46 protein-coding genes and 1 pseudogene (1 of these 47 running past the window's edge) are annotated in these 57,671 nt (G+C 69.0%); 7 read left to right on the top strand and 40 right to left on the bottom strand.

Features of this window, described 5'->3' with window-relative positions; all coding sequences use genetic code 11:
• The 15 genes from ABT127_RS34840 to ABT127_RS34765 form a co-directional block, all read right to left on the bottom strand.
• A protein-coding gene (locus ABT127_RS34840) for a DNA primase family protein (protein WP_502971831.1) crosses the window boundary here: on the bottom strand, positions 1-1,104 show its 5' portion. Its footprint begins 408 nt before the window's first position; 1,104 of the gene's 1,512 nt are visible here — the first part of the coding sequence; it begins with the start codon at positions 1,102-1,104; its stop codon lies off the left edge, out of view.
• Positions 1,101-2,219: a bifunctional DNA primase/polymerase gene (locus tag ABT127_RS34835; protein WP_351459118.1), complete on the bottom strand. Its 1,119-nt coding sequence runs from the start codon at positions 2,217-2,219 to the stop codon at positions 1,101-1,103. Before ABT127_RS34835 ends, ABT127_RS34840 begins: the two co-directional genes overlap by 4 nt.
• Positions 2,220-2,724: 505 nt before the next feature.
• Positions 2,725-3,114, bottom strand: a complete 390-nt coding sequence (locus ABT127_RS34825; RefSeq protein WP_351459115.1) for a YciI family protein — start codon at positions 3,112-3,114, stop codon at positions 2,725-2,727.
• Positions 3,115-3,205: 91 nt separating this feature from the next.
• Positions 3,206-6,673 carry a BTAD domain-containing putative transcriptional regulator gene (locus ABT127_RS34820; RefSeq protein ID WP_351459113.1) on the bottom strand — a complete coding sequence of 1,156 codons (3,468 nt, stop codon included), beginning with the start codon at positions 6,671-6,673 and terminating at the stop codon, positions 3,206-3,208.
• 3 nt (positions 6,674-6,676) lie between these two features.
• Entirely contained in the window at positions 6,677-7,126 is a 450-nt protein-coding gene (locus ABT127_RS34815; protein ID WP_351459110.1) for a pilus assembly protein TadG-related protein, read from the bottom strand.
• Positions 7,123-7,566 carry a TadE/TadG family type IV pilus assembly protein gene (locus ABT127_RS34810; protein ID WP_351459107.1) on the bottom strand — a complete coding sequence of 148 codons (444 nt, stop codon included), beginning with the start codon at positions 7,564-7,566 and terminating at the stop codon, positions 7,123-7,125. The genes ABT127_RS34815 and ABT127_RS34810 overlap by 4 nt, the downstream gene beginning before the upstream one ends.
• Entirely contained in the window at positions 7,563-7,991 is a 429-nt protein-coding gene (locus ABT127_RS34805) for a TadE/TadG family type IV pilus assembly protein (protein WP_351459104.1), read from the bottom strand. Before ABT127_RS34805 ends, ABT127_RS34810 begins: the two co-directional genes overlap by 4 nt.
• A complete protein-coding gene (locus ABT127_RS34800; RefSeq protein WP_351459101.1) occupies positions 7,991-8,227 on the bottom strand; it encodes a hypothetical protein in 237 nt (78 codons plus the stop codon). The genes ABT127_RS34805 and ABT127_RS34800 overlap by 1 nt, the downstream gene beginning before the upstream one ends.
• Before the next feature lie 37 nt (positions 8,228-8,264).
• A complete protein-coding gene (locus tag ABT127_RS34795) occupies positions 8,265-9,140 on the bottom strand; it encodes a type II secretion system F family protein (RefSeq protein ID WP_351459099.1) in 876 nt (291 codons plus the stop codon).
• Positions 9,137-10,051: a type II secretion system F family protein gene (locus ABT127_RS34790; RefSeq protein WP_351459096.1), complete on the bottom strand. Its 915-nt coding sequence runs from the start codon at positions 10,049-10,051 to the stop codon at positions 9,137-9,139. Before ABT127_RS34790 ends, ABT127_RS34795 begins: the two co-directional genes overlap by 4 nt.
• A complete protein-coding gene (locus ABT127_RS34785) occupies positions 10,048-11,469 on the bottom strand; it encodes a TadA family conjugal transfer-associated ATPase (protein WP_351459093.1) in 1,422 nt (473 codons plus the stop codon). The genes ABT127_RS34790 and ABT127_RS34785 overlap by 4 nt, the downstream gene beginning before the upstream one ends.
• Before the next feature lie 55 nt (positions 11,470-11,524).
• Positions 11,525-12,376: a CpaE/TadZ family protein gene (locus ABT127_RS34780; protein ID WP_351459091.1), complete on the bottom strand. Its 852-nt coding sequence runs from the start codon at positions 12,374-12,376 to the stop codon at positions 11,525-11,527.
• The gene (locus ABT127_RS34775; RefSeq protein WP_351459088.1) at positions 12,376-13,086 is read right to left on the bottom strand and encodes a CpaB family protein; all 711 of its coding nucleotides are present in this window, start codon (positions 13,084-13,086) and stop codon (positions 12,376-12,378) included. The genes ABT127_RS34780 and ABT127_RS34775 overlap by 1 nt, the downstream gene beginning before the upstream one ends.
• Before the next feature lie 40 nt (positions 13,087-13,126).
• Positions 13,127-13,963 carry an ATP/GTP-binding protein gene (locus ABT127_RS34770; RefSeq protein ID WP_351459086.1) on the bottom strand — a complete coding sequence of 279 codons (837 nt, stop codon included), beginning with the start codon at positions 13,961-13,963 and terminating at the stop codon, positions 13,127-13,129.
• 50 nt (positions 13,964-14,013) lie between these two features.
• Positions 14,014-14,538, bottom strand: coding sequence for a hypothetical protein (locus tag ABT127_RS34765; RefSeq protein ID WP_351459083.1), 525 nt, complete (start codon positions 14,536-14,538; stop codon positions 14,014-14,016).
• Positions 14,539-15,345: 807 nt separating this feature from the next.
• Here ABT127_RS34765 and ABT127_RS34760 point away from each other — a divergent pair.
• On the top strand, positions 15,346-15,882 hold the full coding sequence (locus tag ABT127_RS34760; RefSeq protein ID WP_351459081.1) for an SMI1/KNR4 family protein: 537 nt from the start codon (positions 15,346-15,348) through the stop codon (positions 15,880-15,882).
• A gap of 15 nt (positions 15,883-15,897) precedes the next feature.
• On the opposite strand, the pseudogene ABT127_RS34755 reads toward ABT127_RS34760, so the two are convergent.
• Positions 15,898-16,289, bottom strand: a pseudogene (locus tag ABT127_RS34755) (transposase); the annotation flags it as partial.
• Between the two features lie 870 nt (positions 16,290-17,159).
• On the opposite strand from ABT127_RS34755, the gene ABT127_RS34750 reads away from it, so the two are divergent.
• Positions 17,160-19,745 (top strand): NB-ARC domain-containing protein, encoded by a 2,586-nt coding sequence (locus ABT127_RS34750; RefSeq protein ID WP_351459079.1) that lies wholly within the window; start codon positions 17,160-17,162, stop codon positions 19,743-19,745.
• A gap of 193 nt (positions 19,746-19,938) precedes the next feature.
• On the opposite strand, the gene ABT127_RS34745 is transcribed toward ABT127_RS34750, so the two are convergent.
• From ABT127_RS34745 to ABT127_RS34700, 10 genes are read right to left on the bottom strand one after another with little or no spacing between them, the layout of a single operon-like run.
• Positions 19,939-20,862 (bottom strand): replication-relaxation family protein, encoded by a 924-nt coding sequence (locus ABT127_RS34745; protein ID WP_351459077.1) that lies wholly within the window; start codon positions 20,860-20,862, stop codon positions 19,939-19,941.
• Positions 20,859-23,468 (bottom strand): type IV secretory system conjugative DNA transfer family protein, encoded by a 2,610-nt coding sequence (locus ABT127_RS34740; protein ID WP_351459074.1) that lies wholly within the window; start codon positions 23,466-23,468, stop codon positions 20,859-20,861. The genes ABT127_RS34745 and ABT127_RS34740 overlap by 4 nt, the downstream gene beginning before the upstream one ends.
• Positions 23,438-24,118, bottom strand: a complete 681-nt coding sequence (locus ABT127_RS34735) for a hypothetical protein (protein WP_351459069.1) — start codon at positions 24,116-24,118, stop codon at positions 23,438-23,440. The genes ABT127_RS34740 and ABT127_RS34735 overlap by 31 nt, the downstream gene beginning before the upstream one ends.
• Positions 24,118-25,251 (bottom strand): C40 family peptidase, encoded by a 1,134-nt coding sequence (locus ABT127_RS34730; RefSeq protein ID WP_351459066.1) that lies wholly within the window; start codon positions 25,249-25,251, stop codon positions 24,118-24,120. Before ABT127_RS34730 ends, ABT127_RS34735 begins: the two co-directional genes overlap by 1 nt.
• Positions 25,248-28,034 carry a hypothetical protein gene (locus ABT127_RS34725; RefSeq protein ID WP_351459063.1) on the bottom strand — a complete coding sequence of 929 codons (2,787 nt, stop codon included), beginning with the start codon at positions 28,032-28,034 and terminating at the stop codon, positions 25,248-25,250. The genes ABT127_RS34730 and ABT127_RS34725 overlap by 4 nt, the downstream gene beginning before the upstream one ends.
• Positions 28,034-28,408: a hypothetical protein gene (locus ABT127_RS34720; protein WP_351459060.1), complete on the bottom strand. Its 375-nt coding sequence runs from the start codon at positions 28,406-28,408 to the stop codon at positions 28,034-28,036. The genes ABT127_RS34725 and ABT127_RS34720 overlap by 1 nt, the downstream gene beginning before the upstream one ends.
• On the bottom strand, positions 28,405-31,098 hold the full coding sequence (locus ABT127_RS34715) for an ATP-binding protein (RefSeq protein WP_351459058.1): 2,694 nt from the start codon (positions 31,096-31,098) through the stop codon (positions 28,405-28,407). Before ABT127_RS34715 ends, ABT127_RS34720 begins: the two co-directional genes overlap by 4 nt.
• Positions 31,098-31,652, bottom strand: a complete 555-nt coding sequence (locus tag ABT127_RS34710) for a hypothetical protein (protein ID WP_351459055.1) — start codon at positions 31,650-31,652, stop codon at positions 31,098-31,100. Before ABT127_RS34710 ends, ABT127_RS34715 begins: the two co-directional genes overlap by 1 nt.
• Positions 31,649-31,987, bottom strand: a complete 339-nt coding sequence (locus ABT127_RS34705; protein ID WP_351459052.1) for a hypothetical protein — start codon at positions 31,985-31,987, stop codon at positions 31,649-31,651. Before ABT127_RS34705 ends, ABT127_RS34710 begins: the two co-directional genes overlap by 4 nt.
• A 2-nt stretch (positions 31,988-31,989) precedes the next feature.
• Positions 31,990-32,895: a conjugal transfer protein gene (locus ABT127_RS34700; RefSeq protein WP_351459050.1), complete on the bottom strand. Its 906-nt coding sequence runs from the start codon at positions 32,893-32,895 to the stop codon at positions 31,990-31,992.
• A gap of 1,190 nt (positions 32,896-34,085) precedes the next feature.
• Between ABT127_RS34700 and ABT127_RS34695 the strand changes: the two genes are divergently transcribed.
• From ABT127_RS34695 to ABT127_RS34680, 4 genes are all read left to right on the top strand, one after another.
• Complete coding sequence (locus ABT127_RS34695) at positions 34,086-35,081, top strand: hypothetical protein (protein ID WP_351459047.1); 996 nt, start codon at positions 34,086-34,088, stop codon at positions 35,079-35,081.
• 43 nt (positions 35,082-35,124) lie between these two features.
• The gene (locus ABT127_RS34690; protein WP_351459154.1) at positions 35,125-35,859 is read left to right on the top strand and encodes a prepilin peptidase; all 735 of its coding nucleotides are present in this window, start codon (positions 35,125-35,127) and stop codon (positions 35,857-35,859) included.
• Positions 35,860-36,074: 215 nt separating this feature from the next.
• The gene (locus tag ABT127_RS34685; RefSeq protein ID WP_351459044.1) at positions 36,075-36,818 is read left to right on the top strand and encodes a hypothetical protein; all 744 of its coding nucleotides are present in this window, start codon (positions 36,075-36,077) and stop codon (positions 36,816-36,818) included.
• Between the two features lie 375 nt (positions 36,819-37,193).
• Positions 37,194-44,498 carry a polymorphic toxin-type HINT domain-containing protein gene (locus ABT127_RS34680; RefSeq protein WP_351459041.1) on the top strand — a complete coding sequence of 2,435 codons (7,305 nt, stop codon included), beginning with the start codon at positions 37,194-37,196 and terminating at the stop codon, positions 44,496-44,498.
• A 746-nt stretch (positions 44,499-45,244) separates the two neighbouring features.
• Here the strand turns inward: ABT127_RS34680 and ABT127_RS34675 are convergent.
• From ABT127_RS34675 to ABT127_RS34655, 5 genes are all read right to left on the bottom strand, one after another.
• The gene (locus ABT127_RS34675) at positions 45,245-46,150 is read right to left on the bottom strand and encodes a hypothetical protein (RefSeq protein WP_351459038.1); all 906 of its coding nucleotides are present in this window, start codon (positions 46,148-46,150) and stop codon (positions 45,245-45,247) included.
• Between the two features lie 102 nt (positions 46,151-46,252).
• Positions 46,253-46,609, bottom strand: a complete 357-nt coding sequence (locus tag ABT127_RS34670) for a hypothetical protein (protein ID WP_351459035.1) — start codon at positions 46,607-46,609, stop codon at positions 46,253-46,255.
• 62 nt (positions 46,610-46,671) lie between these two features.
• Positions 46,672-47,664 (bottom strand): hypothetical protein, encoded by a 993-nt coding sequence (locus ABT127_RS34665; protein ID WP_351459032.1) that lies wholly within the window; start codon positions 47,662-47,664, stop codon positions 46,672-46,674.
• 64 nt (positions 47,665-47,728) lie between these two features.
• On the bottom strand, positions 47,729-49,387 hold the full coding sequence (locus tag ABT127_RS34660) for a DUF6248 family natural product biosynthesis protein (protein WP_351459029.1): 1,659 nt from the start codon (positions 49,385-49,387) through the stop codon (positions 47,729-47,731).
• A 99-nt stretch (positions 49,388-49,486) separates the two neighbouring features.
• Complete coding sequence (locus tag ABT127_RS34655; RefSeq protein WP_351459027.1) at positions 49,487-49,828, bottom strand: DUF5983 family protein; 342 nt, start codon at positions 49,826-49,828, stop codon at positions 49,487-49,489.
• A 66-nt stretch (positions 49,829-49,894) separates the two neighbouring features.
• Between ABT127_RS34655 and ABT127_RS34650 the strand changes: the two genes are divergently transcribed.
• Positions 49,895-50,971 carry a protein kinase family protein gene (locus ABT127_RS34650; RefSeq protein WP_351459024.1) on the top strand — a complete coding sequence of 359 codons (1,077 nt, stop codon included), beginning with the start codon at positions 49,895-49,897 and terminating at the stop codon, positions 50,969-50,971.
• A gap of 71 nt (positions 50,972-51,042) precedes the next feature.
• Here the strand turns inward: ABT127_RS34650 and ABT127_RS34645 are convergent, their stop codons facing one another.
• From ABT127_RS34645 to ABT127_RS34605, 9 genes are all read right to left on the bottom strand, one after another.
• The gene (locus tag ABT127_RS34645; RefSeq protein WP_351459021.1) at positions 51,043-51,900 is read right to left on the bottom strand and encodes an IS5 family transposase; all 858 of its coding nucleotides are present in this window, start codon (positions 51,898-51,900) and stop codon (positions 51,043-51,045) included.
• A 14-nt stretch (positions 51,901-51,914) separates the two neighbouring features.
• The gene (locus tag ABT127_RS34640; RefSeq protein ID WP_351459019.1) at positions 51,915-52,322 is read right to left on the bottom strand and encodes a RacP protein; all 408 of its coding nucleotides are present in this window, start codon (positions 52,320-52,322) and stop codon (positions 51,915-51,917) included.
• Between the two features lie 2 nt (positions 52,323-52,324).
• The gene (locus tag ABT127_RS34635; protein ID WP_351459016.1) at positions 52,325-53,245 is read right to left on the bottom strand and encodes a DUF6192 family protein; all 921 of its coding nucleotides are present in this window, start codon (positions 53,243-53,245) and stop codon (positions 52,325-52,327) included.
• 72 nt (positions 53,246-53,317) lie between these two features.
• The gene (locus tag ABT127_RS34630) at positions 53,318-53,530 is read right to left on the bottom strand and encodes a hypothetical protein (protein ID WP_351459013.1); all 213 of its coding nucleotides are present in this window, start codon (positions 53,528-53,530) and stop codon (positions 53,318-53,320) included.
• A gap of 152 nt (positions 53,531-53,682) precedes the next feature.
• On the bottom strand, positions 53,683-54,684 hold the full coding sequence (locus tag ABT127_RS34625; RefSeq protein WP_351459011.1) for a DUF3560 domain-containing protein: 1,002 nt from the start codon (positions 54,682-54,684) through the stop codon (positions 53,683-53,685).
• A gap of 60 nt (positions 54,685-54,744) precedes the next feature.
• On the bottom strand, positions 54,745-55,647 hold the full coding sequence (locus ABT127_RS34620; RefSeq protein WP_351459009.1) for a hypothetical protein: 903 nt from the start codon (positions 55,645-55,647) through the stop codon (positions 54,745-54,747).
• 84 nt (positions 55,648-55,731) lie between these two features.
• Positions 55,732-56,130, bottom strand: a complete 399-nt coding sequence (locus ABT127_RS34615; protein ID WP_351459006.1) for a single stranded DNA-binding domain-containing protein — start codon at positions 56,128-56,130, stop codon at positions 55,732-55,734.
• 155 nt (positions 56,131-56,285) lie between these two features.
• Entirely contained in the window at positions 56,286-56,717 is a 432-nt protein-coding gene (locus ABT127_RS34610; RefSeq protein WP_351459003.1) for a DUF3263 domain-containing protein, read from the bottom strand.
• 1 nt (position 56,718) lies between these two features.
• Complete coding sequence (locus tag ABT127_RS34605; RefSeq protein WP_351459000.1) at positions 56,719-57,336, bottom strand: hypothetical protein; 618 nt, start codon at positions 57,334-57,336, stop codon at positions 56,719-56,721.
• Between the last annotated feature and the right edge of the window lie 335 nt (positions 57,337-57,671).

The raw sequence follows: 57,671 nt of genomic DNA, 5'->3' as shown, positions 1-57,671 counted from the left end.
CTTGCGGTGGTCGGCAACGGCCCGCTCGAAGGGGATCAACTTCATTCGACGCCAGAACGCGTAGCCGCCCGTGTTCACTTCCGGGCGGTGGTTGCCGAGCAGCCACAGTTTGTGCGTGGGCGTGAACGAGAAGAAGTCCTGGCGCATCCTGCGGGCCTTGATGCGGTCGCCACCGGTGAGCAGCTTGACGCGGGCCTCGTCGAAGCGGTCTCCAGGCTTGAGTTCGGAGCAGACGATGATGCGCCGCCCGTGCAGTTCCGCCAGGTCGGTAGGGTGGCCCTCGAACGGCTTGGCCATGAGAAACCCCGGCGGCGCCGCGTCGGCGTAGTCGCCCAGCAACTTCACCATCACATCCAACAGCACACTCTTGCCGTTCTTGCCCAGCCCGTACAGAAACGGCATGATCTGCGCGCCGACATCCCCGGTGGTTGAGTAGCCCAGCAGCAGATGCAGGAAGCTGATCATTTCCTGCCCTTCAGTGTCGTCACCGAAGGTATCGAGCAGAAAACGCTGCCAGCGGGGAGCTTTCATTGCCCGTGGGGCGAGTGCCGTCGAGCGCGAGTGCAGGTGCTTTTCCGGGTCGGGGCTCTGCAGCATCCCGGTGCGAAGGTCGACCACCCCGTCAGGGGTGCACAGCGCGTACGGGTCGGCGTCCAGCAGAGAGGCGTTGAGAACCATCCCTGGTGCAGACTTGGCCTGCATCAGCATGGCTTTCATGCCGGAGGTCGAAAGGGCGCGGCGGCGGTGACGACGAAGGGTCGTGGAGGAGTGGTGGCCGCTGGCATCTTCCTCTGCGAGAGCCTCGGCCATCTCACCCGCCGCCCACAACACAGCGTCGTCCTCGTCGATCTCCCAGCGGTAGCCCGACCAGCGATACCAGCCGAGGCCGGGCACATGTCTGAAGTCCCGGCCGTAGAGGTGCACGAACAGCTTGGCGTTGCCCCGGTCGCTCAGTGAGTCGGGAAGAAGCCCCTGGGACGTGGCGGCCGTGTTGGCCAGCGCGGGCGAGGCCTGGGTCTGGGCAGGCAGCGCGGGAGGATTGAGGATCTGCTGGGCGATGGCCGCCGGGTCGAACAGCCCGTCGTCGGGGTAGTTGTGGTTCACGGGCGGTCGTCTTTCAGGACGAGGGGGCGTCGCATGCCGGCCATGAGGCCGGCACGGATGACGGAGACGGAGCGGCCTTGCTGCCCCGGACGGGCGTGATCGGCAGCCTCCAGCAGTACGGTCTCGGCGGCGTGCTGATCCAAATGCCCAGCAGCGACGAGACCGCCGGTGGTGAACGCGGCCCGGTTCAGCTTCTCGGTGAACGAAGCTCCTTCAGGAACGGACCTACAGTCAGCGACTGCAGCAAGCGCGGCCGCAAGGATTCGCGTGGCGCTGTCCCGGCCGGCCCCCGCAGCAATGACTGCCTGGCGGGCCCTAAACGGCGTCGCATGACCAGTGCTTTGCCGAGGCAAGGAGGCGTGCTGGTGACCGGTGCGGATTAGCTCGATCTCCAGCCAGCTTGGCAAGGGCGCTGGCGTTGAACTGCCGGGCAGAACCGTGTAACGGCCGCTGCCCGTGACAGTGTTGGGCGCCACGATGTAGCCGCCCTGAGCGCGTACATCCACTTGCCAGGCCAGCGCACGGCGAGGGCTCGAGCCGGTGGAGCACAGCCACGTCTGCTCCGGCTTGGTTCGGTACCACACATGGAGGCCGCCGCTCGGGGTACGCACCCGCAGTGTCGCGGTGTCGTGAGCCGGATCCGCCTCCTGCCGCAGGGCGGCCAGCAGAGCCAGGCTGTGGAAGCCGTGCTGAAGCCCGTCCAACCTGACGTGCTCCCCGATCGGGATGCCGGGCAGTAGCCGGCCGCGCTGAGGAAGCGGTGTCTGGTGAGCGTCAACGTCCAGGACAAGTAGGTTGGCAGCTCCGCAGGCCACTCCAACACCGAACCGTGGCTGGGTCTTCCACCAGCTACGGATACGGTCGCTGTCGTCAGTCGCTGCGTGGAAGCCGTGGCACCAGCGTCCCTGTGCGAGGCACTCGCAGCTGGCGGGGGAGTGAGCTGACCCCTGACAGCGCGCACAGTTGGCTGCCGGAGTCTTGCGTCCGGGGGCCAAGGGGAGGATCGGCCAGCTTCGCTCGGCACAGGCAAGCGCGGTCTGTAGCGCTGTTCGTGACGCTTCAGTCGCTGCATCAGCTACTGAGCCAGCGGGAGGAAACCCCAGCTCACCGAGCATATATCAGCCTTTCCAGCGACCGAAGCGACTCAACATCAGAATGTGTTGTGCGCATAGGCTAACGCCTCGCGGAAGCTGGTTGGGGAGGTACGCGTGCGGCGGGTGTGTTGAGCTGCCGCATGTGCGACCTAGCGTCGCTTGCGTCGCTGTCCGCCGCGCCTTCCGCAAACCGTAGAAGACCGAAGCGACCGAAGCGACTCTTTCTCTAAAACACCGCAGAGCCAAGGCGACGCGCCCCATGCGTTCGTGAAACCCGGTCGACTACGGGCTGGCCAGCCAGCAGTAGCCTGAGGGTGTCGGTGACAAGGCGGTGGCGTTTGTGTCCGGCGATCTTCTTGGCGGCGTCGGAGTCTTCGCGATCTCGAAGTCGTTCAACGCGACCTCGCCGTCTGCGGTTCACTCTGCTGCCCCGGCACTGGGTGATCGAACACACTCTCTGGTTCCTGCAGCACCGGCGCCGTGTCCGCGATTTTGAACGACACCCCCACCGCTCCGCCGCCGGGGGTCAGGCGGTGGGAGCGGCGGGGATCCTGTGGATCTCGACGGGATCGTTGCACGGGGTCCCGCCCGGCCCGGGACACGCTGAGGCTCGTGCGGCGATCTCGATCGACCGCTCCTCGCTCGCGACGTCGACGACCCAGTACCCGGCGAGGATCCCGCCCTTGAGCGAGGGCCCGTCCGTTACCTGCGGAGCTCCCTTCTCGCTCGCCCGTACCGTCTTCGCCAGGCCGGGCCCGCCGAGCCCGCGGACCTCGACCAGCTCGCCCGCCGCGGTCAGCTCGTCGTTCAGCGCCCCCATGTGGGCGAACATTGCCTTCGTGTCGTCTTCGCTGTAGCCCGCCATGACGCTGTCCCAGCTGTCGGCTTCCACATTGATCTGGATCATGTACAGCATCGGGTGCTCCTCGGGCCGGGCCGGATCATTCCATGTCGAAGGGCAGACCTTCCCGCCCGGCAGAACTCATCGATCCCGGCCCAGCCAGTGATCAGGACGCGGCCAGGAGTTCGTCGACCAGGCACTGCGTCACCGGGTCGATCCTCTCGCGGTCGAGGTGGCGGGTGGTGGCCTGCCACCTGGTGACGGCTGCGCGCAGTCCGGAACGATTCCCGGCCTGTGCTTCGACCTTCATCAGCGTGCGGTGCACGATCTCCGCGAGCGGGTCGGCGTCCAGGCCGACCGCGCAGGCCTTGCGGGCACTGGGGAAGTCCTGGTGGGGACCTTCGTCCAGGCGGTGAGTGGCGACCGTGTGCGCGACGTCAGTGATCCGGTTCTGCATGTAGGTGCGCAACGGCACCATCCACGTCGCAGGGTGCTCGCCCAGGGGCGCGCCCTGGACGAGGGTGAGGGCCCGCTCGAGGTAGTGCAGGCCTTCGGCGCCCCGGCTGAGGCCGAGCTCCGCGAGGCGTTCGAACTGCGTCCAGTCGCACCGCAGCTGATCCGAGACCGTGTATGGAGAGCTCTTCACCTTCCGCTGAGGCACGTACGGCTTCCCGTTGCTGTCCAAGCCGAGTTTGTTGCGCAGCCCTCGTAGCCGGGCGTTGAGGGTGGGCGCCGACCACGGCTCGCTGTCGCCCAGGTCCTCACAGATCACATCTGCGCTACTGCCGGGGCGGAGGACCAGGTGAGCTGTGAGCTCCGTCAGCCGCGGCTCCAGATCGACGCCTTCCATCTCGATGCGGCCCAGTACTCGAAGCCGTGGAGTTGTGTTGTCGCCGGCTTCGGCCAGGGCACGGTCCGCGTCCGTCTCCGGAACCGGGGCGGGGCGCTCGGGAGCGAGGATGGCGTAGGCGGAAGGGACGATGAACCGCGGGCCCTTCTCGGCCTTCCCCGCAGCGTCGTCCGCCCTGTCGGAGTCCGCGTCCGGGTTGGAGTGCAGCGCCAGGAAGGGGACATCGCCCGGGCCACCGGGGGAGTCCAGGGCGCTTGAGGCCACGACCGGGGGCGACACCTGCTCGGCCGTGGTGTCGGTATCACCCGAGATGCCATCGTCGGCCGGGCCCGCCGCGGTTCCGGTGGGAACCGCCTGCACTGCCGGGGCGCGGTCGGGCAGTGCGATCGCTTCGGGCGGCACGTGCTCCCAGACTCCTTCAGCCTGCACCGGCGCCTCGCTGGTCTGCCGGTAGGCGGCGGCCAGAGCCGCTGCGGATCCCGCGTCCAGACGCTGCAGGGCGACGTCGCATCCCAGTTGCTCGACGCGCTGCGGTTCCTGGAGCGTGGCATCGACGGATTCGGCTTCGGGGAAGACCGAGACAGCCGTTGCGGGCAGGATGAGCGCGGCCGTCACGAGGCCACGCGCCTTGTCGAGGGTTTCGGCGAACCGCCAGGCGGTGTCGTCGTCCAGCTCGCCGGCGCACATCACCACGTACGGCATCGCCGCATCGTCGGGTTCCTGGTGAGCCTCCAGGACCCGGGAGGCGAACTCGCTCGCTGCGAGGCGGGGGTCCGGCAGGTACTGCACGCCGAACGCGCTCACGTCGGCGCCCATGGCGCCCAGCCCGCAGGCGATGACCTCCACGTGGTCGGCCGACGGACCGATGGCGAGTTCGGTAGCCAGGCACGCGATCACCTCGGCGCGCTCCTCGGGCGTGCCGTCCACCAGCAGCACGGGCAGGGACGGCAGATGAGCCATGACCAGGTTCTGCGCCGGGTCGGCTCCCAGGGTCACGAGCGCCGGATAGGGCATGCCCGGTGCGGAAGTCTCGGGCAGCGGCTGGCTGTCCGGCAGGTGCCACCAACCCGCTCGGGCTTCGGTGAAGGGCCGCTGGAGTACGGCCGTGACGTCGCCGGGGAGTACGTCCACGCCTGCGGGGGTGATCCGCGCACCCCGCAGGGGCGGGGGAGAGGCCGGGGCGTTCGCAGCGAGCGCGGCCAGGGCAGCGTGCAGCCGCTGCACGCCGTCGCCTCCGTCACCGGCCGTCTGTTCCAGCGTGGCCTCCTGCGGAGCCGTGGCGGTTGCCGGCAGCGTCTGGCCGGGCTTGCGGCGGCGGCGCTGCCGCATGCGCCGCACCGCGAGGGTGCCTGTCAGCGCGGCGGCCAGCAGAGCAAGCACCCCCGCCCCGGTCTGCACGGACACCGAAGCAGCCGGGGATTCGGACGTCGTGTCACCGGCAGCTGCGTCTCCGGCGGGGCGGTGCAGCGGGGGAGTGGTGCTTTGGTCAGGGACGAGCGGCGAGTCGGCAGCGGGCGGTGACGTCGTCGTCGCCCCTGCGGACGGAGCCTGTGAGGTCTGTCCGCCAGTGCCCTGGGTGGATTCGCTCGACTCCTTCGCGCCTGGAGCCTGACCTGCGGGCGGTGCGCTCGCTTCGGAGTCCTCATCGCCGTCGGCGTGATGCGAGCCGCTGCCCGCATCGTCCTGGCCGCCGCTGCGCGCCCCGTCGTCGTGCGGAGGAGAGGCGCTGTCACGTTCCTGCCCGCCCTCGCCCTTGTCCTCGCGCTGGGAGTCGTCGTGCTGCTTCCCGGCGCCCGGATCGCGGTCGGCGCTGGCCTCGCCGGCGGGCACGGTGACGCGCTGGCCGGGCAGGATCTGGTCCGGATCGGTGATGCGGGGGAGCCCCCCGGGCTGCTCACCGCGGGACGCCTCATACAGGTCCGGCCAGTTGGCGGCGCTTCCCGTCTCATCCTGAGCGATCGCCGAGAGCGATTCCCCGCTCACCACCGTGTGCGTCTGCGCCGACGTGTCCGTACGCGCCACGAACTGCGGCGACAGCCCACCCGTCTGCGCGGCCGCGGCGGAGTGCGGAACTCCTGCTGGCAGTGAGAGGACCCACCCCGGGCGGATCGTGGCGTCGGCGTGGAAGACGGTGCCGTCGACCATCGTCTTGCCCTCGTTGGCCTGCGCGATGTGCGTGTACAACTCGCCCTTGCCGTAGAGGCGTTCCGCGATGCTCCACAGGCTCTCGGCCGGGCGGGTGTCCCGCACCGTGTATAAGTCCTGCTGCTCACCCTGTGCCCGTTGGTGCTCCGCAGAGCTGCCTCGAGCGTGCGAGCCGGCCGGCTCCTGATGAGGCGTGACGGCCTGGACGCTGCTCACGCTGGTCGGCGTCGTTGCGGAGGCCGGAGTGGCGGCCAGCGCGCTGCCGGTGGGCAGCAGCACGATGATGCTTCCCACCAGCATGGCCGCGGCCCGCTGGCTGAGCCGCATACCCGGCAGGGCGCGCGCGGTGCGCCCCCGCAGCTGGGCGGGGATTTCCCGCAGCAGCGAGATCAGGAACGTCGCCCATCCTGCCCAGCCGACGAGACAGAGCACCAGCACTCCGCCGGCCAGGGTGTCCGAGCGGGACAGCAGATGCGTGAAGGCGTCGATGCCGCTCGACCAGACCGCCTGCGTGGCAGCGGTCAGGAGAAGCGGCAGACCGACCACGAGCAGCCCCAGCGCCAGGACCGCGGCGACAGCGCGAAGCAGCCGCACACCGGTGGAGCGCGGGGGCGAGGGGCGAAGGGGAGGGCGGGTCATCGTTCAGTCCTTGTCGGGGGTAGTGATCCCGTGGAGCAGCGTGGCCGAACTCGACGCGTGCACGGTCCAGGAAGCCAGGGCGAACACCCCTGAGTAGGTGGCGCTCACGTGGACGTTGATGCGGCGGCCGCCGCCGGTGACGGTCACGGTGCCGTCCACGCCGACTCGCGCCAGGTAGGCGCGGGCCGCGGCCGCTGCCGCCGCAGGGTCAACGGCGATGGCCTTACCGGGAATGACCTGGCTCAGATCCAGGGCCTGGGCACCGGCACGGGCTGCTTCGGTGGCGGCGCCGTCGGCCTTCTCGTGTGCCCGGGTGACACCGAAGCTGTCGACGGCGAGGATCCCGCCGACGAGCAGCAGAGGCACCGAGATGATCGCAGCGAACACACTGATGCCGCCCCGGTCATCGGCCAAGCGGCGGTCTGCGTAACGGCGGTACGGGCGAGAGATCATGTGCGCTCCCGGTAGGCGTCGACCACCGATGTGTACGTGCCGGTGAGGGTGCGCGCGCTCGGGCCGCCGCCGAGGAAGAACAGGTCGCCGAGCGGCACGCTGCAGGAGACGGTGACCGTGACGTAGCCGACCTGGCCGACAGGCACGGCCAAGCCCGACGTGCTGGCTCGCACGCTGGTCGACGCGCAGCTCTGCCCGTCCTGGCTCAGCGAATGCTCGGCGGCAGCCACAGCTGCGGACCGCCCCGCGCCAGGGGAGCGCTCCAGGGACGCGGCGCGGGCCGCTGCCTGCGCCGCTGCGTCGACGCGGTGGCCCGACAGCGACAGCCGGGCACCGGCCACCACCAGCAGCGCGAGAGCGATCAGGAGCGGGACCACGATCGCCGCCTCGATCGGGGCGTCGCCGCGGTCCCGCTCCCGGCCGGTGAAACGCTCGATCACCGCGCCCCTCCCTGCGCTGTAGTCCATCGTTCGACCGGCCCCGACGCCGAAGCAGACACCGACCACCCGCCCAGACCCGGCACCAGCGAGATCGCGCGCCCGGTCACCTGGATCTGGATCTGTTCGGCCGATGACCCGGCCGTCGACACCCGGGCGTCGACCAACACGTCACCGGACAACTCACTCAGCGCCGCACGGGCCGTGGCCGCCCCCTGACCGGGGGTCGCCTGATACATGCGGCCGCCGGACACCCCTTCGCGCGCCGCGGTATAGGCGACGTTGCGGGCGTAGGCGTAGAGGAACCCCTGGACCGCGGCGATGGTGACGAGCAGGACGACGGGAAACACGATGGCCATGGCGATCGGGCTGGAGCCGCGATCGTCGGCCAGGCGCGCGGGGAGTCGAGATCTCATGGTGGCGGCCATCAGCCCAGGTCGATGTCGCCCAGCTTGCCGTTGGCCTTGGAGTACAACGCCGCCAGGCCACCGGCGATCAGCAGGGCACCCACGATGGTCGCGACGATGATGATGACGGTGGGGACGCCCTCTCCCCGGTCGCCGCGCTCGCGGATCTCCTCCTGTGCCGCTTCGGCGCGCCGGCGCAGGCTCGCGACGCCCAGCGTCGCTGCGATGTGCACCTTGTTCAACTGCTGCTTGATCATTACTTTCCCCGCTCACTGTGATTGCCGTTGTTGCTGGTCAGATGGTGAAAATGCTCAGCACCGCCGGGAAGGCGATGAGGAACATGGCGATGACCGCCAGAAGCGCGCCGGGCACCGACAGCTTCTCGCTGTCGGCGTGAGCCCGTGCCGACTCCCTGGCCATCAGCTCGCCGCTCTGGGCCTTGCCCCGGTTGCGGAGCGTGTCGTAGATGGATGCGCCGTCGTCGGACGACAGCCGCATGATGTCGGCGACGTCCTGCAGCACCGGCAGCCGCAGCCGCTCGCCCATGTCGTCCAGCGCCTGCCAGGGCGACGTCTTCTCGGTGCGCGAGCGCAGCAGCGCCTCCTGGATGAGCGCGAAAGCCCAGCCCCTGCCGATACGCGCCGCGTCCTCCAGCGCCTGCGACGGCGCCACGTTGGAGGCCAGCCGGATGGCGACCAGATCGATCCAGGCGGCGGCCGCGTACTCGAACTCGATCCGAGCGCGGCGGGCCTCGCTGGCCGTCAGATAGTCCGGCACGAACCACAAGGCCACGGCCGCCGCCACCCCGGCCAGCCCCGGGATGAACACCGACACCGACAGCCCCATCAGCATCCAGCCGAAGACGACCACGAGCGGAGAGAACAGACCCATCAGCGCGAGGGACACCTTGTTCACCAAGAACTGCTCAGGCGACTTACGCAGCAGCTCCAGATCCGTGCGCGGCAGACGGCCCGGCATCCGCTCCACCCACTGCTGCGCCCACACCAGCGACGGTGCTTTCGGCACACGTGCCCCCGGCGCCGGAGCCGGCGGGTCCAGGCGGCGCAGCGCGGGCCCGAGTTTCGGAGCGGACGGCACCAGTTCACGCACCAGCAGGGCCACGCCGCCACCGGCGACCGCCCCGCACACGATCATCGTCGGCACGCTCATGACGTCACCTGCTCCACCTCGGGCATGCGCACCTGGCTGCGCGGGTCGTCGATCAGAAACCGCGGGACGGGCCGGTGGCTGGACAGTTTGCGGGTCCACCACAGCACCGCCGCGAAAGCGCCCCCGAGCAGGGCCAGTACCAGCTGCCCCAGCACCGTGCCGTAGGGCTTGGTGTAGTCGGGGACCAGGAACCCGGCCAGCAGCAGCCCCAGGCTGATGAGCGTCATCCACCGCACCGCCGTACGGGACTTGGCGCGTCCGGCTTCGATCTCACGGCGCTGAGTGACTTCCTTGCGCACCGCGGCCGCAGTGTCGGCCAGGACCTGAGCGAGCCCAGGTCCTGGGTCGACGGCGCACAGGATCAGCCCAGCGCACACCTTGTCGGCGGTGATGTCGTCCAGCTGATCGGAGAAGTCCTTCAGCGCATCCGCGGGCAGCCAACCGGCCTGCAGCCGCTCAGCGAGATCACTGACCTCACCGGCGATGGCGGGCGGCGCACTCTTGCGGCTGGTGATGATGGCCTGTTCCAGGGAGAAGCCGAGCCGCAGGATCTCCGAGAGCCGCTGTGTCCACGCCTCGAGCGCCTCCAGCCGTGAAATCCGCACCGTCACCGACGTGTTCGGCGCCAGCAGCCACGGCACGCCGACGACAGCGGCGCCCAGCAGCACGGCCGCGGTGAACACCCCGGACAGCAGCCATGCCGCCAGGAACGTGCAGCCGGCAGCGCCCAGCACCACCCGCCGCCGGCCAGCGCGGTGGGCACCGTCCAGACCACCGGACCATGCCCGCTGCCACCGCTGCGACCACGCGGCCTGCCGGGAGCGTGGCTGCCCGAAGACGGCCTCGGCCAGGGCGACAAGTCCACCGGCGACGAGCGCACCGCACAGGACCCACACCAGCGGGGACGTCATGACACCACCCCCTGCCAGGCAGCAGGGGCGGCCGACTCGGCGAATGCCTGGAACCCGACGTGCTCGAGGCGGCGACGCAGGTTCGGAGACATCGGCGCGTACGGCACCGCGCGCAGACCGCTGCCCGACAGCGGCCGGTACAACTCGTTGAAGGCGGGGCGGCCGCCTTCACCGATGCCGGTGATCTCCCAGACATGGCTGACCGTGCGGCGCTTGACGGGGCCTGAATCGTCGACCGACATGAACACCACCAGGTGCAGGCCGTTGGCGATCTGCCGGTAGGCCAGCGCCTCGCTGAAATTGCCGCGCGCCAGCAGGTACAGCTCCGCGATCCGGTCGAAGACGACGTGCGGCTCGGAGGCGTGCAGCGTGCACATGCTGCCCGGCCGGTCACTGGTCAGCGCCTGCATCATCGCGGTCACCTCGGGACCACGGACCTCACCGACGATCGTCCGGGTCAACGACATCCGCTTTGCCCGGTACATCAGGTCCAGCAGCGTGATCTCACCCGCCGCGCGGCCGCCGTCCACCCGCTCGCCGTTGGACTCGCGGGCCTCCATCGGCACCACCTGCGTGTGATAGCCGTTGCGGTGCGCCCACAGCTCGAACTCCGTCTCGATGGTGGCGAACCGCTCGTGCTGCGGGATCTCCTTGAGCGCCGCACGCAGCATCGACGTCTTCCCCGACGACTGCTCCCCGACGAACATGATGTTGCGCCGGGCGCGCACACACGCGGCGATCAGCGCTGCGAGGTTCTCGTCGAGCGCACCCAGACGCACCATGTCCGCGAGGTTCGCGTCCTTGATGCGGTGCCGGCGAATCGTGACGTGCGTGGCCTCCCCGGTAATCTCCGGGCCGATGGCCTGCAACCGCGAGCCGTCGGGGAGCCGGATGGCGACATCCGGACTGGCGGTGGAGAAGGTACGGCCGCTCTGACCACTGTTGCGCACCAGGTCGCGCACCAACTCCTGCAGCTCCGCCTCCGAGTCGGCCACCGCGTCGACCGCGACCGGCGTGCTGTCATCGGTGTACTTCAAAAACACCCGGTCGTGGCCGTTGATCCAGATGTCCTCGACCCGCTCATCGTCCAGATACCGCTGAAGGCGCCCAGCACGGAACAGCATGTCGAAGACGAGCGTGCGGATCTGCTCCTCGTGCGCCGGAGACACCGCCCCTGAGCGCAGCCGCTCGGCATCGGCCCACACCATGACCCGCTCATTGATCAGCGCGCGGCCGCGCTGCTCCCGGGTCGCCGGGTTGGCCAGAGCAGCCTTGACCTTGGCTTCCGCGAGCAGCTGGTCGTTGACCAGGCGCTTGATCTCGTTGGCGGCCCGTGCGTCGACCGTCAGACGGGGAAGCGCCGCACTGTTGACCGCTGGCAGGGTCGCCCCTCCCGCGCGCTGAACGGCAGTGGGCATGGAGGGGGGTGATGCCGCAGACATCGGGGGCCCCACGGGGCCGCGGTAGGCCGGGTTAGCGCGCATGATGGCTCACCCCCTGCAGACGCTGCTGCACCGGAGAGATGAGCCGGGTACGCCGCTGCGCGACCCGTTGCCGGATCGCGGTGGTGGACACGGCGGCCGCGGACATCAGCTTGCTCTTCATGAACTTGCTGCCCTCGCCGGCCCCGTCGGACAGCACGGCGGCCTCGTCGGGACGGAACGGCAGTTGCGCGATGACGGGGACACCGACGGCTTCCTCGACCTCGCGCGGACCGTAGGGGCCCTCCCTGATGAGGACTACTTCGAGGTGTGCTGACGCGCCGCGGCCGTCGTCTCCCTCGAGAACGGAGCGCAGATGGCGCATGCGGGCCCGGCCCATGTGCAGGCTGCGCAGAGTGCCGCGCATCACCACCAGGACCAGATCAGCCCGCCGTGCCAGGACCCCGGCCGGACCGAAGGCGCCGTTGCGGCCGAGGTCCACCAGGACATCGTGCCGGTGGTCCTCGATCGCGCCGAACAGCTCCGCCAGCTCCGGCCACACCGGGGCCAGACTGGAGGCCTGCCCCATGTCGGTCAGACCCGCCAGGAGCATGCGGCGGCCCTCGGCCTGCCGCTCGTCAGCCTCCACGTAGAACAGCTGCTGCCAGAAGGCCGTTGCCAGATCCTGCGGCCCGATCCGTGAGGAGATCGCCAGGTTGCGCAGACCCCGGTCCGCCTCCAGCTGCCCCTGCAGCGCGCCGGGCAGGATCGAGCCGCCGTCCGGATCACACTCGGCGAGCACCACCCGCCAGCCCTGCGTCAGCGGCCAGGTCCGCAGCAGCGCCATCGCCGTGCTGGTCACCCCGGGAGCGCCGGGCAGCCCCACCAGCGTGATGACTGCCATCAGTTGCCGTCTCCAGGCGCATCGACGACCAGGGCGACGTCGCCGCTCTGGGCACGCGCGGCGAGCGATGTGGCGTCCTCGGCGGGCACGGCCACGTCGACTACCTGCTCCCCGGTGTTCTCCTGCCGGGGGCCGGTCTTGACCACGCGCGCGGCGACGGCCTTCGGCTCGGCCGTCTCGGCGGGCTGGCCCGAGGAGTCCGTTGCATCCGGGGCGGCGGAGACCACCAGGACCCGGTCACCGGGCGACAACCGCGTGGCGGGCATCTGCGCCGCCTTGAGCCCGATACCCACCAGGCGCTCGCCGGACTTCACCAGCGTGCGGGTGGTGACCTGCCCGCGGCTGAGCAGCGCGCCGGGCACCAGCGCGACTGCGGCGCGCTTGCCGATGACCTGCTCGCGCTGAGACGCCTTGTACGGCTTGAGAACGGTGCCCAGCGCGACGGAGTCCTCGACCAGGTCCGAGTCCTTGATGACGTCGCCGGCGTCCACGGCGTGCGCGACGCTCAGCACACTGGTGCGCTCGCCGGTCGCCTGGAAGGCGAGGAAGCCTCCGCCTCCGCCTGCTGCGATCAGCGCGATGGCCAGTGCGTACATGCTGGGCCGGCCGCGTCGGGAGCGGAAGGTGACCGACGGGCCTGAGGGCGGCTGCGGTGCGGCGGACTGCGCAGGCACCTGCCCGGGTGCGGCTGGCGCTGCCGACTTGCTCACGATGGTCTCTCTTTCTGTGTGAACCGGGGGATGGGGCCGGTCAGTCGCCGACGGCCTGGAGCTCTCCGACGGGGACGGCGACGGTCGAGGTGCGGACCTCGACGAACTGACCTGTTTCGCCGCCTCCGTTGACCTGCCAGTCGACCAGCCACGTCGACGTCGCCGCGGCCTGGAACTTGCTGCCCGGCGCCTGGGCTGAGGTCTTCATGTAGCGGTGACCGCAGGTGGGCGACTCCTTGCCGCCGCTGGCCTTGGTATAGGGGGTGCCGGGGCCGTTGCAGGTGAGGGTCGCGCCGTCACCCAGCCGCCATACGATCTTGCTGACCTTCGCGGTGGCGGTCACCGTGACCGCGCCTGCAGACGCCGAGGCGGACAGCGGGCCGAAGGCGGTGGCCGAGCGGTTGACCCACAGCCACATCGGAACCCCGACCACGTAAGTGCCGTCAGCCTTAGGGCTGGCGATGTCGGGACCGGCCAGCGTCATCTTCGACAGCGCCTGGCGGGCCAGGACCTCAGGATCGACCTCCGGAGGCTCATCGGCCGCCCAGAAGGTGCTCCACGTCTGGTCCTGGGTGATGCCGATCGCGTTATCACCGCTGACACAGGACCGGATGTAGATCGCACCGTCACCGGGCTTGTGACCCTTCCACTCGCTGCTTCCCGCAGGCGGCTGCGGGTCCAGCTTCGTCACCTTGCACACCGGTGCGTCAGGGGCCTTCTTGCCGGGCTTCCCCTTGGCCGTGGGGGAGGTCGAGCCCGACGTGCCTCCTGCGGAGCCCGGGTCCTGCGCGATCACGCACACCTTGCCGAAGCTGCCCGCGCAGCGGCCAACGCTGCCGTGGCCGCCGTCCGCGCCCGCGTCCTGCGCTATTGCCACGCAGAGCGCGGTCAGGCACGTCGCGACAGCAACAGCGGACGCTCTCGGTCTCAGCACTTCGTCGCGGTGGACTTGTCCGACAGAACCATCCACCGCTTCCCCCACTTCTCCAGCGTCACCTTGTTGACGTACCGGGTCAGCTGATTCGAGGGCGTCGGCAGCGGCTTGCGGGTCTTCTTGCTGACCGTGTGCCACTTGGACACGTCAAGGCAGTCGGTGAGGGACGCCTTCGCCAGCTTGCCGCCGCCGTCGATCGTGACGCTCCGAACGTCCACGACCGGTGCGCCCTCGGCGACATTCCCGCCGCTGCTGAGGCTGAGCAGATCCGCCTCCACTTCGCCGAGGGCGTCGCCGGTCGCGTACCGGGTCACTTCGGTGCCGTTGCTGCTGCCCTTGGCGTAGGCCTTGGCCTGTTCGGCGCGGAACTGCGTGTACGCCGATCCGGCGGCCTTCTTGTCTGCTGCATGCGGGTCCGCGCTCGCAGAGGCCGTGGAACTCGCCGAAGTCGGCGGCTTGGCCGATGCGCTGTCGCTGGAGTCGGAGCTGGAACAAGCAGTCAGTGCGAGAGCTGCCACACTGCCCACCGCGAAAAAGAGGAGGCGTCCGCTTTCCCTACCGCGAACTCCGGAGAATGCCTGGTGCCGATGACCTGGTGTCACAAAATCTCCCCGTGTTGCGTCAAACGGTTGGTCGGACAGCCCTCCAGCTGATGGCCCCATCTGGGCACGCAGGAAGGCCTGGAGCTGCGTATATCCACTCTGTGTAGTGGAAAGGTTACGCATCTGTCGAACTCGGAATAGCGAAAGCTCCCCTCCTGCCTCGTCCGTGTCACAGGCCTACCTGGCTGCGGAGTTGGGCGGAATCGGACAGAACGTGCCGTAGATATCGACAAGTTGCTATGCGGCACATCGCAAATTTCACCCAGCGGCGTGAGTTGCCGACCGCGACGTAGCAACGCCTGCGCTTAACGAGCTAGTGCACGGTAAGCAATGAGGCGTCGAGGCCAGCCCTCACGCGGACCGCCAAGCCGCCGCGATGGCCGCCGCCATGCCGCCCTCCCGCCTATACCGCGTGTTGGAGAGGCACAGGCGACCCAGAGACGGCGCCGAGGCCTACGCCGGCGCGGTACAACAGGCCATCGACGAGAGCGTGCAAAGCAGCGCCACCGCGCCCTGCCGGGCCACCGAGATCAACGACGAGACGTGAGTAGTGCGACCATGGCCACAGGGAAGCCGAGGCGCATGCAGCCGTGCTCGTCCTGCTCGCCAGCAACACCGCCTACCGCAGCGAGCGGGCTTTCGCCGAACCTCGGTTGGTCCCAGTTGGCGCACAGGTGTACCAGGAAGGGTCGTCACGGCAGAAGAGGCGGATTAGGCAGGGACATGATTGACCAAGTTGGCCTCGTTGGTCTGATCCGCTTGATGCCTCCGTCAGGCGGAGCCGGGGTGGTGGTTGACTGGGAGGCCGTGCAAAGGGCTTGGGGGCTGGTGTTCCCCACGGACTTCAAGGAGTTCCTCGCGCACTACGGTGACGGCCTGCCGAACCTGGATCTCGGTGTGCTGGTGCCTGCCATGGTGACTCCCGAGACCTGTGATGAGCCGGGCGCCCCGAAGGGCGGCATGGGGTTCATTACCGCGGACACGCGAGCAACGTGGGTGGACACCGAACCCACGGGCATCGATGCAGCAGCCGAGGATCTGGTGACCTGGGGAGCGGATGGCAGTGCCGACCTGTACTGCTGGCTCGCCCACGGCAGTCCCGAGGACTGGCCGGTGGTGCTCTTCAGCCACGGCGATGACACTTGGACGCGCTTTGACTGCGGCATGACGGAGTTTCTGCGCAGGGTATTGAGCGCAGACAGCCGGGCCGAGGTCATGAAGGATTCTTCTCTGTGGGGCGCGGGCCTTCGCAGGCTGTGAGTTGCCTGGCCTGCCTCATCTGTCGAGTCTGTGATAGCAGATCAGGGTGCAGGCCATGCGGGTGAAGTCGAGGAAGTGGTCGGCCTTGGTTCGTAGCGGCGGTGCAGGCGTCGACATCCGGCGAGCCAAGCCATGGTGCGTTCAATGGTGCAGCGGTGACGGCCGAGCCGCTGCGAGGTCTCGGAGCCCTTGCGGGCGATGCGGTGCCGGATCCCCCTGCCGGCTAACCATCGCCGCAAGTGGTTGTAGTCGGAGCCCTTGTCGGCGTGAGGCTTTTGGGGCCTCCGTCGCCTGGGCTCTCGCCTCAAGCGGATCGGGGGAATGCCCTTCCTCAGTGGGATGAGAGCCTGGCCATCGTGCGTGTCAGCGCCCGAGATCCCGATGGACAGGGGCAGGCCGGTCCGCTCCGCCGCCGCGCGAGAAGCACCCGGCCGTCCGTCCTGCGGTTGTCCCCGGCCGGGGTGGCAGGGAGTAGCACCCTCGCAGGCGCGGCTGCACCAGCCGGCTCGTGCCCGCAAGGTCGACGCGGTCGTCGTGGCGTACAGGGTGCGTAGCGGCAAAGCTGACCTGACCGGTGCGGGCCCTGCCCCGCAGGCCGAACTGGACGGTGTCACACGCGACGCACACAAGTGGCTGCATGTGCCGCGGTTCCCGGGCGCGCAGATCGCGCGCCTTCTCGCGGCTTCGCGCATGCCCTGCAGATCGCCGAATGTGGAGTGCAGGCCGCCTATTTGATCCCGGAGCGTCACCGGTCTTCGAAAGAACCGCTGTTTCTCGTAGCGTGTCCAGTGTCAGTGAACATCCTGGGGACGGGAGTGCAGGATGGATCCAGTGTCGGTGGGATTGCTGGCGGCCTTGGCCGGAGGCGCCGGTGGCGAACTAGGACGGCAGGCATGGGCAGGCCTGGGCGCACTGGTGCGGCGCCCGTTTCAAAGGCGGGACAACGAGGGCGATTCTGCCGCGAGTTCGGGGGAGCCGGAGCTGACCGGCCTGGCACTCTCCCCGGTCGACCCGACACGCGCTCAGGCTCTCAGCACAGCTCTCGCCGTACGCGCCGCCCTGGACGCCGAGTTCCGGGGCGAGCTGCAGCGCTGGCACGAGCAGGCGAAGCGGGTGCGCACCGGGAACGGTGAGGTGCATAACGAAATCAGCGGCGGCAGCTTCCACGGCTCGACCGTCGTGCAGGGCCGGGACTTCTCGGGGACCTCCTTCGCTGCTCCTCCTTCGACTCCCCCTTCAAGCCCTGTCGCCCCGCCGCTGGCAGATGACTAAACGGAATGACGGACACCTCCCGTAACCCCAAAGTTGGCGATGAGGGCACCTCGAATCAGGTCAGCGGAGGTATGTACTTCGGCGGAGTGGTGCAGGGTCGGGACATCACCCTGGGCCTTCCCACTCCAGTCGCCTCCGCGATGTACGGGCTGCCGCCCGCCTCGGGCACCTTCACCGGACGCGACTCCCACGTGCGGATGCTGCTAGAAGGGCTGGCTCCGCAGCAACCCCGGCAACAGGCAGTACTGGTGACGTCGGTGGCGGGGCTGGCCGGGGTGGGAAAGACCGAACTTGTCGTCCAGACCGCCGCCCGGGCGTTGAGAGAGCCTGACTGGTTTCCAGGCGGGGCGCTGTTCGTGGACATGTTCGGCTACGACTCTGAACGCAGCCTGCCACCTGCGCAGGCACTGCACGGACTGCTCATCGCCCTCGGCGTTCCGGGCGAGCGGATTCCCGAGGATCTGCAGGACCGTTCGCGGCTCTACCGCAGCGTGCTAATGGAGTTCGCCAAAATGGGGCGACGGATCCTGGTCGTCATCGACAACGTCTCCAGTGCTGCTCAGGTCTCCCCGTTGCTGCCTGCGGACGACATCACTGCGACCCTGCTCACCTCCCGCCACACCCTCGACGTTGGCGCGCGCCTCCACGACCTCGACATCCTCGACGAGCAGGCATCCGTAGAATTGCTCCGAAAGGCCCTCGAAGAAGCCCGGGGCCATGCCGACACTCGGTTGGCTGAGGCTGTTGAGGACGCGTCGACGATCGCCCGACTTTGCGCGGGACTTCCGCTTGCGCTACGCATCGCTGCGGCTTTGCTCGCTGAGGCGCCCGACCGTCCCCCGGCTTCCCTTAGCGCGGCGCTTGCCGACGAACACCATCGCCTGGACCAGCTGACGCGCGAAAACCGCGCGGTTCGGTCGGCCCTGGACCTCTCGCATCGTCAACTGACTGAACAGCAAGCTCGGTTGTTCCGGCTGGTGGCCTTAAACCCTGGCCCCGATCTATCCGCCACTACCGCCGCGCACGTGTTCGCCGTAGACGAGCAGCACATCGAGCACTTGTTCCTGGAGCTCCAGCGAGCGCATCTGGCCGAGCCCGGCTCGGTGTGGGGACGCTGGGGCCTACATGATTTGGTTCGGGTGTATGCCAGCGAGCGAGCGGCCAGGCATCCTGCGACGGCGGACGACATGCGGGGCCTGCTCCAGTACTACCTTGAGCGCGCGACACGGGCCGATGACTACGTCGTCAATCTGTCGGAGCCGATACCTCACGGGTTTTCCAGTCGCCCCGAGGCGATCGCGTGGCTAGACGCGGAGCGGGACAATCTCTTCGCCGCAGGTGCGCTTGCCGAGTCGCAAGGCCATCTCGACATTGCCCGAGAACTGCCCATGGCTATGGAGAACTACTACTCCATGCACCGTTATCTGGAGGAGTGGCGCGCGAACGCAGAGATCGCCGTGAGGGCCGGATCCGCCTTGGGAGATCTGCAGGGAACCGCCCGCGCCCGGGTGTCGTTCGCCGATTCCCTGCGCGCAGTGAACGCCTACGCCGACGCCGCCTCCGAGTCCCGCGCCGCGGCAGATATCTTCCACAAACTGGGCGACCAGTTCGGCGAAGGCACAGCTCTGCGCGCCCTCGCATCGGCCCTTTACAACACCGGGCACCACGACGAAGCCCTTCGGGCCTCCGAGCGAGCGATCCCGCTGTTGCGTCAAGGTCCCGATCGGCACTTCGCCGCGGTGGCACTCATGGACTACGGCGCCCACCTCGTGGACCGCGAGAGGTATGAAGAGGCCATTGAGGCCTTGACCGAGAGCCTGGCCGTACTGTCCCAGACCAGTAGAAGTGTTATGTCTCTCGCGCTGCGGAACCTTGCTGACGCGCTGAGCGGCGCCGACAGAACCGTCGAAGCCATTCGCGTCGGCAAGGAATGCATTGCGTGCGCTCGCGAGACCGGTGGCCCATGGGAGACCGAGAACGCTGCCAACGCCTCGCTCCTCCTGGGGCGCCTTCTCGGGAAGGACGGGCAACTGCTTGAGGCGGTCAACTACTTCTGGACGAGCGCCACCTTCTTCACTGAGTCGGAGAACCACCAGTTGGCGGCTAGAGCGCTCAAGTTTCTAGGGCTAACCCTGATCATGATGGTGGACCGGCAGGAGGTCGACGCACACCTCAGGTCTGCCCAGCCTTCCCAGGAGGTATCGTACGAGCAGACTGCGGACGCGCTCACGGACGCAATAGCCTTGACGCGACGGGCGACCGATCTCCTGCCGGAGGAAGCCGCGCTGACGCTGGCCGAACTCCTCACCTGTTTATGCATCCCCCTCCTCCGTCTTGGCCGGAGCGACGAGGCCCACTCCACGGCCCAGCAGGCATTGGCCGTCCTGCACCAGCTGACGGACCAGAGTGATCGCGCTGCTGGAACGGGCCTCGTCGAGGCATGGAAAGAGCTTGCGCGCTTTCTCCTGGAAAATGCCTCGCAACAGCCATCTTCGCCAGAGGTGGCCTCAAAGGCTGTCGAGATCGCCACCGTCCTCGCATTTGGCGGCTCCGACGAACGTGTCGAACTCCTTTTCCGTTATGAAGATTAAGTCCGCTGCCCCAGGAATTTTCCGAACTCTCGGGCCGGGGCAGCCTTCAGCAATGAGTTCAGCGCTCACGCCGACGGACAGGCCTGTGACCCTCCTGGCGCTGACGATCGCTGCACGAGCCCCTTTCCCCATCACACATCCATGACCAATAATTGAAAACTCGACGCCTCACCGCTTACCGTGCACGGGATTGTTAGAGATCGGACCAGGGCACTTGCTGTCCGCCGTCGGAGCGCAGGCAGTGCCACACCGGGGCATCCACACCGAGCGTCTCGATGTCCTCCAGCACCGCGGCCGCGACAGGCACCGCCCGTCCGAGCGAGGCGACGGTCGGGTGCTCGCGGACCATGGCCCGCAAGTCGTCGATCCGGTGGCTCAACGCGACCGCGCCCGCTCCGGTAAGGATGAACAGGATGCGGGGAAAGGCCGGATACCAGCGAAGCCAGGCCGGCCCCCCGAGGAGGTCCGTGCGCTGACGCCGACCTGCGACCGGCTGCGGCTCGTAGTGATGGAACCGGGCGTAGTCGATCAGCTTGGACGCCAGGCGCTCGCTGCTCATCGTGGCGCGGTCGACCTCGACGAAGGCCCGGTACTTCACGCGCGCCCCGTTGTCGGCGTGGTGCGTGTAGTACATGAGGGCGTCCGCGATGACGCGCTCGCCGTCGCCCACGTTGTGAGCCACCTCCGGCGTCCAGTCCCATGGGCCGTGCTCGTCGCCGCGGCGGCGGGCGGTCGTTGCGAACGCGGCGTGTGCCCGCACCACGGTCAGGGTGTGCGCGCTGCGCAGCGAGGCGGCGCTGGTCGAGGTGACCGGGTAGGAGGGCCGGTCCGCCATCTGCGGCAGGTGCCGGGTCAAAGCCGCGCCCTCCTCGGTCAGGTACCAGGCGCGAGTGCCGCTCGAGGCGGGCAGCACCACGAAGTCGACCAGAGCGCTCTTGCGTAGGCGGCTCAGCGCCCGGGAGATGTGCTCGCGGCGCCGGCCGGGCAGCAGCACCGCGTACAGCTGCTGGGTCGTCACCATGCGGTGCTGGGCGACCATGCCGAGGATCTGGTGCGCCAGGTCCTCCGTGGTGGCAGGCACGAAGTGGCGCTGCGAAGTCTGGGACGTGGTGGTCATGAGCGGTAGCCCTTCGGGAGAGTGATTGCGGTGCTCGTGGAGCTGCCGGGTTCGGCAAGGAAGCGGCGGACGATGTCGATCTGGTCGCGTGCACGCGCGCTCTGGAGGGCCAGCGGGCTGCTGGCGGTGGCCTTGTAGGCCCGGTTGACCAGTGCGGCGACGGCTTTCGGGCGGGCGAGCTCTTTGAAGTCCTCGTCGAGATGCGGGCCGTGCAGCCGCAGCGGTCCGACCCGCTGTCCGTCCACGGTGAAGCTGGCGTAGTGCTGATAGCGGGGGAGAGCTGCGACCTGGTCGGCGCTCGGCCGCTCGCCCCACTCCGCGGTGATCGAGGAGATGACTTTCCGGGAGCCGGTCGTCGTGGCGAGGGATGAGGAGTTCTGCAGCAGCGCGTCCCGTACGGGGACCGGCAGACGCCCCAGGGCCTGCGTCATGCCGTGCACGCGGACGCCGAACTTGCGCAGGTCCTCGAACATCGACGCCACCGATTCGGGCGCGGTGCCCGCGATGGAGATCAGTTCGTCGAGGTAGGCGTGGAACGGCACGCGGTCCTTGGGCGGCGTATCACGGCGGGAGCGTCCGGCGCGCAGCAGTTCGTGCGCGATCAGGGACGACACGAGCCGGTCGGTGGGTCCGCTGCCTGCCGTGCACACCCACAGCACGCGGCGGCTGTCCATGACGCGCCGAAGGTCGAAGCGGCCGGTCGCCTGCCCCAGGAACGCCAGATACACAGGGTTCTCGGCGAGACGGGCCAGCGGGTTCAGCACGATCCCGAAGGCGTCCTGGGTCAGGGTGGGGAAGACCGTGCGCCACCAGGCCAGTGCGTCGTCGCCGATCTGCAGGCCCGCAGCCTCCAATGCGTCCTTGCGGAAGGCAGCCTCGGTCAGCAGATGCCGGATGTGGAAGACGGTGGCCTGCGCCTCGGGACGATTCGCGGCACAGGCCCGTTCGTTGACGGCGGTGAGGACCTGCAGACAGCCGGTCAGGATCGACAGACCGCGCGGGGCTGTGGCGTCGTCCCAGTTCATGCCCGCTGCCAGGCCGTCGACGACGGCGGCCACCACGTCGTGGCGCGGCCGTCCCGTACTCATGTCCAGCAGATTCCACGCCGCGATGGGGCTGGTGGGATCCTGCCCGTTGAGGTCAATCAGCTCGATGCGGGACATCAGCATCGGGTGGGCCAGGTAGAGAGCGGCCCGCTCCCAGGAGTCGCGGTGCGGGTCCACGTACAGAAGGCCGCCGCCCGCGTGCGCTCGCGTGATGGCCTGCGCTAGGGCCCGCTCCGTCTTGCCACCGCCGGCCTTGCCCACGGCCGTCTCGAACAGCGTCTCCTCTTCCCGGGTGGCCACCAGGCGCCGCCTGCCACCCGGCTCAAGGACCGCTCCCTGCAGCAGCAGACCCGGGTCCTGGAGGTCGAAGGTGGGCAGCTGCGCGGGCAGCAGCGGCAGACGGCAGTGCCGGGTCGGCGGCTTGAGGAGCCCGGCGATCTCGTCAAGACGGGCCACGTTCGCGCGCGGCGGCCGGCACTGGCCGCTGTCCCAGCGCCGCTGCCACGGCGTGCGGCGCGGCCACTGATCGGGACCCCACCACCAGGCCAGCAGCCGCACACCGCGCGGGGCGAGCCGGGCTTCGTGACTGAACACCGTGAAAGCACCTTGCACCTGGGAAAGTTGCGCCCGGGCCCGGCCTTCGGCGTCGGAGGCACAGCGGATCAGGATCTGAACCCGGGCCAGTGCCGTGTCGGAGGCCAGCTTGCCCAGCGCCTTGTCCCGGTCGACGCGCCGTGGCTGCGGCACGACCAGCGGGGCGGCCGTAGCGGTGCGCCCCTGGACCAGGGTGCGGACGGAGTCGGCGGCCGCCGCCACGTCCTGGCGCATCCACCTCGAGGCGGCGCGTGCCTCGCGGTGTTCCTGGCCGCGGGCCCGCTGGATGAGCTGCATGCGCTGTACGCGCAGGGACAGGGATGAGACCGGCTGCAGGTCGATGCAGACCTCCACCAGGTCGCCGAGCTCGGAGCGCAGGCCGCTGACGGCGTCGACGAGCGGCTGCAGCGGGTCCGGCTCCATCGGTACTCCGCGAAGCCCTGATGCGGGATTGCCGCGCAGCACCATCTCTCCGCGGACCTCGAAGTCGCGGCTGTCGTCCGGTGCTTGCCCTGTCGTGTCGGGGCGGCTGATGGTGACCGCGTCCGAGAACGCGCTCACGGCCAGGAACTTCTCCGCTCCCGGCGGCCCCTCCAGGTGGTAGGAGAGCGGATGCTCGGCGTCGGAGCGCAGCCGCACGCGGACGGTGCGAGAACGCTTGGGAGCCCACCACGGCAGCGCGTTCGCGGCCTGCAGCAGCGACATGCCCTGCCGCAGCACGTGCTCCTCGTCGGGATCGAAGAACGACGTGGGCGTCAACGTCAGACGGCAGCGCTCGCGGGAGGCCTTCGCGGCCGCGCGTGAGGTGACCGTCTGCCATCCGAGCCAGGCGGCCGCCACCACGAGGAGGGTGACGTAGTAGTGGATGGCCAGCCACCACAGGCCGTGCCCGATCCCGAAGACGATGTCGGCGACGTCGGGCAGGGCCTGCGGGATCAGCTGGTGGTCGGCGGCTGCGGCAGCCATGTCGAACCTCCTTGAGAGTGGGTGAAGAAGATGTCGCTGAGCCGTCCGTCGGTGTAGGTGCCGCCGCGGTCTGCTCCGGCCCACACCAGATGCACGATCGCCCGGTTCGGGTGGTCGGGGTCCGAGCGGGCGATCGCGGCCTGCACACGGATCCGGGTGAACGACGGTGAGATCACCGACTCGCCTGTGGAGCCGGGGAACGCGGTCGGGAAGGCGCCGCGGCCGACGCCGGTGACATCGGCCAGCAGAACCCGCCTGCCGGCAGCCAGCAGCGGCTCCGCCTGCGCGGCGGGCAGGTCGGCGGGCCACGCCTGCTCCAGCACGCGCTGCACGTCCTGGTCGCCGCCTGGTCCGTCGCCGCGAGGCGGCACCTGGGCGGCCGGGCCCGGATCTGATGGCGAGGCGGAGGTGCGCGGTGCCCTGCGTGCGGGCCGCGCCGCGGCCGAGGCGGCGGCGAGCGGGGACGGCGTCGCGCTCGCAGACGGCGATGGCGCCGCGCGCTCCGCGGAGAGCGACGGACGGGCAGCGGACTGCGGGCGGGGTGCAGGGGACGTCAGCAGACCGACACCGACCGTGCCCAGGACGACGCTGACCACAAGCAGCAGCCACGGACGGCGGGCCTCGTACTGGTGGGAAGACAGGTGGCGCATCACAGAACTCGGGCCCCTCCCGCGTAGCCGGACATGGCATCGACCGGGTCCACGCGCACGACCGTGCCGGGCCGCGGCGCATTGATCATCTGGCCGCTGCCGAGGTAGATCCCGACGTGGTAGATCGACGAGTCGCGGCCCGGCACGTAGCCGAAGAACACCAGGTCACCCGGGCGCAGGGCCCCGGTTCCTGCGGAGGCGGGGATCCGCTGGCCGCGCCCGGCCTGCGCTGCCGCAGTGCGCGGCAGCTTGATGCCGACCCGCGCGAACGCGTACACGGTCAGCCCCGAGCAATCGAACCCCCGGACGCGGGAACCGTCATGCCCACCGGGTGACATGCTGCCCGTGGTGGGCTCATGCTCATTGCCGCCGCCCCATGAGTACGGCGTTCCGCGTTGCGCCATGGCCGCCTCGATCACGGTGCGGGCATTGCCGGTTGCGCTGCTTGCTCCCGCCGCTGTGTACTGCTCGATCCACTGCGTCACGTTCGTGACGTAGGCGCTGCTGTGGTTGTACTGAAAGATCGCCGCTCGCAGCTGTCCGGCCTTGCGCAAGTCCCGGCCCCGGCCGCACAGATACGCCACGGCCCCCAATGCGGCATCGTCGGCGTTGTGCGGGTCGCGCTGATGGTCGCCGTTTCCGTCCTGTCCCGTGGACTGCCAGGTGGCGGGCATGAACTGGAAGGGGCCCACGGCGCGCTCACCGAGCGCGGTGCCGTCCCACCGGCCGCCGTCGGTGTCGTTGAACACGGTCGTGTTGCCGCCGGCACCGGAGCCGTTGAGCAGCACCCCGTAGATCCGGGGACGGATGTCTCCGTTGGCGGCGATGTCGCGGCCGGCGGCGTGATTGGACTCGACCTTGGCGATTCCCGCCAGGATCGGCCACCGCATGCCGTGGCACTTCGGCGCGACACGATGTGCCTGAGAAACAGCCGACTTGTAGGCCTGGAGCATGCGCGGCGGAATGTCCGCGCTGCTGCCCGACTCATACGATCCGGTGCCGGAGTCCAGCTGGGCCAGCACTGCAAGCCGCCCTGCTGCGCCGGACAGCGGAGCGGCGCAGCACGCCACGAGCGCCACCAGACTTCCTGTCAGTACGGCGAACTTCACCACGCGCTTCGACGGGGTCATCATGACGAGCCGTCACCGCCCGCCGTGCTGGCGCCGTCCGCGTCCGGGTTGGAGCGGCGGCTGTTCTCCTGGATGCGCCGGAACATCTCCTGCGCCTGCTGGCGGGACGCTGCTGTCGAGCCCATACCGCCCGCTGCTCGCGGCCGGGACTGGGGGAGCGGGGCACGCCGAGTGCTGGCAGTCGGCGGCGGTGCGGCCGGGGAAGGCGCGGACGGGATGCTGTCGGTCGCAGCGGGCGGCGGCGTGGGGGACTGGTGGCCACGGCCGACCGGGCGGGGAGCAATGAGGGCGCGTGCGGGCGTTGCGGCGCGCGGCGGGGCAGGCGCAGTCGCGCTCCCGGGGCTGGACACGGTGGGCGGGGTAGCAGCATCCGCACTGCTGGCGGAAGTGGGGCGCGAGGGTACCGCCGAGGACCTGGCCGGCGGGGTCAGGCGGCGGCTCGATCCCAGCGTCTGCTCGACGGCGCCCGTCCACGAACGGCCGTCCTGGCGCAGGGTGTTGCCCCAGACCTGCAGCTGCTGGCGTGCGTCATGGGTCGCCGTTGACGTGCCCGTCCTGGCCGTCTGCACGGTGGAGGGCAGGCCCATGGTCGCCCCGTACAGCATCCGGCCGCCCTGATGGGCGACGCGGTAGGCGCGAAGCCGCACCAGATGGTTGTGGGCGCGGGTCGACAGCAGGGTGCGATCAGTGCTCTGGTCGTGCAGGACCTCACCGGTATCGGGGTCGATGATCTGCCCGTTGTCGTCGCGGTAGCGGTCCGCAGGTCCCTGCGCACCCTGCTCACCTCCGGGCTTGGTGGGGCTGCCCGGCCGGATGCCACCTCCGCGGCCGCCCGGTCCGCCCGTGCCGTGGCCGTCCGCGGCATCCGGGTCGTCCCCGCCGGCGGTGGGCTTGCGCAGAGCGGCGAGCTTGTCCGCGTTCGGCTTCGCGCCGACCAGCAGGCTGAAGGCACCGCCTGCGGCGATCCGTGCGCCGAGCACCGCCGCTCCCAGCGGGGCAAGTCCGCGCGACGCCTCGGCCGACGCATCGGCCATCAGCCGGCCCGGATCGCCGGGCATCCCGGTGCCGTCGCTCAGACCCTGCACCACGTTCTGGAACAGGTTGCCGGAGCTCATCCCGAGCCCGGTCGCACCCCGTCCGCTCAGGGATCCGGCGAGCACGCCGCCGCCGGAGCCACCGGGTCCGACGCTCATGGCCAGGGCGGCCCCGAGCTGGGAGTCCCCGGCCATGTGACTGCCGCCGACCTTGGCGTAGCGCATACGCAGGGTCAGCCGCTGGCCGAATCCCACGATCAGCGCCAGGACCCGACGGTGGAAGGCGAGACCGACCAGCGCCAGGACGTCGATGAGCAGAAGCCGTTCGGCCAGCAGGTCGGGGCCGTCCGTCAGAACAACGTCGATGGTGATGCCCACCGCCGGGATGAACGCGGCCACACCGAGGATGACGCTCATGGAGATCCCGAACAGGGCCAGCCACTTCCACACCACTGTCCGGCTGGGGCCCGGCAGCATGCCCCACACGAACGTCACCCCGCCGGCCGCGGCCGCGCCCGCGCACACCGCGGACGTGCCCAGCAGGACCACTGACGCCGACACCAGCAGCGCGCTGATCAGCAGGGCCGCGATGAACACCATCACCACGGCGGCCACCCGCCACCACGAGGGCTTCTGCGCGTACTCGGCGCAGGCCTTGCCGACGGGCCCGGACGCTTTCAGGTCCTTGAGGAACGCGGCGAACTCCTGGTCGTCCGAGGAGAGAATGGAGCTCGCAGTGGAATCCAGGAGCTTGTCGCCGGGGGTGAGCGCAGGCAGCTGGTCCTTGAGGTCGGCGTCGGTGTCCCGCTCGCAGTACGCCTTGCCGGGACCGGCGATCCCCTCGCACGGATCGTCCTCGGCGTCGGCCTTGTCAGCCTTCTCCTTGTAGCCGCCCGACACCCATTTCAGGTGCACCGCGTAGGCCTTGCGGTCCGCGGCCTTGCCCGGGTCGAGGATGCGCCCGTACTCCAGCAGCATGAACGGCTTGACGACGGTGGCGTTGGTGACAGCGTCCTGGATGGGCTTGGCGACCTTCCGCCCGCTGGGAGTCTGGGCGTCCTGGATGCCGTAGCACTTCTGCAGAGCCTGCCCGGACATCCCGGCACACGGATCATCGGAGGAGATCTTGCCGCCCCAGGAGTGCGCGTCGACCGTCTTCTGCGCGACCTCGGCAGCCGCCGACTGCGCCTGCAGGATCGGGCCGTCCTTGCCGAGCAGGAACGTCGGCGTCACGAACGTGGAGGCGGCCAGCGCACCGATCACGAGCGTGAGGGCGATTTCCCCGAAGCCCTTGGCGTGCTTGCCGCGCACGACCATGACCAGTCCGAAGACGAACGCCCACGCCAGCAGCACCCCTTTGAGCCCCAGCGCGTCGACCACGACGTCCTCGTAGACCTCGGACAGCCGCTGAGCGGGACGGGACAGCAGGTTGAGCAGCGGAAACCGGTAGGCGACCTCAACAGCCCAGCACGACAGCCCCACCAGCACCCGGACCATGGTGAACAGACCGCCCATGACCATCGAGGTGAACTGGGAGGTCACGGCGAGCACGCTGCCGCCCTGAGAGCCCAGCTCGTACCCCTTGATCGAGACGCCTTCCGACGTCGTGACCTCCAGCGGCGTCAGCAGGCCCCCGTTACTGCCCGCCCCGTCCGCGCCGTAGGCGACAGAGGTATTGACGGTGAGGAACACCGTCAGCACCACGGCGGTGAAGCCGGCGGCGCGCAGCGTCCCGCGATCCAGCCCCCGCATCACAGCCCCCGACGGCGCACAGCGACGCACACACCCGCTGCGCCGACGACCAGTACGGCCCACGGCCAGCAACCGGCCAACGAGAATCCGCTGTTCGCGGGAAGCGCGCGGGGCGGCGGCGAACCCACACACCACTGGTGCGCCGGGCCGACGATCGCCGCACACGCCCCCGTGTCGACCGGGGCGTGCGGTGCCGCGGCTCCTGCGGCGGGCTGCGGCGGGGCGGTCGCGGCGAAGGCGTTGCCGGTCTGCGGCCACCACGCGGACAGGCCGATCGTGGCAACGACCATGACCGCGGAGACCAGCAGCAGGGCCAGCGCTGCACCGAGCGCCGCGGCCGCCGCCTGGCGGCGCTGACGGATCAGGAGCATCATCGCGTCACCTCCGGCTGCACCGCCGGGCCGCTCGCGGCGGCGGGCTGCCCGCCGGGCGTGGTGCGGATGTGGTCGGCGATCCGCGACAGGGCGGGGATCTGCACCTTGACGCGGCCGGTGTTCTGGCGCGGACAGGTGAGTAGAACCTCCCCGGCCCGGTCGGCGATGCCGACGGGGGAGAGGTTGGTAGTCACCAGGCGCACGAGTTCGGCGTCCCTGCTGTCCATACCGACGAAGTCCAGGCCGCGGCGCGCCCGTTCCGCGTCGGCGGTGCGGGCCAGCGCCTTGTAGGCGAACAGGCCACGGTCCGGACCGAGCTCTCGCGCGTCGTGCGAGCCGGCGAACAGTCCGGCGCCGTGCTTGCGTCCGTCGTGCAGGATCTCGTGCACCAGGGCGGTGCCTTCGGCGGAGCTGGTCAGCCAGTACAGCTCGTCGGTGACCACCGCACAAAACCGTGCGGGATCGGTGAACGCGCTCTGCCGGGCCATAGCCGCGATCAGGTACAGCACCGCGCGGCCGATGAGGGCCTCCAGCGGCTGCTGGTGCAGGATCTCCGGCTTCTCAAAAGCCTGCTTGGGCGGCAGCGTGAGCCCTGCGGTGGTGATAACGATCAGGTCGGCCGACGCGGAGCCGTCCAGCCGGGCCACCGGCAGCGCCGGGTCGAACACCATCGCCGCGAGCGGATTGCCGGTGACCAGACGGAGCATGCCGGCGACCGACGCGGCAGCGTCCGCACGCTTTCCGCTCTTGCTCCTGGCGACTTGGCCGAGGAGATCGATCACCTTCGACATGGAGGCGTCCGGCAGGTCGGCGGCCTGCTCGACGGCGTGATGCAGCACCTCGCCCTGAATGCTCATCGCGCCGATGCCCAGCTGCAGCAGCAGGTAGTTCAGCGCGTACTGGCGGCCCTGCATGCCGGGGAACAGACGCAGCGGGTCGATGGACAGCTCGGCCTGAGCGGCGTCGATGACCTGGCAGCGGCCCGGCGCGGAGCCCCGCGCGAACGTGGCCCACTCCCGCACCGGGGTGCGGTCGATGCAGATGGCCCGGCCACCGCGGTCAACGACCGCGCTCTGCACGATCTTCTGCAGCACGCTCTTACCGCCGCCGAGATCCCCGACGACCGCCATCGACGCCGAGGCGTCCCGCTTCGGAGCGTCCGCCACGTTGATCGTCACCGGGCGGGGGGTGCCGCAGTCCAGATCGAAGCCGAGCAGTATCCCCGCCGGGTCGCCGGCCTCGCTGCGGGTGAACGCCCCGGACATCGCCCAGTCCTCGGCCACCTGGTGCTGCGTGAACTCCTTCACCGCGAACGGCCGCACGCTCCCGGGCAGCCCCAGCGCGAACAGCTCGCTCTGCAGCCCGACCGGACGCACCATCCGGTAGTCGACCCCGGCCAGCAGCTTCTCCAGCGCACGCGCCCGGGCGTCGCACAGCTCGCTGGTCGGCGCCCACACCGTCAGCACCGTCACCGACTGCACCTCCACCTCGGCCGACATCCGGGCCAGGCGGGCATCCATCTCACGCAGGTCCCGCGCGGCCTCCGGAATATCGGACGGCAGACCGGTGGGGCGCGCGTCGTACTGGTCGACCTGGTCCACCAGCTCATTGCGCTTGCGCTGAATCCTGCGCCGCGCCTCGCTCGCCGTGACCAGCTCCAGGCTGACGGTGAAATCGACCGGGAAGTCGAGACTTTCCAGCTGCGCGAACAGGTCCGCGGCCTGCACCGAGACGGCGGGCGGAGCTTCCGCCAGCACCAGGTGGGCCTGATAGCCGGTGCCCTCCACGGTGTCGACCTGCAGCCACCGGCGCTGGATCGGGGAAGTGGCCTCCTTCCACCACTGGCGGCCCGTCAGGTGCGCGCCGCCCGGGCGCCGCGCGAGCAGCGACCGGCGGCCCCCGGCCGAAGCGTCAGCCGCCGCGGGGGCGCTGCGCGGCAGGCCGCCCTCCTCGAGCCGGACCTGCCCGAGCTCGGCGTAGCTCGGCGACGTCAGCACACCCCCGGTGACCCGGCTGCCGTACAGCGGGCTCACCGCGGCCTCACTGAGCAGCGGTTCACTCAGACCGCGGTGCAGCGCGTGCTGCACGATCCAGACGATCTCGGCGGGTCGCGCGGGCCGCAGCGGCACCGCACCCGCGATCTGCGCCTCGATCTGCGCCGCCCGTTCGCGCGCCCGGGCCACATCGTGGTCGCTCACCGGTGCGGGCCGCAGACCCAGCACGTCGCAGAGTTCACCGAGCGCACCCGTACCGACTGCACGCGCGGCCAGCCGCCGATCGCTGCGAGACTCGTCCGACAGCGGGATGGCCAGCCACAGGGTCCGCCGGTGCATCTCCTGCCCGTCCAGCAGAGTCAGCGCGGCTTCGACGTGCTCGACCCACGGGCGGGCCCCGGCGGCAAGTTCCCCGTCCTCGCCGTGCAGGCCGTCCAGCATCCGCCAGGCCACCTCGGAGGGATCGACCTGCGCGCACAGACCGAACAGGCGCGGCTGACCCGACAGCGAACGCACCAGCTGCGTGATGCGCTGCAGCTGCTCGTCGCGCACGGCGGCCGACAGGTAGGCCCCGGCAACGGCCTCGTGTCCGTGTCCCGGCTCGTCGGCGCCGGGGTAGAGGCGGTAGATCGCCCAGGTGTGGCCCTCGCTCGACCACAGCAGGTGGCCGGCAATGTGGCGGATGGGAACACGCATCAGGAATCTGCTTTCGTTGCGAGGAGAGCGGCCTGCACGGGCGAGAGAGGGCGGCGCGGCCCGGGACCCGCAGGGGAGGCAGGTGCGGACGCCGTAGCGGGAGCCGCAGGAATCGGCCTGGTGGAGCCGTGGTCAGCGGCAGGAGCGGCGGGCGGTGCCACGGCATCGAGGCCTTGCAGGGTGAACCCGCCACACAGGGCGGCCGGGCGCCGGTCGCGGGCGGCGCGGCCGCCGATCCGTCCTCCGGCCGGCTGCGCGATGCGCGTCGCAACGCCCAGCGCGGCACCGACCGGAGTACGCCCAGCCACCTTCTGGCGGCGGCAGATGAAGATGACAGCGACCCAGGCCACGACGGGCACCGGCCCGAGCAGCGACCACCACCACGACGCCGTCTTCACCAGAAGCAGACCGCCCAGCGACATGACGGCCACCTGCACCCCGTTGTACGGGCCAAGGGGCAGCCTCCAGTCGGCGAACTTCCCGATCACCCACGGCAGACGGCGGGCGGAGGTGTAGAAACGGGCGGCGCGTACGGCCTCGGTCGCGGAAGTCATGCCACCTCGCCCCCGGCCGTCGCCGGGCGGGAAGCGCGCGGCAACTCATCCGCGCCGTAGCGCGGCTGGAACTGCGAGACGCTCTTCGCCGGATTGTTGACCTCGTCCTCGACCTTGTCGGCCAGCTCCTCGCGCGCCTGGTAGATACCGAGCGCGAGAACCATCAGCAGCAGAGCGCCGACGCCCGCCTTCAGGCTGAACCGCGTCACCAGCACGTACAGGACGATGACGACGAGAGCGACCTTCAGGCCGTTGTTGGCCCAGCTGCCGAACATGCCGATCCAGCCGTCGCCGAGGTCGTCCAGGGCACCTGCCAGGACCATGTGATGCGTCATGATCACTTCGCCTCGCTCTCGTCCTCGGCCAGGCCTGCGATCTCCCACCGGCCGCCGCGGGCCGCGAGGGTGAGTTCGTAGGACAGCGGCCAGGCACCCTGCGCGGTGCGGGCCGTGGCCGCGGCCCGGACATGCACGCGGGTTCCGTCTGCCGGCACTTGCTCCTCGTCGGCGCGGTCCTCCTTGGCGCTGACGGTGTCAACGTCGACGGAGCTGGCCACCGCAGGGGAGACCGCGGTGAGTGACGTCTTGGGCGCCAGGTAGCGGTCGATCGGAGCGCCGCCCGCCAGATACGCGCCGAGGAAGTCGGCGACGGTGTCCGTCAGTACGCCGTCTGCGACGTCGACGGTGTAGGGCGAGCGCGACGGCTTCGCCGGCGAGGGACCGGCCACCACGGCAGGCACGCCGGTGACGGACACCGCCGTGCCCGATTCCGATGCGGTGACGGGTACGGACAGGTAGCGCACCGCGTCCGCGTACTGCACCGCCACCGTGACCGACCAGCGGCCCGATCCGAGGCGGACACTGCGCACCGACGTCACCGTCCGAGGCGCCTTCGCCTCATCGGACGCATTGGGCAGCGACACGTCCGGCGCCAGCTGTAGCGCGCGTCGGGCGGCCTGGCTGTCCGGCTCATCGTCGTTCGAGCGCAGCCACGCCTCGACGAACTCGACCGCGTAGCCCGCAGGGTCGGCCGTGGCCGGCGCGGCAGCTACCGGTCGAGCCGGGGACGGCACAGCCTGAGCAACGACCGTCGCTCCCGGCTGCGCCAGCGTCATCGTGAGGGCCACGGGACCGGCGAGCAGGCACATCCACACGCCCGCCCGCCCCAGACGCACGGAGCGACGCGTGCGCTCGAGGGCGACTCCGGCGGCCGTCGGCGGCCCTTGGGTCTCAGGTGCTGGCATCGGCAATCTCCTGGTGAGGGGGAAGCAGTTGATGCCATGACCAAACCCACCAGGGCGTACCGGTCCGCAGACCAGTTACGGGGGGCTGCGGTTTCGACTCGGTCACGATGAACCGGTACGCCCTTCGGTACGCCCGGTCGCCCGCCACCGCAGCGCTCCGCTCACTGTGCGTACCGGCCGATCCCGTCCACCGTGCTGCGCACCACGAGCGCCAAACGGCGGATCGAACCGGCCTACGCGTGTGGACACGAGTGCTGCGCAACGTGGCCCAAGAGCCCACTGCGCAGCGCCAGCACTGCACGCATCGCAGACGTCCATCGCCCGTCGCGGGTCACGACCGCAAGTGCGCGCACCTCCACCGGTGCGCACCATCCGACGACGAGTGCGCAGTGCGGCCGACGCCCGGATCCGGCGGTGCAGATCGCTGACTGCGCACCGTGCTGCGCAGCCAACGGCACGGCGCCGTGCGACACCGGTACGCCCCACTGGTACGCCCGGTGAACGGGGCGTACCAGTCGGCTCTCTGCGCCGACGTAGGGCGTACCAGTGGGCGCGACTCCAGCTGTCATCACAGGGCGGCTGCGGACCTGGCAGGGCTGTGACCTGGGCGGTACACCCACCGGTACGGGCGGTACACCGGACCGCGCACCATCAGGCCTCGGGGCGTACCGGCCGACCTCGGGCTGGTCTTCTGCGCCGTCCCAGCCACTGGTGTCCGGGTGGCCTCGGGGGCCCGGTGACGGGGGCGGCATGGCCGATCGACCGGTGGCGGGTGCCGGATTCTCGACGGTGCGCAGTTGCCTCGGCAGAGCCTGTGCGCACTGCGCACTCCCCGACTGCGCACCTTGGGCCGGGGGCCGTTGCGCACTTCGCGCAGTGCTCGCTCCGGGTGCTGCGCAGCGCAGTGTCCGGGACTGCGCAGCTCCCGGTCCCGATCGTTCCGGGTGCCTGCTTTAGGGCTGCTGCGCACCTGACGGTGCGCACCGGAAGGCGTACCACCGCCTGTCACGGACTGTGACGCAACCGTGATCGCTGTACGCCTCGACCGGTACGCAGATCGGTACGGGTTGGCGGGTCAACTCCGACATGAACAGTGATGCGCGGCACCGACCCGGGCGGCGGATCGTGAACGGACGGAGTGAGCAGTGAGCCCAGCACGCGGTTTCGGGGGACAGATCCGGCGTGGCCCGATGGCGATCGATGTGGTCGGCGCCCACTACACGACCGTGTTCAACCAGGCGGTGCGCGACCGGCGCCTGTCGCGGCGGGCCCGCGGGCTGCTGGTCGAACTGCTCAGCCACCAGGACGGCTACGGGATGTCCCTGGCCAAGCTGGTGAGGAATGGTCCCGAGGGCCGAGACGCGCTGGCGACGGCTCTGGGCGAGCTCGAAGACCGCGGCTATCTCCATCGCGCCCGCGAGCGTGATGCACGAGGACGTCTGAAGGACATTCACTACTACCTCACCGACATGCCGGCCGGTGTCGAGATCGTGGCGCCTGCCCCGTGGACGGAACAGCCTGCCAGCGACAGCGCTACGCCACATTCACGGCGTTCACGCAGGTCAGAACCTAAGTCGGATAATCCGGAACAGGCGCCGCGCGTTGAAAGCCGCAGGTCAGAACCTAGGTCGGGTTTTCCTGTGCAGGCTGAGCCTGTACAGGAGGAACCGCCCCCTAAGAAGAACAACTTCAAGAAGACCACTGAGGAGAACACCAACTCCTTCCCTCCGTCCGCGCGTGAGGACGACGTCGACATGGTGGCGCGGCGGTTCGGGGAGTCGGTGCTGCTGTCCATCGCCCGTCACCATCCCGAACTCCATGCGGCGTTGGCCACAGGAAGCACTCTGGCCGACCAGGCCCCGCTCGTTGCCTCGCTTCTCGAAGCGGGCGTCAGCCGGGAGAACATCCGCGAGGCCCTGGTCGGTCGGCCCTATCCGCCACCGCACGAGCGCACTCACTCGCTGGCTGCCCTGGTGGCCGCGCGGTTGCGGCAGCTCGCCCAGCTGGCAGCTGCTGACGCGCACGCTCGCGACAGCCTGCCTGTGCCGCCGCACGGAGACCAGGGGACACCGAGTTCTGTGCCGGTGCAGTCCGTGGTGCCTCCCATGCCCGAGTGCCCGGGACAAGACGGAACCTGCGGACGTCCGGTGCCCGCGCCCGGTGATCTGTGCAGGCTGTGCGGCTGATGGGCAACAATGAGCACGCTTTGAGGGGCGGGGAGCTTCTGTGATGTGGATGACGGTGGCGGCCGCCGTGGTGTGGGGCGCTCTCGCGGGCTGGCTGATCCTCCCGGCGGCGTACCGGCTCGCGATCCCCGTCGGAGGATCGCGGCCCACCCGGTGCCCCGACGGCCACCTGCTGGCCGAGGGGATGCACGGCTGGATCACCGGGCCGTACTGCCGCGGCGGCGCGCACTTCTACCGAGCGGGGCGCGCCGGATGGGGAGCGCCCCTCGCAACGGCCCTCGCCTGCCTCGCCCTCGCGGCGTCGACCGGACTGCGGCCCGAGCTGCTGGTGTGGATGCTGATCCTTCCCTGGGGTGTCCTGCTGGCCGTCATCGACGTGCGCGTGCACCGGCTCCCCGACCTGCTGACCCTTCCGCTGGCCGCGGCCGCCATTTCCCTGCTCGGTGTCGCTGCGCTGTTCCCGGGGGCAGGCGGCTCCTGGCAGACGGCTGTGCTCGGCTCGTTGAGCATGAGCGGGCTCTTTCTGCTGATGTTCCTGATCAGTCCCAAAGCGATGGGCTTCGGCGACGTGAAGCTCTCGCTCGCCCTGGGCGGTGTTCTCGGCTGGTACGGCTGGGGCGCCCTGCTGGTCGGTCTCTTCGCCGGCTACCTCATCGCTGCCATCCACGGGATCGTCTTGATGGTCCGCGGAAAGGCATCACGCAGCACTGCGTTGCCGTTCGGTCCCGCGCTGCTCGCCGGGACGCTGGTCGGGGCGATCTGGGGAGGCACGGTATGACCCCGTGCACCGTCAGGCCTGCGCCGGTCAGCGATCCCGGCCTTCCGCGAGCCGTACGTGAACTCCTGCAGCGGGCAGACGAGTCCCCGGCCCGCTACGCCGCCGGTCCGTCCCATCCGCTGGCCGCGGCCGCACACGGAGCAGCGGCGCCCGCTGCAGTTGCCGGCGTATCAGCAGCGGTGTGGTGGTTCACCGGGAGCACCGGAGCCCACGACGTGCGCGCGGTGTCGCTCGCCGCGGCCGCAGACGAGGCCTCGGCCGGACTTCACGCTGTGCTCGGCCCGGTGTGCGCGCTGGTGCTGCTCTGGTTCGTCCTCGGCGCGCTGATGCGCGCCGCGGCTGCGGTCACACACAACGGCGAGCTGCGCGTTCTGCAGACGGCACGCCGCAGCGTCATCCGGCCCGATCAGTTGACCGACGAGGCGGCGGCCCTGCTCGTGCGCGCCCAGCGTGCGGTCGAGCGCGTCGCCGGCTCCGAGGTGCACCGACGCGACCTGGTCGACCGGCTGCGCAACGACAGGGTTCTTCCCCTGCAGGTGTGGGAGATCGCTCAGGCACTGGCCAGCTACAGCCGCCTGCTCCTGAGCGGCCCCGCCCAGCCAACCGCCGACCGAGATGACGAGGCTGTCGATTGCCGGGACGGGAACCTCGCGCTCGCCCTGGCCGGCATCGAAGCACGCCTCAAGGCGCTGGAGATCTACGCGGATCAGGCCGCCGAGGCGGATCGCAGCCTGTCTGAGTTCGAGCAGATGCAAAGGCTCGCTGGCGATGACGGGGACGTCCTGGACGTGCTCGCCGACACGGCAGCGCACGAGCTCGCCGTCGCAGACCTCGCAGGCATGGCAGCGCGCGCCAGGGTGGTTGCTGACACGTTCAGCGGGGCGCTGGAGTTGGCCCGGCTGGCTGTCCTGAGCGATCTGCCCGGGGACACAATCTGCGACGCGAGGTCACGACGCTGAACATGAAACGACGACCGGTCCGGGAGACAACGTCTCCCGGGCAGGGGTGGATAGTCCCTCTCTATGCCGTCGCGTAGGCAGTCGGGCCCGGGATGTTCGTAGACCCGCACGATCGCTCCAACTGAACTCGTTGAACCGCGTGACGAACACACAGGGGCAGCAACGGTTCCTCATTTGACCTATCCATGGCCAATTAATAATCCGATCTTGGTATTCACGTCATGTTCACAGCAGTTACGTTCCTCCTTCACTGATCATCTTCTGTGTGCCGACTGAGCGCTGGGGAGCGCAGAGCACTTTGAGGGGTCGGTGTTCTTCATTGGACTGCGGCACGAACCCGACATCTTTCGGTAGCCGCATGGGGTGGGAGTTCGAGTGGCTGCTCGGCGTGCGCGGATAGCGCGCTATGTCTCGACCGGTGTGGCGGGTGCGCTGCTGACTGGTCTGTTGTCGTCGGTGTCGATCGTGGCGCCTGCACAGCAGGCGAGTGCTGCACAGGATGCGACGCCAGTGGTGCCTTCTCAGCCGCTCGGCACAGTTGAGCCGCAGAAGGTGGAGGAGGCGGGTGAAGCTCTGCCGACTCCCAAGTGGCCGTCGGCAGAAGAGGCTCGTGTAGACCTGTCGGCCGTCGACCCGGGGGATGCAGGGGTCATTGCACCGTCTTCGTCCCCCGCCGCGTCGGGATCGCCATCGGCGAGCGCCGGTGAGGCGGAAACGCAGATCGCGGACGTCATCGAGGTCGCCCCACTGCCCGTGCCGGAGGGCAATAGCGTTCAAACCGGAGGAACCCGCCAGCTCGCCAGCGATGCAGACCCCGCATCCAGCCCGAGCCCTTCCGACTCCGCAACCGTGCAGGCCCCGTCGGAGGGCGACTCAGCGACACCGTCGTCCACCCCAACCGCGAGCAGCGAGCCGAGCGCCCCCACAGAGAGCGAACCGACCGAAGCGACGATCGAGTCGATCTCGCCCGATCAGGTCGATGTGCGCGTTCTCGACCGCGACACGGTCGCCCCGGCCGGCGGCGTCGGCCTGGGCCTGCAGGTCACCCGAACTGACGGCGTCGACGAACCCGGCAAGGTACAGGTCGACATCGACTACTCCGGCTTCAAGTACGCCTACGGCGGTGACTTCGCCGACCGGCTGCGCCTGGTGAAGATGCCGGCCTGCGCCCTGGACACGCCGCAGGCCGAGGACTGCACCGAGCGGGAGTTCGTCGAGGCGGACAACGACACCGACGCGGGCACTCTCACCGCCACGGTCACGGCAGGCCCCGACGAAGGTGACGGGACCAGCACGCAACTGGGGACCACGGAGAGCAGTGGCGGAGCGAGCGTGTACGCGCTGACCGCGGGCGCATCCTCGGACCAGGGCGACTACCGCGCCTCAACCTTGTCGCCGACCGGCTCGTGGAACGTGGCGACCGGCTCGGGAGCCTTCACCTACAACCTGCCGATCAGCCTGCCCAAGCCCCCGGTGGGCGAAGCGCCCTCGCTGTCGCTGTCCTACAACTCGCAGTCCGTGGACGGCCGCACCTCCGCCTCCAACAACCAGGCCTCCTGGGCCGGCATGGGCTGGGACCTGTCGACCGGTTTCATCGAGCGCCGATACCGCAACTGCACCCAGGACGGTCTGAAGACCATCGGCGACCTGTGCTGGGGCTCCCCGAATACCGCCAAGGAACCCTCGGGAGCGGTCTACGTCATCAACCTCAACGGTGTGTCCTCGGAGCTGATCCAGGACAACACCGGCACCGGCTCGTACCACGTCAAGGACGACCCGGGCTGGCGCGTCCAGCGCCTCTTCGGCGGCTACGGTGCGGGCCGGGACGGCGAGTACTGGATCATCTCCTCCCAGGACGGCCACCGCTACTACTTCGGCTGGGGCAAGTCCCAGCGCACCGGCACCACCACCGCCTCCGTGTACACCGTGCCGGTGGTCGGCAACGACCCGGGCGAGCCGTGCCACGACCAGTTCCCCGACCCCTGTACCCAGGCCTGGCGCTTCAACCTCGACCGCGTCGTGGACGCCAACGAGGTCGAGACCGTCTACTTTTACGACAAGGAGTACAACCACTACCGCTCGGTCGCCGGAGTCGACCAGGCCCGTTCCTACGTCTCCTCCGGCTACGTGCACGAGATCCAGTACGGCTGGGCCTCGCAGATCCCCGGCTCTACCGCGACCGCCAAGGTCACCCTCTCCCACGTCAACCGTTGCGTGGAGCGGATGAGCCAGGACGACCCGCTGCGCAAGACGGTGCCGGACTGCCCGACGTTCAAAGACAAGCCGGGCTCCTATCCGGACGTGCCGATCGACCTCATGTGTGACGGCACCTCCGGCGACTACAACTGCGCGGGCAAGACGTACTACCCGACGTTCTTCTCCACCGACATGCTCTGGGACATCAAGAGCTACGTCATCACCAAGGACGCCCCGGACGGTGACCTGGTCGAGCAGTTCCAGACCAAGCACGGCATGCCCAACCCGGCTGGCTCCATCGGCAAGACTCTGTGGTTCGACTACCTGCAGCGCGAGACCTATGGCGACGGCACGAACGTCGTGCTGCCCGTCATTAACTTCAACGGTGTCGACCTCGACAACAAGGTCGGCTCCACCGAGCTCAACTTCCGCCGTGTCAACGAGATCCACGGCGACACCGGCGCCACCACCACCGTCACCTACGGCTCTGCCAACCCCTGCGACGCGGACAAACTTCCGTCCCAGGCGTCCAACGACACCGACTGCTACTGGCAGAAGTGGACGCCTGACGGAGCCGACGACGCCAAGACGGGCTGGTTCCGCAAGTACCTGGTCAAGAAGGTGGAGGTCGACCCGACGGTCACCACCAACCAGGACGGCGCCCCGGTGATGACCACCACCTACGACTACGTCGACCACCCGGGCTGGCGCTTCACCGCCGACCCGCTCACCCCGGACGACGACGAAACCTGGTCGGACTGGCGCGGCTACCAGGAAGTCGAAGTCACCACCGGCGCCGGAGTGAACAAGCACTCCACCAAGTACTGGCTCTACCGCGGCCTGGACGGCGACCGCACCTCCAAGACCGACGCGTCGGCCACCAGATCGGTCAAGGTCAACGACGGCTACGGCGGCACCTACACAGACTCCGACTGGCTCAACGGCCAGACCATCTCCACCACCAGCCGCGACGACACCGGTAAGGGCTGGGAACACACCCTCTACTCGTACTGGTCACACAACACCGCCCAGTACGACGGCATGCCCGACGCCCGCTTCGTCCGCCAGTCCAAGGAGATCACCAGCACCCTGCTCTCCGACGGCACGTGGCGCGAGCACGGCGTAGAGCAGGAATACGACGACAGCGAAGGCGCCTCCACCACCTTCGGCCTGCCCATGCGTACTGACGACTGGGGCCAGACCGGCGTCTCCGACAACCGCTGCACGGCCTATGGCCGCGCCTACAACACCGACGACTACGACTCCACCGGCGCCCAGCGCTGGACCGTGCTGCAGGACCAGGTCAAGCACTACCGCGTCGGGTGCGACAGCATCGCCGATTCCAACCAGGACGGCTACACCACCACTCTCTTCGACAACTCCACCGCCGTCGCTGACAACAAGCCCGCCGACGGCAACGCCACTGAAGTCCGCAGCTACACGAAATCCGGAACGTACCGCACGGTCAACACCAAGTACGACGCAGCCGGCCGCGTTCAGTGGACCGAGGACGGCAAGCACAACCGCACCACCACCACCTACAGCCCCACCGCGAACTGGCCCGAAGACGGCGTCACGACCACGACCCCGGACCCGGACGGAGCCGCTTCACCGCGTGGCGCCCTGACCTCCACCGTGTGGATGGACCCGCAATGGGGCGCGCCCACCCGTGTCAAGGACGTCAACGGCAAGACCACCACGATCACGCTCGACGGTGCGGGACGGGTCACCGAGGTGTGGAAGCCCACCGAAGCCGGCGGCGCGAACCCCTCGCTGAAGTACGACTACCGCATCCCGACCTCGACCAACGGCTCAGGCGTCCCGGACTCCGTCGACGGCTACCCGCACATCACCACCAGCACCTTGCAGTCCGGCTCCACCTACATAACCTCCCACGCCTTCACCGACGCACTGGGCCGCGCACGCGAGACCCAGGTGCCGCTGCCGGACGAGGGAACCAAGCACTACCGGCAGGTCACCGCGACTCGCTACGACTCCTCCGGGAACGTCGCCGGCACCTCCGCTGTCTTCCGCAACGAAGGCGTCGCCGGGGCGACCGGCCCCTCCAGCCCCGAAGTCAACGACATCCCCTCATACACCGACGTCGTGGCCGACTGGGCAGGCCGCACCACCCTCTCCCAGCTCCAGGCGCTCGGCGTCACCCAGAGCCAGCAGACGGTCAAGACCACCTACAACGGCGAGAAGACCACCGTCACGACGGCACTCACCAGCACCAGCAACGCGATCACCGACACCTACACCAACGTGTACGACCAAACCGCCAGGATCGTTGAGCACAACGGCACAACTGCCTACACCACCAACTACGGATACACCGCCAAAGACGAGCTGGCGTCCATCACCGACACCCGCGGCAACGAAACCAGCTACGGCTACGACTGGGCTGGCGGCCGCACCACAATGGACGACCCGGACGCCGGCGGTTCAGTCACGACCTACGACGACAACGGCCAGACCGACACAGTGATCGGAAACCTGAAGTCGTCCTCCAGCACCCTCGACCCGGCCAAAACCACGGTGTCGTACTCCTACGACAACATGGGCCGCAAGACCGCCATCCGCTCCGGCAGCACCGAGATCGCCACGTGGTGGTGGGACGCTAACCCCGACGGCACCGCAGTGCCCGGAGGCAAGGGCAAGGTCGTCCAGAGCACCAGCCACGACGCCGATAACAACACCTACTCCATCAAAACGGGAGCCTTCGACTCTCGCGGACGCCCCACCTCCACCACCACGGTCATCCCGGCAAAGATCACCGGACTGGCTGGCAGCTACACCACTACCTACGGCTACGACGCCGCCGAGCACATCATCACCGTCGGCTACCCAGCACTCGATGCCGCCCACGGCAGCCTCGACGCGGAGACGGTCACCACCACCTTCAACAGCTACGGTCATCCCGACAAGGTCACCTCCAGCCTCAACAACACGACCTACGTCGGACAGACGGCCTATGACACCTACGACCGTCTCGTCTCCCGCACCTATGGCGCCGCCAACACCACCACTGGGGTCAGTGCCACCCGCTCCTACACCTACGCCGATAACACCGCAGACACCGATACCACTAACGACGCGACCCGCGCGCTCACCGGCATCACCACCAAGACCACACTCAACGGCCTGTCCACCGGTCAGCAGAAGGACAACTACAACTACGACCTGGCCGGACGGCTCACCGAGCTGCGCGAACAAAGCGCCAACCTCACCACCGTCCCGCAGTCGCAGTGCTTCACCTACAACGAGCTCGGCATGCTCAAGCGGGCCCTGACCACCACCGCAGCCTCCTGCAACGGCGTCACGACCTCCGACTTCGAGGGCACCGCCCCCTACCAGACCCTCTACAACCACGACGGCATGGGCAACCTCCAAACCGTCACCGACACCAGCTCCACCGGCCAGAGCACACTGCACGACTACCTCTACCCCGGCTACGACGACAACGGCACCTGGACCACCCCCAACACCGATCAGCCCCACGGCGTCCGCAGCGTCAAGAACCTCGTCGACAACACCCTCAAATCCACCGACACCCTCACCTACAACGCCGACGGCACCATGCGCCAGCGCATAGAACCCAACGCTGGCACCACCACCGCCAAGACCACCGACTACACCTGGACCCCCCTCGGCCAGCTGAACTCGGTCAAGATCACTGAAGCCAGCGGAACTCAGCTCACCCGCTACACCTACGGCGCCGACGGCAACCTCATCCTGCTCAACGCACCCGCCGAAACAGTCGCCTACATTGGCGGCACCGAGCTGTCCACAACCGACGGCAAGAACGTCACCGCCACCCGCTACTACACCTGCGGCACCGCCACCGTCGCGATGCGCACCACCAACGCCGACGCAGGCAAGGGCAAAACCACCTACCTCGCCGCCGACACCCAGGCATCCACCCAGCTCGCCATCGATGCCAACAGCGGGACCACCACACGCCGCCGCTACACCCCCTACGGCGACCAACGCTCCGGGGCCCTCCCAGCCGGCACCGACCGCGGATTCCTGGGCAAAACCGAGGACACCTCAACCGGTCTCTCGCTGCTCGGCGCCCGAGCCTACGACCCCACCCTCGGCCGTTTCCTCAGCCCCGACCCGCTCTCCGTTCCCTACGACCCACAAAATCTGTCCGGCTACAGCTATAGCCACAACGACCCGATCAACTACAGCGACCCGAGCGGTCTGTGTGAGGACGACGGCACCGGTCAGTGCGGAAAGACAAAGGGCGGAACCCGTGACGGTGTAGGAAAGCCCCGAGGCGGCACAGGAAAGGGAAACTGCTACTACACCTGCAAGAAGAAGAACAACGCCGGAACAACCAACAGCTCGGACACCACCGGCTCTTCTGGAAGCTCCACCTCCGGCGGAGGCGGCGGAGGCTGCTCCTCCTTCGGCTACACAGCACAGCAGGCATGCACCTCCGCTGTCGCCGAACAAGCTGCCATAAATGCACCAGCGGCGACCGGCGCCACCGACCTTCCCGACTGGCGCGAGACCATGGGCCTCGTCGATATCGGCTGTGAAGACGGTGACTTCTGGTGCAGCGTCAGGCAGCATAGTCTTGATGCGGCGATCAGTACGGGAATGCTCGGAGGAAGTTTCGGTGGTATCTCCCCGATTCGTGGTCTCGGCAGAGGGTGGGGCATTGGCGGCTGTGACAGCTTCTCTTTGACCACGAGGGTGAAGCTGGCCGACGGATCAACTAAGAAGATTGAGGACGTTAAGCCTGGCGACAAGGTTCTCGCAACTAACCCTGAGAACGGAAAAACTGAAACCAGGACCGTTCTCCGAACAATCATCACGAAGACCGACAAAGAATTCGTGAATTTGGTTGTCGGTCACGGCAAGAACGCTGCGACGATCACGGCCACCGTGCACCACCCCTTTTGGTCACCGTCGAAGCATGCATGGCAGCTCGCTGGGACCCTGCAGGCTGGTGAGACTCTCCGCGCAGACGATGGCGAGACCATCACAGTCCAAGCCGTACAGCGTCGCCACCGCACGCAGGAAACCCGAAATCTGACTGTCGACGGCCTTCACACGTACTATGTAGTGGCGGGCACCGCAGCGGTTCTGGTTCATAACTGTGGTGGATCCATCCCTCGCCATAGGTCGGTGTGCGATTGCGCCAATGGCGGCAAGCCAGCCATGATGCGTGGGCCCAAGCCGGCAGGTACAGGCCCGCATAACCTCAAGATCGCCGAGGTTGCAGACCAGGTGACTGATGGGCAGGTGATCGCGGGAGGTGGCACGTTGCCTGAAAGGGAGTTTGCCACGCCCGGAGGATTCAAGAGTTCGCGTCGCCCCGATGTTCTCGTACAAAGGCCGGATGGCAGCATGTATGGGATCAACGTTGGGAAACGGACGATGCGATCTGGCGCCCCAATAAAGCGAGAAGCAGAGGCGCTACAAGATCTCGAAGATATCGGGATCCCAATGCACTTTGTTGCCTACAACTAGCGAGTCGCAATGAGGATAACTCTACAGTTTCACGGTGACCGGCAAGAGATCTTCCTGATGGCTTTGGGGTGGGCTCGCGAGTTGGGGATGTCTCTGGTGGAGGAGTGCTTCTTCCCCGACTATCGAGTGCAACTAGTGAGCGGAACTGATATGGGAGGGGAAGGCGTAAGGTGCAGTGGCGGCATCGATCGCATTTCCCTAAGTCCCACTCCTGCCGACTTGGGCGCTAAATCATCGCTTGAGTACTCTAAGAGAAATCCTGACTCCCTATTTATCACCCTTGGCGAGCAATCTGACAAAATTCTCAGGGAATCTTTCCTTGCGGGTGTGACCGACGAAGCGGAGCTCGCGAAAGTTTGGAGAAGGTTGCGGCAGCGTGCCGCAAAGGATATGTATAAGGGTGTCTGGCTGGAGAATTCCATGTCGGGTGCGCGGTCACGGGTGGCTAGTCATTACTACACGGATGAAGCAAAGCGGCTTGCGGCAGCCGGAGTTGTTCCGCTAGGTGGGACAGACTGGTTGAGATATCACTTTGACTAGCTTTGCTGTTTTGGGTCCGGAAGCCCCGCCGGATATCTTGCGGCGGGGCTTCGTGGGTCTTTAGGCTTCCTGATGGAATAGAAGCGACGACCGGTCCGGGAGACGGAGTCTCCCGGGGAGGGGTGGTTAGTCCCTCACTACCGGTCGTCGTGTGGGCAGTCGGGCCGCCGGGGCGTTCGTCGGCCCCTTTTCCCGTCTGCCACGTTTCAGGTTAGCTCCTGCGCAGTGGTGCGCTTGGCGCGCCGCTGATCGGCGAGTTCCATGACCCGGGACCGCTGCCAGTGGCGCTGCTGCGGCGGGCCTTCGCTGCCGCGCCGTCCTTGGACGGTGTCGTGTTCGGCGAGCTCGGGCAGCTGGCCGTGGGCGAGCGCGCTGGTGAAGCTGCTGGTGCTGGCGTAGCCGAGGATCTGGGCCGCTTCGGCGGCGCCGACCGTGTCGTCTTCGGCTGTGCTCGAGAGGGTGCCGCGCTCCCGGGCCGCGGCGACGATCGTGGCGCGGCGCCACAACTTGGGCGCCCCGCGGCCGGCGCCGCGCTGCTCGGGCTCGGGAAGCTGGGGGATGAGGCCCTGGTGCAGTGCGCTGGAGAAGCTGGCCTTGCTCGAGTAGCCGAGCAGCGCCGCGGCGTGCTCGCTGCCGAGCAGCTCGTCGGGATCGCCGCTGGCGTCGACGACCGGCAGCGGCGCGGCGGTCTTCTTGCCTCGGCGGCCCTTGCCCGGTCGGCTCTGTGCCCAGGCGACGATGGTGCCGCGACGCCACTTCTGCCCGTCGATGTCCTCGTCCGGCTCGGGGAAGTACCCGGGCCGGTCCCGGAAGTACGCGTTGATCGTGGACGGTGCCGCGTAGCCGAGCAGCTGCGTGACCTCCTTCTTGGTGAGGAGCTCGTCCTGGTCCGCCTCGAGGACGGAGGCCGGCAGCGTCCGCTGAGGCTTGGTGCGCGCGGCGAAGAACGCGGCGACCTTGTCGTGCTCCCAGAACTTTTTGCGGCCCTCGAGGTGGTGCACCGCGGGGAAGCCGCTGGAGGGGTCGTTGCTCCACTCGCTGATGCGGGGCTTGCTCGTCGAGAACTCGTCCGCGATCTGCGCGGTGTCGACCAGGCGTGCGGTCTCGGACATCACAAACCCCCTTCGGCGTCGTCGAGTGGCCGCACCCAGAATCAGTGCGACATGTTCGATAATGCCAATAGGGGGTGGTGTGTGTCCAGTCCGTCCCCGAGATTACTCGAAGACCTCGTCGACGAGACTGACCCCGCGCTGCGACGCGCAGGTCTCCAACTCGCTGAAGGCCATGGCCGCCGGCGAGTCCTCCCACACGGCGAAGGCAAGGCGCGACACCGCCTCGCTGCGCGGGATGTCCGCGGCCCACTCGGTCCCGGCCGCGGTGCAGCGCTGCCGGACCGTCTCGTCGGTCAGGTCGTGGCAGGCGCGGACGACGTGGTACCGCACCTCTGCGATGCCTTCACACCATGCGGTGTGCGCCGTGCGCAGCATCTCCTTCAACTGATCGGTGTCGTCGACGGTTGGAGCCTGATGAGCCAGTGCGAGCAGCAGTTCGGTGGCGTTGCTGTTGTCCATGCGGAGCTCCCTGGATGTATGGAAGAAGGTCGGAGTCGGGTTGAGGGGCGGTGGGGTCCTGTTCAGGGGGCGGCTCTTCCGAAAACGGCCCGGTACAGCCGGGCTTCGGCTGTGCGGAGCGTCCGGTCCTGCAGGCAGAACACTGCGATGCACTCGTCAACCGTGCAGACCGGCCTGACCTGTCCGCTCGGCTCCCGCCCGTGGTGCAGGCGGAACACCTCCCGTGCGGGAGTCAACCGCGTGCCCCCGAAGAACAGATAGGGCCGTCCGTTGGCGCGCGGACCGGTCCAGCGGGCGTGCACCTGGTCGAGCATCTCGATGTTGCGGTTCAGGGCCTCGGACAGATCCTTGGGCAGCGTCGGGCGGTCGTCGAGGTCGGGGTGCTTGGTCAGGTAGCTGCAGCGGGCGCAGTACGCGGTGCCGTCCGGCTCGAACCGGCCGTGGGCCGCCTGGGCGTGGCCGTACCGGCAGGTGCCGGGAACCGGTGCGCCGCGCAGGGCGGTGCGTGCCGCCGCGCGCTCGTCCTGGTCCTGGACGTGGTCGGGGGCGACGCAGTGCCGTTGTCCGCAGGCGGCGAAGACGTAACCGTGCGGGTCCCGGCCGGTGCGTTGTCGGAAGGCGACGGCCGCCGGACTGTATCCCGTGTCGCGGTGCCGCATGACGGGGCTCCCGCTCTTCCCGTTGCGTTCGCCGGTCCACAGCAGGTGACCGTCCTCGCCGGGGCGCGTACAGCTGGCCCACTTCTCCTCCAGCGTGCGGGTTGTCTCCGGTGCGGTGTACCGGTCGAAGTTGTGGGCGTCTCGGATCCTGCGGACGCGTGCTCTGTCGGCGTGCAGGGTGGCGGCGGTTCTCGTCACCGAAAGGCCGGAGCGCAGTGCGGCCGCGATCTGCTCGTCGGTGGCCTGCGCGCTGAAGCCTTGGGGTGCGATCCCCAGGGCGTCGCGGATCCGCCGGACGCGCGCGCGGTCGACGTGAAGGTCGGCGCCCACCCGGGCGGCCGACAGCCCGCCCCGAAGTGCGGCCGCGATCTGCTCGTCGGAGACGGTGTGTTTCATGAGTCCTCCCGTGACAGATGCCGCAGGCGGCGGAGTGTCCGTTCGCGGATCGAGTGGGGTGTGGTCAAAACAGCGGCAGCTGTGTCCGGCTGCCGGGCAGCTCCTGCTGATCTGGCGCGGCTGGCTCCGGTGGCTCTGCGCGGCCGGCGGACTGAGCGGGGACGCGCGCCCGGCGTGCGAGCGCACCGGTTTTGTCGCAGGCACAGCGGCACCACCAGATGCAGCGCTCACCGCCCGGCCTGAGAATGTGCTTGGCCACGGCGAAGCCGTGCTGGTTCAGGAGCCAGCCGGTGTTGTCGTCCTGGTTGGGCCCGCCCTGCTGCCGGTCAACGCACCAGTCGCAGCGTCCCGCAAGGCAGTTCCAGCAGGTCCCTCGCTCACAGGTCGACCAGCGGTAGAACCCCCACGGATATTTGCGGTCAATCGTCTTGAGGTGTTCGGGCCAGACGTTGCTGCGGACCCAGTCACCCTCGGCCTCGGACATGGCAGAGGGGTTGGCCACCGGGTCGACGATGCCCATCAGCAGAGCACCGTGAAGGTTGAGCAGCGAGGTCTCGTGCACGACGCGGAGCTCGGATGAGGAGAGCACACGCTGCGGTCGGCGCACCGCAGCGATGGCGCCGTCGTCCCGCCCGGCCGGCGCTGGGGGGTGCGGGGTCCCGGGTTCTGCGGCTGCGCCGGCGGGAGTCGCATCTGCCGCGGCTGCGGGGCGCGGTGTCTGCACGCCGGGGCACAAGCCGCCCTCGTCCTCCCACTGTTGCGACGCGTCACGCAGGACCTGCTGCTCCTGCTCCACGAGAGTCACCGGCTGCCGGTACAGGCGCAGCGCGATCCGGTCCAGCGGGACCAGGCGGCGCCCGGCCGACTTCTTCTCCTCGCCGGACATCCAGCTGCGTGCTGCGCGCGCGTACCGGGCCGCGTACGCGGAGCATTCGTCGGCGAACAGCCCCTGAGGCTGGAGGCGTGCCAGTTTCAGGGCGATGCACCCCATGGGGCTGAGGGTGAGCGAGCGGGACCCGTCTTTGTGTCGGCGCGCGCTGAGGAATCGCATGGCGAACAGAGCTTCCGTGCGCTCCCGGCTGACCTTGCGGCCCCCCGTACGTGTACCGGGGACGGGAGAGCATCGTGCCTGCCCGCTGTGCCAGTAGAGACCGCCGGCGGCGGCCGCCTCCAGGACGCGGACATGCCCGGGCGTCCATCCCAGCCCGGCCACGGTCTCCTCCGCCAGGAACCGGTTGAGCTCTGCCTGCCGCCGGTTGTCGCTGTCCATACCGGTGGCCGACCGCGCGGCCTCCTCGTCCGCGGCCTCCTGGCGCCGTGCCGCACGCTCCCGCTCGGCACGTTCCTCGGCGCTGAGGGGGCGGCGCATGAGCGCTCGCAGTTCCCGTGCGTCCGCGCCCCTGCTCCCCGCGCTCTCCTGCGCGCGGACAGCTGCATCGATCGCGCGGGCTGTGTAGTTGGCGAGCACACTCAGGTGTGTCTCGTCGGCGTCCCACTGCGCGGTCCACAGGGCGAAGCGCTCGGCCTCGCAGGCGTGAGCATGGGCCGCGTGCATGGCCTCCTCAAGGCGGCCGGCTCCGGACGTGGGGTCGGAGGGGGTGCGGCACGCTGCCTCCATCGCGCTGTCGGCAGCAGCAACGGCAGCGGCGGCCGCCTGATGGGCGAGACGCACGTAGGTGTCAGGGAGCAGGAGGCTGCGGGCGGAGTCGCCGGCGGCTGTCATGGGTTGCGGGTCCCTTCTCGTGTGCTCGGTGTGATGTGAGGCCGGTGTCCGGTGCCCCCGCCTCGCCGAGGTGGGGGCACCGGGCGCGGCTGCGGTCGGTTAGTGGCCGAAGACGGGGAGAGTGCTGTAGGTCGGACCGTCTGCGTCGAAGAGGACGTAGGCGCAGCCGCGTGAGCGGGCCAGCTGCACGACGGGCAGCAGTTCGTCGGGCCAGTCCTCGCGTACTGCTTGCTCCGTGGCTTCTTGGGGGGCGTAGACCCACCAGCCGTGCGGTGTGGGCGATGCGTCCAGGTAGAGATCGAGGTTGTGGGCGACGGCCGGTCGCGGGTGCGCCGTTGAGACATCGAGGAAGGGGCGCACCGAGGGGGCCGGGGCGCCGGGCTCGCGGGAGGCATCCCACAGGGCGGGCAGCCCCTCAGAACCTGCATTTGAAGCGGACATGTCCATGGCTGCAGCGATGAACTGTGATCGCTGGCAGTGGTCGATCACCCTCTAGAGTGACGTCTCATGCAGCTCCCTGTGATGTCTCGCAGTACGCGTCTGGCCGCTCACAGTGCCGTTTCCACGTCGCTGGCCCTTTGCAGTGACCGCGGCCTGGCGGATCTTGTGGACCAAGCCCGGCCTCTCGGCTCTGGCATCGGTGGAACGTCGGCGCTGCTGGAAATCGCCGGAACTCCCGTCTTCGTGAAGCAAGTGCCCCTAACCGAGTTGGAGGTCCAGCCAGAGGTGGCCCGGTCAACGGCGAACGTGTTCGGGCTGCCGACTTTCTGTCACTACGGAATCGGCGGGCCGGGTTTTGGGGCCTGGCGGGAGCTCGCTGCGCAGACCATGACGACGAACTGGGTGCTCGCGGGTGAGTGCGAGGGCTTCCCGCTGATGTACCACTGGCGGGTGCTGCCGAGCCCTTTGCGGGCGCTGCCCGAGGAACTGGCCGACGTGGAGCGCGTTGTCGCCTACTGGGGTGGCGGGCTGGAGGTGCGCCGACGCATCGAGGCATTGCAGCGCTCCTCGTCCAGTGTGGTGCTCTTCCTCGAGTACTTTCCGCAGAATGTGCACGAGTGGCTGGGCGCGCAGGTCGCCGCCGGGGGCGAGGTAGCGGGCCGGGCCTGCGCCATGGTGGAAGAACAGTTGGCAGCCGGCGTCTCGTTCATGAACGCGCGTGGGCTGCTGCACTTCGACGCGCACTTCGAGAACATCCTTACCGACGGTCATCGTCTCTTCTTCGCCGACTACGGCCTGGCCATTTCCTCACAGTTCGACCTCGCCCCGGACGAAGCGGAGTTCTTCGATCAGCACCGCTCTTACGACGCCAGCTACACCGTCACGTATCTGGTGCGCTGGCTGGCCACCGCCTTGTACGGGTTCGGGGAGGAAGGTCGTAGCGCCTTCGTGCGCGCATGCGCCCGAGGGCAGATCCCTGCGGATGTGCCGGAGCGAATCGCCTCGATCTTCGACCGCCACGCTCCGATTGCTGCCGTGCTGGGCGATTTTCATCGCGACCTTCAGCAGCAGAGCCGGTCAACCCCATACCCGTTGGGGGCAATCCGTCAGACCGGACACCCAGACGGAGCGTTCCTCGCCTGAAACGGCGCCGGATCAGCCGAGCGCAGCCCACTTCATCCGCACGTTCGTGTGCATGGTGCACCTTCCCCTTTTCACGCTGCCTGTAGGGCTTCTCCGGCCCGGGCCGGCGCGGAGGTGGGATAGCGGTCGGGCCTGGCCAGGCGGCGGGACATGAGCGTGATCGCCGCGACGGTGAGCATCGCCTCGGCACTGGACGGACTGCGTTCGTAGTCCCTGACCAGGCGGCGGGCGTGCATAGACCATGCCCATGATCGTTCCACGATCCACCTGCGTGGCAGCAGCACGAATCCGGAGGCGTTCTTGGGCCGGCTTACGGTCCTGACGGTCAGGTTCAAGGTTGCTTTCGCCCAGGTAACAAGGGTGCCCGCGTAGGCCGAGTCGGCCCAGACAATGGCGACTTCGGGATGTGCCTGGCGCAAGCGGGTCAGAATCATCCGTCCGGCGTTCGCGTCGTGGATGTCGGCGGGCGTGACGCTGACCAGCAGGGGAAGCCCTTGAAGGTCGACTATGGCATGGCGTTTCCTGCCGTTGATGTGCTTCGCGGCATCGAATCCTCGCGATGCCCTGGCGACGGTCTCGGCGGCCTTGACGGACTGGGAATCGATCACCGACGCCACCCCGTGCGGCGAGGCCCCCGTGCGACACCGCACCTGACGGCGCAGGCAATCACGAACTCTCTCCAGGGTCCCGGACCTCGTCCAGCGCCGGAAGAACCCGTACACGGTGGCGGAAGGCGGAAAGTCTGCGGGCAGCGCTCTCCATCGGCAGCCCTCGGAACACACGTAGCGGATCGCATCCACGATCTCCCGGCGCGGGTGCGCCTCGGGCCGACCGCCGCGCGGTGTTGTCCAAGCGGGTGGCGGCAGCAACGGTTCGATGGCCTGCCACTCGGCATCGCTGGTGTCCGAGGGATAGCGTCGCTGCCGCATGTGTGTCTCCCGGTTCAGGCGATCAGGTCGAGGGTGGCCTCGACCGCGTTGATCTGGGTGACCATGAACCGCACCCGCTTGTCCTCCGGCGTCAGTTGGGCATGCGGCGCGAGGGTGGAGGTGATGAAGCGGCGGACCTGGGTCAGCTTTCCTCGCACCCACAGCACTTCGTACGACTCCAGCTCGTCAGGGTCGGCGGTGAAGATGTACCAGCCCTCCAGGCGGGAGTAGACCAGGGGCGGCCAGCCCCGCTCGGCGATCAGGTCACGGAGCATGGCAAGCCCATCGCGTGCCTGATACCGGGTCAGTTCACAGGCGGCCAGCAGCTGCGGGAAGTCCAGACCGGCCGGGCGGGCCTCCAGCAGGATGCGGCAGATGCACTCGGCGTGCCGCCGGGCCGCGTCCCCCTTGCGGCGGGCCATGGCTACTCGCCGCCGCGCAGCAGGCGGGCCAGTTCTTCGTCCATGTCGGTCTCGCCCGTGGAGACTGCGTGTTCCACCCAGTCGCAGGCCGCCCGCGCACGTGCGACGTTCTGCAGCACCACGTCCCGTGCGTCCTCGGTCAGCTGCCGACCGTGGAACTGTGGCACCAGCCGGTTGAGGGACGCGACGAACTTGTGGAAGGCGCCCACCAGGTCGAAGAACTCGATGTTCTGGTCGATCGCCCGCAGCGCCGGCGCCAACGGGTTCTTCCGCCGCGGATCGGCCGGATCCTGCGCGGCCTGCTCGAACTGCTGGGCCCTCGCGGTCTGGGCCTTGTTGAACAGATGCCGGGCGGTGTCGTCGCTCGCGGCACGGAAAGCGACATCCGGACGGCGCAGGAAGTCGGTCGCCACCCGCGCGGCGACCTGCTCGTCGGCCGCCAAGTCATGAATCGCCTCCACCTTCTCCTGCACCGACCGCGGGGTGTCGACCTGCCAGCCAACCAGACGCTTCGCGGCATCCCCGGTCCACTGGCGCCTCCCACTGCGCGGATGCAGCGGCGGATCGAAGATCACCTCAAAGCGGTCCTCCCGCTGTTCCAGGATGCGGTGAATGTTGAACGCGACGTCCTCGGCACGGTGCTCACGCGGCCACCGGCTCGCCGTGTGCCTCACTATCCTGACCTGGTCGTAGGACAGACCGATGTCCTCCGCGAACCGCTCCAGCGTCTCGCGTACCCCCGCCCCGTCCTCAGCAGCCGCAGGACGGGAGCCACCGTGCGGCCGCGGCGGCTCGATCTCTAACGCGTCGTCTCCGATTTTGAACTGGATCTTCGTCTCGTCCAGCACGAGCTTGCGGTCCTGCGCTATGAGTTCCTCGTACCGTTCGCGCGTGACGCTCCCGATCTTCGTTTCTGCGGGCACTATGCCCACCCCCTGCGACACGGGGCGTCGGCTCTCCCTCGCCGGCGACAAGCCCCGGCCCCATAACGAGCCTCAGCCCAAGGACAGATCGACAGCAACCACTGGCCAAAGCTCGCGTGTACGGGGCTTCCAATTCAGGTACTCAGGGCCGCGGGCGGTCAGCGTTTCGTCGAGCCGTTCCCACACCAGTCGTACGGGGTGTCGGTCGGGCAGTCGGTCCGCCTCGGTGTGGAGTGCGGCGCGAAGTTCGTCGATGTTCAGATGGTCGAGTTCGTGGATGTCCATGGTGTCTCCAGATCGAACGCGTGACGACATGTTCCATAATACCGAAAAACTTCGTGGTGTCACGCGCTTTTCCGGTGCGGGGCAGCCCCGGGCGATGAACTGCCCGTGGGCCGGTGTTGTTCAGTGACGTGACAGGTGAGGCGGCATCGGGCTCACGCCTTGTGGATGTCGTCCTCGGTGAGAACCTCATCGGGGCGGGCCTGGCCCGTGACCGAGCTGTACGGAACGCGGGCAGGCCGTACGCCCGGATCCTCGCGGGTGACGACATCCTGCCGCGCCGCGCAGCTGGCCACCGACAGCGACTTCAGGTTGACCTTCAAGACCTCCACCCAGCGGCCGCACACGTGAGCGAACTGCCCGGCCGTGAAGTCGTCGGGGCCGTAGATCCTGGCGCCGTTGGTTTTGGCCTCGGCGATGACGTGCTGCCAGTAGCCGATCTGCTCGGTGAGGTCGTGGTGCTTACGGTCCAGCTCGGCGAGCACATCGACCAGGCTCTCGGGCTCGCCCTGCCCTTCCGTGGCGCGCAGGACCTCGGCCCGCTGCTGCCGCTCGATGCGGCGCACGCTGGCGACCAGGTCGGTGATCCGGCGCAACGTGGCGCCCGGAGCCTGGCGGTGTTGCGTGTAGTGCCCGGCGTGCTCGGCCCGGCGGGCCCACTCGCCGGCGTTCAGCGAGGCGGCGTGACCCAGTTCGAAGTGGCGGCGCATCCGCTCGCGGAAGCGGATCTCACGGTTGGCGCTGTAGTGGTCGTAGAGGATCGGCTGGCCCGGGGGAATGGACTTCAGCATCCGCTGCCCCTGTGCATAGTGCGCCTCGGCCTCTGTCGCGGCGCGCTGCGCCCAGCGGCCGAACCGCTCGGCGCGGGCCGCCGCTGCTGCGGTCCGGTCCGCTTCGGCAACGGCGAACGAGCGGCGGTGGTCGTTGTCGACGGTGACGTTCACCGTGTGGCCTGCCGTGCGCAGAGCTTCGGCAGTCTGCTGGAGGTGGCGTTCGTCGGCGCAGGTGTCGCGGCTGTCCGGGACGTACCACAAGCGCTGACGGTGGGACCACCGGAAGCCCTGGTGGTGCACAAGCTCCGCGGTGCCGTCGCCCTTGGCGGTGCCGATGAGGCGGGTGCCGCCGGCGCGGGTGTTGGCGAGTTCGAGGTCAGACATGAGCAGTTCCTTCCGGGCGGTACGGGTGCAGGTGATGCGTGGCGGAAGATGGCTGCGCGATCAGAGGTGCTCCGCAAGGGCGTTGCGCGCCTCATCGATGGCGGCAGCCGCGGACGGCCAGCAGAAGAGGCGGTCGACGCGCAGGGAACCGAACGCGTGCTGCCAGCCCTCCGCAGTCCAGGCGCGGCCACCGCCGTGTCCCAGGGCCTCAACGGACCATCCGTCGCCGCTGTGCCGGGGCTGCCGACGGACGACGAGTGCTGCGTCAATGTCGGGCAGCAGAACGCGGTACTCCGAGGCATGAGCGGCCAGCGCTCGCGCCTCGGCCAGCTCGGTACGCAACTGCTCGGCCTCCGCGCGCAGTTTCTCGGCGCGCGGGGCCGCGCCGGAGCCGGTCGTGACGGTCTCGGCGTAGGCGCGCGCGGCGGCTTCTGCCGTGGCTGAGCCGACCCAGCGGAGCGTCACGGTGTGCTGCCCGCCGCTGACCTGGATGGAGGCAGTGGCGGGTGCGGGGCCGTTGTGTTTCACGGTGACCGCCGTCTGGTGTGACGTGATCCGGGCTCCGGGGATGATCTCGGTGAGGCGCTCGGCGAACCGCTGCTCCTGCTGCTGGAGTTCGGCGTAGGCGGTGTTGGCCGCGAGGACCTGGGCGTAGGTGTCGGTGTAGACCTCCAGCAGCTTGCGGGTGATGGCTTTGGCGAGAGCCGCGGCGCCGCGGTCGGCGCGCATTTCGGTGGTGGGCTCGTGGGCGGCGTGCAGGTGGAAGTGGCTGGGGTGGGGGTAGATCACGCTGGCGTGGATGTAGCCGTTGCGGCGCGCGGGCTGGATCCGGATGGAGCGGCCGTCGGAGTGGGTGATGCGGACGACCTGGTCACCGCCCCATGCGGGATCCGGTGTTGCGGTCCAGGCGTTCTCGGGGAGCAGCAGGGCTGCTGTGTCGGCGGCCAGGGACATGGTGTGCATCGCGTGGTCCTTTCGGGTCGCCGGTCTGCGGGTGCCGCCGCGCCGTGGGCGGCGGCACCCGCAGACCGGGGGCGATGGTGAGGCTCAGGCGGCGTGCGTGGCTGCGTGTCCGGCCAGGACAGCGGGGAGGGTGGCGTCGATGTAGGCGACGTGGTGGCTGAGGTCGACTCCGACGCGGGCGTTGTCGAGGAACAGCAGTTGGGTGCCGGACGCTTGCGGGCTCGGGCTCACTCTGAGTTCGCCGGTGGCGATGACGTGCACGGCGTCGGTGAGCGTTTCGGCGGCATGCCGCGCGGCTGCGCCCTGGACGGTGCAGATGAACGGAACCGGGTCGCCCTGCCTCGGCCGGTCGGTGTCGCGATTGTCGGCGGCGGGGAACTGGAGGATCCAGAAGCGGGCGGCGTCTGTGCCGGAGGCGGTGAGCCGTAGCTGCACGGTGCCGTGTACCCGGCCGTGGATCGTTGCGGTGGTCTGTCCGTTCATGGCCGAACTCCCTACGTGCGACGGACGTTGGGCGGTGTCGGGATGGCAACCACCATCCCGACATGCTCGATAATGCCTAATTCTGGTGTGGTGTCATCCGGGTTTCCGGACCGCCGCGGTGCTGCGCACGGACCCCGGCGGCACCCGGGCGCGGATCAGGTGGAGCTGCCGCCCTCGCGGGCTGACCGCTTCACCTCTCGCAGCCGACGCAACCGGTTGACGGTGACGGGGGCGAGCCGGAGTGCTGCGGTCTGATCGATGACCGCGTTGAGCAACAGGAAGTACCTGGCAGGGGAGAGCCCCAGCTCAGTGCGGATCGCGTCGTCGCGCCGGCCGGGCGTGGCGTAGGTCCGGTCGGCCACGGCAAGCAGGTAGCGGATCCCGAGTGTCTCCAGGGTGAGCGGCTGTTCCTCGGGGTGGTCGGGCGCAGTCGGCTCGGAGAAGTCGAACTGCTCCAGCCACCGTTCCACCGTGTACACGACGTCGGCTCCCGGCAGCTCGCCGCAGCGGTGCTGGATGTCGTGGACGGCGGTGTGAAGTGCCCAGATGGCTGCCCCCTCGGGGCGGTTGGTGGCAGGGCGTAGCATGTCAGGCTCCCCATCGGCGGTCGCGCTGGGCGGGCAGGTGGATGCGGTGCACGGAGCCGTTCTCGTTCGGGTGCGCGGAGTCCCGCCCGGCGGTGTGCTCGCCCTCGCTGGCATCATCGTGCTGACCGGCTTGGAACTGCGTCCGCCAGGTGCTGACGTACTCGGCGATGGCGTCGACGGGCCACTCCGGGGACCTGCTTTCCAGCGCGTCGAGTTTCACGAGCAGCGTTCGGATCGAGCGGCCCTCTGCGGTCGACGGGTCCGGTCCGGGCGCCTGCTGCGCGCAGTCGGAACAGACCGCCAGGGCGGGGACGCCGTGCAGTGCGAGATCCCGCCGGAGCCATTCGACGGTGCCGCACTCCGCGCAGGTCACCGGCAGGGAACGCGTCATGGTGTGCGGTGTGATCGGAAGGTCGCAGGGGAGCGTGACCGGGCCGTCGGTCGTGGACACGGTGGTGTAGCCGGGAAGCGTCGCGTTCCGTGCGATCTCAACGATGTTCAGAAACGGAGGGCGGCAGGGGTGCGGGGCCCCGTTGGGAACGGCCACGCTGAAGCAGTCGCCGGGGGCGAGCAGGGAGACGGTCACGGGACCGAGCGGAACGTGGTGCGTGATCTGCATGATGTGCTCCAAGACGGTGCGGTGCGGGGGCCTCGCGCGGCGAAGGACCCCCGGTGCCAGGCGCGTTGTGCGGGACGGCATGTGTGGGGAGGGGCGCTGCACCAGGCGGTGAGCCGGGCGGCCTGAACGGGGCGCGCCCGGGGCGGCCGGCGCACAGCTGGATGAAGACGACGGGCGGTCTCGCCCGAAGGTGACGGCGGTGCCTGGTGCCTTCTCGTCGCGGGGGGCGGGGGGGGGGCCCCCCCCCCCCCCGGGGGGGGGGGGGGGTTAGGGGTGGCCGTCGTATTAATCAGGCGGGGGGGGGGGAACGCCAACGCCGAGGCCCGCGGCCAGAA

The organism is Streptomyces sp. NPDC001904, assembly GCF_040297005.1.
Taxonomy (GTDB): domain Bacteria; phylum Actinomycetota; class Actinomycetes; order Streptomycetales; family Streptomycetaceae; genus Streptomyces.
This window is presented reverse-complemented; position numbering and strand designations above follow the sequence as displayed.

Excerpts from the sequence above, each read along its gene's own strand:
- ABT127_RS34835 (WP_351459118.1), bottom strand. The coding sequence starts at position 2,219 with ATGCTCGGTGAGCTGGGGTTTCCTCCCGCTGGCTCAGTAGCTGATGCA.
- ABT127_RS34825 (WP_351459115.1), bottom strand. The coding sequence starts at position 3,114 with ATGCTGTACATGATCCAGATCAATGTGGAAGCCGACAGCTGGGACAGC.
- ABT127_RS34820 (WP_351459113.1), bottom strand. The coding sequence starts at position 6,673 with ATGACCCGCCCTCCCCTTCGCCCCTCGCCCCCGCGCTCCACCGGTGTG.
- ABT127_RS34815 (WP_351459110.1), bottom strand. The coding sequence starts at position 7,126 with ATGATCTCTCGCCCGTACCGCCGTTACGCAGACCGCCGCTTGGCCGAT.
- ABT127_RS34805 (WP_351459104.1), bottom strand. The coding sequence starts at position 7,991 with ATGGCCGCCACCATGAGATCTCGACTCCCCGCGCGCCTGGCCGACGAT.
- ABT127_RS34800 (WP_351459101.1), bottom strand. The coding sequence starts at position 8,227 with ATGATCAAGCAGCAGTTGAACAAGGTGCACATCGCAGCGACGCTGGGC.
- ABT127_RS34795 (WP_351459099.1), bottom strand. The coding sequence starts at position 9,140 with ATGAGCGTGCCGACGATGATCGTGTGCGGGGCGGTCGCCGGTGGCGGC.
- ABT127_RS34790 (WP_351459096.1), bottom strand. The coding sequence starts at position 10,051 with ATGACGTCCCCGCTGGTGTGGGTCCTGTGCGGTGCGCTCGTCGCCGGT.
- ABT127_RS34785 (WP_351459093.1), bottom strand. The coding sequence starts at position 11,469 with ATGCCCACTGCCGTTCAGCGCGCGGGAGGGGCGACCCTGCCAGCGGTC.
- ABT127_RS34780 (WP_351459091.1), bottom strand. The coding sequence starts at position 12,376 with ATGGCAGTCATCACGCTGGTGGGGCTGCCCGGCGCTCCCGGGGTGACC.
- ABT127_RS34760 (WP_351459081.1), top strand. The coding sequence starts at position 15,346 with ATGATTGACCAAGTTGGCCTCGTTGGTCTGATCCGCTTGATGCCTCCG.
- ABT127_RS34750 (WP_351459079.1), top strand. The coding sequence starts at position 17,160 with ATGACGGACACCTCCCGTAACCCCAAAGTTGGCGATGAGGGCACCTCG.
- ABT127_RS34745 (WP_351459077.1), bottom strand. The coding sequence starts at position 20,862 with ATGACCACCACGTCCCAGACTTCGCAGCGCCACTTCGTGCCTGCCACC.
- ABT127_RS34740 (WP_351459074.1), bottom strand. The coding sequence starts at position 23,468 with ATGGCTGCCGCAGCCGCCGACCACCAGCTGATCCCGCAGGCCCTGCCC.
- ABT127_RS34735 (WP_351459069.1), bottom strand. The coding sequence starts at position 24,118 with ATGCGCCACCTGTCTTCCCACCAGTACGAGGCCCGCCGTCCGTGGCTG.
- ABT127_RS34730 (WP_351459066.1), bottom strand. The coding sequence starts at position 25,251 with ATGATGACCCCGTCGAAGCGCGTGGTGAAGTTCGCCGTACTGACAGGA.
- ABT127_RS34725 (WP_351459063.1), bottom strand. The coding sequence starts at position 28,034 with ATGCGGGGGCTGGATCGCGGGACGCTGCGCGCCGCCGGCTTCACCGCC.
- ABT127_RS34720 (WP_351459060.1), bottom strand. The coding sequence starts at position 28,408 with ATGATGCTCCTGATCCGTCAGCGCCGCCAGGCGGCGGCCGCGGCGCTC.
- ABT127_RS34715 (WP_351459058.1), bottom strand. The coding sequence starts at position 31,098 with ATGCGTGTTCCCATCCGCCACATTGCCGGCCACCTGCTGTGGTCGAGC.
- ABT127_RS34710 (WP_351459055.1), bottom strand. The coding sequence starts at position 31,652 with ATGACTTCCGCGACCGAGGCCGTACGCGCCGCCCGTTTCTACACCTCC.
- ABT127_RS34705 (WP_351459052.1), bottom strand. The coding sequence starts at position 31,987 with ATGACGCATCACATGGTCCTGGCAGGTGCCCTGGACGACCTCGGCGAC.
- ABT127_RS34700 (WP_351459050.1), bottom strand. The coding sequence starts at position 32,895 with ATGCCAGCACCTGAGACCCAAGGGCCGCCGACGGCCGCCGGAGTCGCC.
- ABT127_RS34695 (WP_351459047.1), top strand. The coding sequence starts at position 34,086 with ATGGCGATCGATGTGGTCGGCGCCCACTACACGACCGTGTTCAACCAG.
- ABT127_RS34690 (WP_351459154.1), top strand. The coding sequence starts at position 35,125 with ATGTGGATGACGGTGGCGGCCGCCGTGGTGTGGGGCGCTCTCGCGGGC.
- ABT127_RS34675 (WP_351459038.1), bottom strand. The coding sequence starts at position 46,150 with ATGTCCGAGACCGCACGCCTGGTCGACACCGCGCAGATCGCGGACGAG.
- ABT127_RS34670 (WP_351459035.1), bottom strand. The coding sequence starts at position 46,609 with ATGGACAACAGCAACGCCACCGAACTGCTGCTCGCACTGGCTCATCAG.
- ABT127_RS34665 (WP_351459032.1), bottom strand. The coding sequence starts at position 47,664 with ATGAAACACACCGTCTCCGACGAGCAGATCGCGGCCGCACTTCGGGGC.
- ABT127_RS34660 (WP_351459029.1), bottom strand. The coding sequence starts at position 49,387 with ATGACAGCCGCCGGCGACTCCGCCCGCAGCCTCCTGCTCCCTGACACC.
- ABT127_RS34655 (WP_351459027.1), bottom strand. The coding sequence starts at position 49,828 with ATGTCCGCTTCAAATGCAGGTTCTGAGGGGCTGCCCGCCCTGTGGGAT.
- ABT127_RS34650 (WP_351459024.1), top strand. The coding sequence starts at position 49,895 with ATGCAGCTCCCTGTGATGTCTCGCAGTACGCGTCTGGCCGCTCACAGT.
- ABT127_RS34645 (WP_351459021.1), bottom strand. The coding sequence starts at position 51,900 with ATGCGGCAGCGACGCTATCCCTCGGACACCAGCGATGCCGAGTGGCAG.
- ABT127_RS34640 (WP_351459019.1), bottom strand. The coding sequence starts at position 52,322 with ATGGCCCGCCGCAAGGGGGACGCGGCCCGGCGGCACGCCGAGTGCATC.
- ABT127_RS34630 (WP_351459013.1), bottom strand. The coding sequence starts at position 53,530 with ATGGACATCCACGAACTCGACCATCTGAACATCGACGAACTTCGCGCC.
- ABT127_RS34625 (WP_351459011.1), bottom strand. The coding sequence starts at position 54,684 with ATGTCTGACCTCGAACTCGCCAACACCCGCGCCGGCGGCACCCGCCTC.
- ABT127_RS34620 (WP_351459009.1), bottom strand. The coding sequence starts at position 55,647 with ATGCACACCATGTCCCTGGCCGCCGACACAGCAGCCCTGCTGCTCCCC.
- ABT127_RS34615 (WP_351459006.1), bottom strand. The coding sequence starts at position 56,130 with ATGAACGGACAGACCACCGCAACGATCCACGGCCGGGTACACGGCACC.
- ABT127_RS34610 (WP_351459003.1), bottom strand. The coding sequence starts at position 56,717 with ATGCTACGCCCTGCCACCAACCGCCCCGAGGGGGCAGCCATCTGGGCA.
- ABT127_RS34605 (WP_351459000.1), bottom strand. The coding sequence starts at position 57,336 with ATGCAGATCACGCACCACGTTCCGCTCGGTCCCGTGACCGTCTCCCTG.